Here is a 57,671-nt window from a genome sequence, read left to right on the forward strand (position 1 = left end):
ATAAAGGCACAAAGCCCATAATGCATACTGAGTATGCATTATGGGCTTTGTCTCTAGTTTTTAATTATTCCCAGATACTTACTTAAAAGGTAGTGCTAAATAGGTAAGGATGGGCGGCGCTTCGCGCCGCCCATCCTTACCACCATAAATCCTTTCCTTTTTAGAACTACCACTTAAAAAATAAAAAGCTGGATTAGTAAACATGATGATCGTTAGAAATAGCAAGGTGATCACCATGTTTATTAGGGTATGAACATTAAAAATACAGAGTCACTATAGAGTCATTATGAAGAGACAGCTTTATACCTTTAAACTTTAATTTGTTCTAATAATTACGTCGTTAGACATAGATAGATCCACTTTAAAAGATAGATCTTTATTAAAAATAATAATAGAACAATAGGCAATCTCTTTTTTTATGATCTATATATGATCTATATCTTACATACAAGCAAGTGCTGCAATTTTAGCGATTTTATCGTTATTTAGCCCTTCCAATTCATTTAAGCTTAGCCATCCATCCTTAACTAATCCTGCAAACACGAAAACTAGCATTGGCAAATGATAGTCGTATCGACCATCAACTTCATGGCGCTTCACACTCAAAAAGTCATGCAAACGCCACATGTCATCAATTTCAGCCAAATTGCTTGCTTTGTAACGGACTGAATCAATTAGAGAACTAATTTCTCGCTTATAGGCAATATCAAAAGCTTTCCTAGCTACCTCTTCTTCTGTTGTTGTCCACTCAGAATTAATTAATTGCATTATGAAAATTTAAAGTGATAATATTTATTTATGTTAAGAATAATAACTATATATCAATCTTACGCAATTATCCACTATATTTCTTTACTTTTCTTATAGTCTGAAGATAGCTTTTTAGTTGTAATAATCTAATCAAAAGTGCAAGTAGCTAAAACTTATACTAAAATCTAGATTTAGCGATAAGTCCCTCAAAATTCTGAACTTTGACGAAGATTCATGCCATCTCCAACTTCTTCCTCCCTCCGAAATACCTTTGCCAGAACTGAGATCCGTCGTCTGCAAGACTTGCTACCGCCAGAATTACAGGCTTGGGTAAAAGTACTTAACGCTGATGGTGTCCGTCCGCCACTGATTGCCTGTGAAGAAGCTGGTGGCGATGAAGTAGTGATTTTAGTCGATATGGTGCGCTGGGAACGCCTCGCTGAGGATCAGCGTAACTTGCTGTACTGGCATGAGGTTGCTCGTATCCAAAATGATGCAGTACCCAAGGATGGTTGGGAAGTCGCAGCATTAGCGATCGGTTTAGGTGGTGCAGTTGGTGAACTATGGGTACAAAATGGTTTGCTATTTGTGCTTGCCCTCGGTATTTGTGGTGTGGCTGGGTTTCAGCTATGGCGCAAGGGTACTAGTAAAAAAGATATTCGTAATTTGATTGAGGCTGACCAAGGAGCTATTCGTCTAGCAGTGCGGAATGGCTATCCTTTGCCTGCGGCGTATAAGAGTTTGGGCAGTGCGCTGAAGATCATGCTCAGTGATGCGTCTAAGGGGCGATCGCGTACTTTGATCGAGAAACGTCTCGATGCGCTTCGCACTGAGGCAAATAAAGCAAGGCGTAATTACGAAAACTAAATAGCTCAAACAAATCAAAACCAAAATAAAGAAAGGCGGCGCTTCGCGCCGCCTTTCTTTATTTTGGTTTTACATTTGCACCCAAAGCTTTTAGCGTTCCGATCTCCGCTTCAGTTAAATTTGCTGCGCCCTCAATGATCATGCCTTCATAGGGACGGATTGACCGCAGGGTTTGCCAACATTCCGTTGTTGCGATATTCCAGCATTTAATGGTTTCATCCCAACTAGCGCTAAGGAGCGTTTGAGCATCTTGGCTTAAACTCAGAGACGATACCCAGTTGAGATGTCCCTCTAACGTCTCAAGGCAACATCCAGTCACTACATCCCAAATTTTGATTGTGCGATCGCTACTACTGCTAATTAAAAGATCTCCGTTCAGGGTAAACATTAGACAAACAACTTGGTCGGTGTGCCCGCTAAATGTTTGTAGGTGATCTCCTGTTTTGATGTCCCATAGTTTTATAAAAGTATCGTCACCACCAGTTGCCATATGTTGACTATTGGGACTAATAGCTATTGCCCAGACACGGTTAGTAGAGTCGGCTTCCCAAGTATGTAGACATTTACCTGTTGCTAGATCCCAATGTTTAACCAGTTTGTCATAACCACTACTAAAGAGAGTTTTGCTGTCAAGGCTGAAAGCAACTGCTAAGACAGAACTAGGATGACCTTGTAATGTTTGTAAGCATTCACCAGATTCTATATGCCAAACTTTGACTGTGTGGTCATAACTGCCACTGGCGAGAAACTGACCATTGGGACTAAAGGCAATTCCCCAAATCCAACTTTTATGCCCAAGTAGAGTTTTGAGAGCTTTTCCTGTATGGGGATTCCATAGCCTAATCGTGCGATCGGCACTGGCACTAGCGAGAATTTGGACATTGGGACTGAAAGCAATTGAGAGAACGCGATCGCTATGTCCTCGGAGAACTTGAGAAGGCTGAAGATCGGAACTTAAGTCTTGTGGAGAATTGAGATTGATATTCCAGAGTTTAACGGTTTGGTCTTCATGGGCACTAGCGAGTAAGTTGTGCTGGCTATGGGCGATCGCATAAACTGCATTGCTATGCCCTTGAAGGGTTTTGGTACATTTTCCTGTTTTCAACTCCCAAAATTTAACTGCATGGTCATCACCACCACTCACGACTAAGTTTCCTTGTGGATGAAAAGCAACTGACCAAACTCGATTGGTATGCTTTTTCAAGGTATCCAAACATCGTCCAGTTTCCGTATCCCAAATCTTCACGCTTTGATCGTAGCTTCCCGTTACGAGGCGATCTCCGTTGGGACTAAATGCTAGTGAAGTTACGACCGAATTATGTCCTAGCAAAGTTTGTATGCATGTACCAGTTTGCAAATCCCATAGTTTGACAGTTTGATCAAAGCTGCCACTAGCTAATATTTCTCCATTAGGACTAATTGAGATCGCTTTTATCCAATGTTGATGTCCCTTCAAAGTTTTTATACAGGAACCAGTTTCTAGATTCCATAACTTGATTGAGCTATCTTCTCCAGCCGAGGCTATGATCTGTCCAGCGGGATGGAAGTCAACCGACCAGACGCAGGCGTGATGTCCTTCCAGAGTTTGTATAGATTTGCCTGTGACTACATTCCAAATCTTAACTGTGCGATCAGTGCTACTACTAACGATGAGTTGACCATCAGGACTAAAGGCGATCGCCGTAACAATGTTGCTATGTCCATGTAAAGTCTGGAGACATTCTCCATTATTCGTATTCCAGAGCTTGATTGTATGATCTTGACCACAACTAACTAAAACTGGGTGTTTCGGGCTAAAAGCAATATCCCAAATCCAAGTGTTATGTCCTTTGCAGCTAAAGAGTTGTTTGCCACTATTGATATCCCAAATCTGAATTTCACCATTAGTAGTGTCACTGGTGGCAAGGAAAAGTCCATCAGGACTAAATGCAACGCTAGTGATACCACCAGAAGTTAATGCAAAAACACATTCGAGAAAGGTGGTTTTGGTAAAGTTAACTCGATGCAATTTAAGCGATCGCAAGTCACAGTTACGGAGTGTCAGCTTTGAAAAATTATATCCAGTTAAATTAGTTCCTAAATGGGCTAGTAAATGGAGCAGATTAGCTCCACTATAATTATCTGGAATCATAGTTAATGCATTTTGGAGGCTTGCAATCACTCTACCAAGTTTATGCTCAACCTGATGTGTATCGCCAAGAGTTGATTGGAGTTGCTGAAGAATAGGCTGTACAATGAGTTGAATTTGACTATCACGAATATAATCCTTTGCTTGGGCTTGAACTAAAGCATGGGTCAGTAAATATTGGGGTGATTTTGTGATTATTTCTTGATGGATAAGTTCAATTAACTGTTCCGTAACATATTCCATCACCACAGGTTGCTGTGTAAATCCGTTGCGATCGCGCTCAATTAAGTTCTGTCTTAGTAGAGATTCTAAAACTTCCATCAACTTCGCCTTAGGCATAGGTGGAACAAAAACACTGTGCAATTCAGTTAGGGAAATGCTTTCACGATGGATAGACAGCCAAGACATTACTTGATTTTGCAGGACTGATAGCCCTTGGAATTGTTGGGACAACAACTTGCTAATCCCATTAAATAGAATTATGCCACTTGCTAGAAAATGCTTGATATTACCTTCAAGTAAATCACGAATGGCAGTAGCTGCAATCTTTAGTGCTAATGGATTGCCACTGTAACAATCAACTAATTGACGAGCTTCTGCATCAGAGACTGACAAACCTTTGAGCGTTAGTATTGCCTGTCCTGCAATGACTTCCAAACCAGACAGAGCAAGAGTTCGTACTGGTAAGCCATCACCTTCAAGAGCAGCAACTTCCGCAGGTTTTTCGCGACTGGTAATCAGTACACAGCTTTGATGGCTAGTTTCTCCCAATCTCCATAACAGTTCACCGTAGGATTCGTAACCATCAAGATAAGTTCCTATTTTCTTACCATGCTGCAACAACGTATCAAAGTTATCCAAAATCAGCAAACATCGAGATTTACGGAAGTATTCGATTAAACAGGTAATCTGTTCATGATGATCGGCAGGTAAAGTCGTAACTTGTTGATGCGACAGGATTTTGATGCAATCTGTCATCTTTTCATGAAAAGATGGTGCGTGTCGTAGCGATCGCCAAATTACATAATCAAATTCCCCTTGCAATTGTTCGGCAATCTTCACGGAGAGAGCAGTTTTGCCCATGCCGCCCATACCAAGAAGTGTAACCAATCGACAGCGATCATCCAAAATCCATTGACTAAGAGTTTCTAATTCAGTAGTACGTCCATAAAAAAGAGAAACGTCGATCGCTTCACCCCAGTGGGCGTAGTGATTAGTAGATTGTAAGTTTAGAGTTAACGAGGCGATCTGCTTTTGTTGTTCTCTGGCATATCTCTCAAGTACTCCATGCAGATTATTTTTGGTAACTTTTTCGTTTAGAACTTTAGACAGCGCTCGCCATAGTTCTGAGCCAACATCTTTGATATAGCCAAGATCATAACCCTCTTCTATAGCCATATCTGAGTATTTTTTACCATCCCAAGATTGACTAAATACAAGTTTTTGAATTTTTGATAAGTCATGTAATAGTAATCGTGTGACTAATGCGATCACATCATTTTGTGCCATTTACAATCTGAAGCCAACTAAACTTGAGATTATTTTCGCATAATTGGACTTAAATATTAGAAGCTTTTACCTAAAATTCAATCAAGATTTATACAAGAATTATAAATATTTATTCACTTTAAGAGCTATTCTTGCTATATCTGTCTTATTCCTGCTTGAAAAATCTGATTTACAGTGAGATTAAGCTCAGGGGAAATTTGCGAGATTAGGCGATCGCTATTTTGAAATTTGCTAATTTGATATTCTCCATCCACCAAATTACAAACTGAAATAGTTGGCTGTTTGGGATTACCAATAAAATTACGTCCACCTAAGGCAGCATAGTCAACAATCCAATACTCAGCAATCCCCATCTCTTCATAATCGGCAAATTTTAAGTGGTAATCATCTCGCCAATTGGTTGACACAATTTCAATGGCTAAAGGTATGGATGCACCTTGACTAAGAACCGATTCTTTTTTCCATCGCGGCTCATTAGGTAGATTGGCACGATTCATCACTAATATATCTGGGAAATATCCAGAATCTTTGCCTTCAGGTCTAACGATAACTTGGTTAGGAATACCGTAGGGAAGTCCCAGCCGCTTGATTTCAAAGGGTATTTCCACACCTAAAAAGCTTTTGATTTCTTCATGATCTCCAACTGGTTGAGCCATTTCAATAATATTTCCGTTATGTAGTTCATAACACACACCAGAATTTTCAGGGAGAAATTCGACAAACTCCTCGAAGGTCGTAACTGGAGGTAAGGCGCGGAACATCATGGCTGTTGGGCGGTGATTATGACAAAAAATATGGTTTCTATATTATCTCTAATTTATTAGGCTTAGTTTTTTGTTAGTTGCGATCGGCTCATTTTCTGCCATTTTTTACTTTAAATCGACATTTACTTGCACAATGATCAGTAAATACTCACTTGAAAGAAAAATTTACATAAATACGTCAAAAACATCAGACCTTAATCCGACCTTTTCTGACCTTTAAACCTTGTACTACCAATTAACGTTGATGTAGCACATCAAAAAATCAAACCATTATCTTTGTAGAAATCAGTATAAATACTTGTCTAACGATTTGGTTAGTTGTTTCAAAGACAATCTTCCTATTGTATTGGTAGTGATGATTGGATTGATAACTTTTTAATTTCTAATAGATAGAACACGCCAAAGATTTTAAGTTTTAGTTTTGATCGGAAGTTAGTTGATTTAGTTAGGAGCATATCTATGGCAACAGTTAAAGATGTTATCAGAAGTTTTTCCTGTAATACAGGACGTGTCAAGGGGCTAAGCCTCCAAGTAATTGATGAGATGAACCTCCTGATTCCAGGAGGAGTTTTGGTTAATATTGATGATTTAGATGTATCAGGCAACGCTGCCACTGTTAACTTATTCATGCAGCCCAAAGCAAAGGAAGCTCTAAGACGTGCAATCCGTAGAAGGGGAGTGACACTGCAACTCAACTCTTGCTATCGAACAGTTGTTCAACAACACATTCTATTTAGTTGGCAGGGTTCGGGTTGCGTTAGCATAGCTGCAGCCCCTAGCAAGAGTAATCATGAAGATGGTTTTGCTATTGATACTCCTGACTTCGATGCATGGATACCTGCGTTAGAAGCTGAGGGTTGGGAATGGTTTGGACCTGGTGATGAGGTTCACTTTACCTATGTAGGTGGAGGTGTTAGGGATGATGTTGGAGACATTGGGGTTAAAGCTTTTCAAATTCTTTGGAATAAGCATAACCCTAGCGATCAAATAGAATCTGATGGTGGTTATGGACCTGAGACTGCTGCTCGATTGGATCGATCACCTGCCGATGGGTTTGCTAGAGCGAGAATTTTAAAACTAAAGGCTCCACCTATGGATGGTGAAGATGTGAGGAAAGTGCAGCAAGCTTTAGTTTCATTAGATCTACTAGAAGCGTCTCAATTGAATGGGATTTATGACACAGCCACGAAATTGGCAGTTGAAATCTTCCAGAGACGGTCAGGATTGTCAGTAGATGGACAGGTAGGACCGAAAACTCGTAAGGAATTAAAGATACCAACATAGGTTCTAGAGCCTTATTGGTGCTAATAAAACTAATAAAAAAGTCATTATTATTTTGGAGAATTGAACATGGCAATCGAAAGGGTTGAATTGCAGATCAATGATGGGATTATTAATACGCCTCATCTGACTGATGCTGTCGAAATTTTGCAGCAATATTTAAAGGAATGGTGGGGGGTATTACCGAGAGACGCAAAGATTGATGGACTATTTGGAAATGCTACCAAGGCAGCAGTTGAGCAATTTCAAAGATTGCGCCCATCTGGAAGTAGATTTGTTCCTGCGGGGCTACCTGTAACTGGAGTCGTCGATCAAAACACATGGGCAGAGTTGATGAAAGTAGCTCCAACAGACATCAGGATGGTTTCTCGTGCAGCTCCTCCTGCTCCAGTTATGCCATCTGGATTCAATGATGTCAATACAATTTTGAACGATGCTCAATGTCCACCTGAGATTCGTCCGTTTGCCGCAAAAAACTTTCCGATTGTACTAAATCAATGTCTAGCTGATGGGGTAATAGATTTGGGGCAGATTGCTTATATTTTTGCCACTGCTGAGCATGAATCTCATTTTGGGCGTTTTATGATGGAGATTGCAGATGGATCAGCCTATGAAGGGAGATGTAGTGATCTAGGTAACTGTAACCCGGGAGATGGAGTTAGATTTAAAGGAAGAGGATTTGTTCAAATCACTGGTCGTAGGAACTATACAGTCTGGGCAAACAAACTAGGAATTGATTTGGTAAGTAGACCAGAAAGAGCTTCTGTTCCTGACACTGCCGCCCTTATTTTAGTGCAAGGAATGCGGGATGCTAGTTTTACTGGATTCGGATTGAGTGATTTTATTGCAGGTGATAGGCAAGATTTTTTGAATGCTAGAAGAATTATTAATGCAAACGATAGGGCTGATCACATTGCAAAAATTGCTAAGGCATATTTCAACGCCATTATCTAAACAGATTGAAGCCCACATTCCGCTCTTATTTTACTGAAAAAAATATTTAGGAAGCAAATCCTTATACAGTCAGTATTTTGAGTTTTACCCGCAAAAATATCATTGTCTTAATACTTTAAATAATAATGTACTAATGGAGAATATCCAATTTTGCTTCGTTAACTCAAACTTTATACTATTCAGGATTCAGGAACTAAATTCTATGACACGTAAACTAGCGATCGCAATCAGTGGTGCTGCCTCCTTAGAGGCTGGCGTTATGTATGAGGTGTTGGAGGCGATCGCAAACGGGTTAATTTAGAGAAAGAAAAATTCACGATACACGATAATTGTTTGACAAAGCTATTTAAAATTAATTTTCCTGAAAGGATTAAGAAAAGTATGCCTAATAATCTCATCACTCTAGCTATGGACGGCAATATATCTGCGCCGCAAGAAAGTATTCGTTCGCCCGAAGGATCAGAATTCAGTCGTGCGAACGCTATGGAACTTGCAAATTTAACTCGCATTGCCTACAGCGATTATGAGAATTTTGAAAGTTTTGATCAGGACAAGCCTCTGTTGGTAGAAGGTGCAACCATTAACGTTGACGAAAAAATGGAAGACGATACAATTGCTAGATATCAAATTCTTTCTCCCACTCTTAATACTGATCCTAAAGACAGGGGAAAGTATAGCTATGATGTTCTTGGAATCTTTGAATATGTATCTTATACACCATTTGTTTTTTCTCTCAATCCACTAAAATTTTTGAACTTCTTAAGGGAGATTCGTAAGCCAAATATTTCTCGGTTCGGCTTTATTGCTAAGCGAGAGCACGAAGGTGAGATACTAATTTTTGTTGTATTTCGAGGAACCCGCGAAGGATTTGAATGGTTCAACAATTCTCAAATCCATCAGATTGGCTTTTTGAGCGAAAAAGGTAACGACCCAGAGAAAAATCCAATGAAAGTACATTGGGGATTTCACAAAATCTATACAAAATATCGCCCAGGTCCTTTTCTAGGGTTGCGTAAATGGTTCAAACCTCCGAATGCCATTTTTGTTGGCTTAAGTGATTTTTATATATGGCTTATTGACACTATCCAAACACGTTTGGGTAATCCTGAACCATCAAGCTATCCATCTCTAAAACAGGTTGTGGAAAGGGTTGTGGGTGGAGAACTCGAAAAATATAGAAGGGAAGAAAAAAAGTCTCAAGTATTTGTAACTGGTCATAGCCTCGGCGGTGCTTTGGCTGTAATTTCTACCTTACATATTGATCAAGAAATTTGCAAAAAGAAAGTTTTTTCTTCCCCTATTCTTTATTCCTTTGCCTCACCAAGGGTGGGAAATCAAGTATTTGCTAGAGAGTTTCCTAAAAACTCATATCGAATTTTTAATACTGAGGATTTAGTTGCAAATGTCCCTTCAAGTGTACTTGCCGTTCGAGGTGTTGAGATGACGAATGGAAACTATCCTTTCGGAAGACGCATTATTGATTTTTTTAGTGCTGGATTAAGCAATCAAGTTTATGAACATGTAGGTATACCAGTTTGCTTTACGTATCAAACTGGTGCGATCTCTAGTAACCACAATATGAACGTAACTTATTGTTCTGTGCTTAACTCTGTAAGCTCTGTAAGTTAGAATTTATGTTTAATGCTGTTACAGCGCGATCGCTTTGAGAAAGTCTTAATGCCTATCTCAAGCATTTTGAGGCATCTAACACTTGTGAAGACCTTCTTGCGATCGCTAGTTTGATTTTGACATTGCTGCTTACTCCAATTTAAAAAACTTGATTTGTGGTGAGATTTAACTCAGGAAAGTTTGCGAGATTAGCGATCGCTACTCACCACATTTTCAAGCGATTTCAAGCGATCGCTATATTTGCCATAATTGAAATGTGCGAATTACATATTGTTCTTTGCCCCAAAATTTAGGTGAAATACGATGACAGCCCAAATAGTGACACCAAGTTTTAGGCACTGGTCAGTTAAGGCGTGAGGGAAGTAAAGCCGCGTAATGACAGCAACTCCAGCAAAGAAATCGGTCGATGATATAGCCCGATCGCCATAACTGGAGTCTTGTTCTTGTCTAAGCCCCCGTGAGGTCTTACCCAGTTGTGTACCAATCTTTGCACAGTGACTGTGAGTTGTAATCCTTCAGTATTCTTTGCATACAGGTTTTGTCTGCGGCGATAAGCGCTACACCTCCTTCTCAAAGCACTATTGTTTGCTTCATTGTGATTGGCATGAATGTCACTCTTATCGCTAATAGCCGTATAGGGATGCTCTGGTTTGAGCCATTCGACACGACGATTGCCCTGTGAGCCTTTGAATTTGATCGCCACTTCTAATCCATATCGCCATACTTTCCGATGTCCATACTCACGACTTACTTCGGTAGCTTTGAGGTATACACTTGCCATTTGCCAGAGTTGTTGGGCATATCTCCTTTCGCCATCGCTAAACCATCGGATGTATTGACTTGCCTTTGACCATTGCCATGCTGTTTTTATTGCTTTCTCAAATAGTTCGGTGGTTTTCTTGCCTGCCTTTGCTTCAATCCAATCGCGACTGTTGCGTTCGATAAATACTACTGTCCACCCTTTTGACTCACTGGGGGGAAAGGCTTGCCGTGAGCGCCAGTCGAATGGTTCTCGCCTACGCGAGTATAAATTTCATCTCCTTCAATAGTCACTTCTCCTCCAGATGGGGCTTCTGGACTCCATTGCTGTGCTTGATTTGCCAGTTTTTGCTCCCATCTCATGATGCTAGTGGACTGTTTCATCTAAAATAGTGCAATAGATATTGGTTTGGAGAGCCCTAATCATGGGAAGAGGAAGGCGAGATAAAGTCTATTTAACAGTAGAGGATAGAGAAAACTTAGAACAAATTAGTCGAAATGGCTATGCACCTGCAAAAAAGATCTTGCACGCCAGAATTTTACTGATGTGTGATGAAGGAAAATACAGCAAGAGAACATGGACTGATGAAGAAATAGCAGAAGCATTGCAGGTGCATAGAAACACCGTAGGTCGAATTCGCCAAAGATTTCTGCAAAAAGGTGAAAAACCTGCACTAGAGAGACAATTAAGGAAAACGCCCCCCACACCGCCCAAGGTCGATGGCTCTAGCGAAGCCCACATAATTGCTCTGTGTTGTGCAGACCCACCAGAAGGACGTGCTGAGTGGACAATCAGACTATTAACGTCAGAACTCAAGCAAAGACAAGTTATTACCGAAATTTCCGCATCAACGGTGTGGCGTACTCTAAAAAAAACGAATTACGACCTTGGAAAACCCAGAGATTTTGTATTCCCGAAAGAGATTTAGCAAGATTTGTGGCAGAAATGGAAGTCGTCCTTGACTTGTATAGCACGGAGCCATGCGAAGAAGAACCGTTGATTGCAATGGATGAAGCATCAAAGCAACTACTCGGAGAGGTTTATCCACCAATAGCGATGCAACCTGGACAAGATAAAAAAGAAGACTACCACTATGAGCGTGAAGGTGTTCAAGCCCTATTCATGTTTGTTGACCCTCATCGAGGATGGAGACGGGTGAGTAGCCGAGATAGTCGAACAAGGATAGATTGGGCTGAGGAAATACGTCAATTGTTGGATGAGGACTATCCGAATGCACGAAAAGTAAAGCTACTCAGTGATAATCTGAATACCCATAATATAGCTTCGCTGTATGAAGCATTTCCTGCACCAGAAGCTCATCGTTTAGCAAGAAGACTAGAAATTTATCATACGCCGCGTAATGGTAGTTGGTTGAATGTAGCCGAAACCGAATTGAGTGTCTTATCAAAACAATGTTTAGATAGACGGATTCCTAGCAAGGACAAACTCAAAGAGGAGATAGACGCTTGGCAAAAGTCTCGAAATCAGAATGCATCCAAAGTAATATGGAGGTTTTCGACAAGCGATGCCAGAGTCAAACTGAAACATCTTTATCCAGTATTTGAGCAAGAAGAATAACCGTATCTATTGCACTATTTTAGATGAAACAGTCCACTAGTGTGCGATTTTTCTATGACTCTCCCACTTGCTCTGATTCCCATCCCCTCTGTCCTCATTTTCAGCGCATAGGACATGATACTTGCTGGGGTTCTTAGCCTTGACATCGCTGTTCCTGTCTGTTCGTTGAATCGCTTGCCACATCCTTTGCATAAGTAATTCTGGATCGCTTTGCCGTCTTGGTGGTAATCTTTGCCATTCTTGACTACCTTTTCGCTTTGGCAGTGGGGACATTTCATGATTTACTCCTTGCCTCTACCTCTTTATTTTAACCCTCACTCCTTTACTGACCAGTGCCACAATCTTGCCCTCATCAAACTCATCTACAAAATTGTCCCTATACTTTGAGGTTTGGGTAAGATAACTAAAACTATAATAGAAGCTTGCAGTAGAAATAATTCTATGAGCGATCGCCAATCATCTCCTAATCTTCAAAAATCCCGCAAGTTATCGCTCAAATTCATGCTGATTAGTCAGTTTGTGATCTTGATTGCTGGTATATCAGGATTGATGGCATGGCTGTCTTGGCGCAGTGAGCAGGAGATGATTACCAACCTAGTCGGACAACTGCAAAATGAAGTTAGCGATCGCATCAAGCAAAAGCTCTCTTCTTATCTGGAAACTCCACACTTAATCAATAAAATTAATGCCGATGCAGTGCGGCAAGGCAACTTAAAAACTCAAGGACGAGCTAGTGAGATCTATCTCTGGAATCAGATTCAGAATTTTCCTACAGTTTGTTGGATCTATTATGGAGGCGAAAATTCGGGAGAATTTGTGGGGATTACTCGCCTAGATAAAAACCATCATTCATACCAATCTTTTCAACTAGCCATAAATATTGATGGTTCTCAGCGTTACTATTACAACCTAGATTCACAAGGAAATCGTCTTGAGCTTAAAGGAAAATCAGAGTTCTATGATGCGCGACAACGTCCTTGGTATCAGGCAGCTTTACAAACGGATCAACCTATCTGGAGTCCAATTTATCAAGATTCCACTTTACCTGAGCAGGTAATTACCGCTAGTTTACCTGTCTATAACTCTAGTGGAAAAAGAATAGGAGTCTTAGGTGCAGATCTGGCTCTAGGAAATATCAGTCAATTTTTAAGTGGATTACAAATTGGCAAGTCTGGAGAGGCCTTTATTCTAGAACCTTCAGGACTATTGGTAGCCAGCTCGACTGAAAAAAAGCCCTATGAAATTAGCAGTGATCAACAAAAACTACAGAGATTACCTGTTAAGAATATTCGGCAACAAATGATTCGTGATGCAGTGGGTTATCTAGAAAAACAAGTTGGCAGCTTAGATAAAATCACCACTGAGCAGAATTTAAAGTTTTCGGCTGAGGGGAAAAATATTTTTTTTAAAGTGCTGCCCTACCGCGATGAACGGGGGATTAACTGGTTAATCGCCGTAGTCATGCCCGAATCTGACTTTACGGAACAAATTGATGTCAATCGGCAAAATACCATTCTGCTCATTTGTCTATCATTAGCAGGCGCGATCGCTTTAGGTGTTTTCACGACTCAATATATTAATAAATCATTACGCCGTTTAACTTTGGCGAGTCAAGCCTTGGCAAATGGCGAATTAGATCGAGAAGTTCCCTCAACAACAATTGCGGAATTGAATATTCTCTCGCAATCCTTTAATCAGATGGCGACACAGCTAAAACAGTCCTTTACAGAACTTGGCAAGATTAATGAAAACTTGGAATTGCGAATTCATCAGAGAGTAACAGAGTTACAGGAATCTGAAAATAAATTTAGAAATTTAGTTTCCAATTTTTCAGGCATTGTTTATCGTTGTAATTGCGATGCAGATTGGACAATGGTGTTCATTGGTGGGGCGGTTATAGAGTTAACAGGCTATCTTGCTGAAGAATTTATCGCTAATCAAGTTCGTAGTTGGACAAGTATTATCTATCCTGAAGATCGTGAAACTGTAAAAAGAATTATCAATGAAAGTTTAACTTGTCGGGAAGCCTTTATGTTGGAATATCGAATTATCGATGCCCAAGGTAACATTCGTTGGCTGTATGAGAAAGGACAAGGATTATTTGCTAAAGATGATCAATTGCTATGGATAGATGGAGCGATTTTTGATATTAGCGATCGCAAACAAGTCGAATCAGAGCTTTTAGAACGTGTACATTTATCAATTTTGATGGCAGAAATTGGTTCTGCTTCTACACAGCTAAACACATTAGAAGAAGTTCTCCAAGCCTTTGTCGAATCACTATGGCGACATATGAACGTCTCTTTTGTCCAGATTTGGACAATCAATGCTTTTGGAAATGATTTAAATTTACAAGTCAGCGCTGGAAACTATAACAAATTAGATAGCGATCGCCTTAGTAATCTCATTAGCAGAGAGCAAATATGGTCTATTACCCAAGGAAGGTTCCAACCGCTTTTAACTGATCAAATCGTGTCAGATTTGAGCGAATCCGATCAATTGTGGTTGCAAGAGCAAGGAATTATTTCGCTGGTAGGACATCCACTCATTGTCAAAGGCAAAGTCATCGGTGTGATTCTGATGATTTCTCAGTTGCACTTAGAAACAGATATCCAGAGCATCGACTTGATCGCCAATGCGATCGCCATAGGTATTGATCATAAACAATCCGAAGAGCGACTGAGAGTGACCAATGCTGAAATGAAAGCTTTATTTGCCGCAATGGATGAAGTGATCTTAGTACGCGATCGCATGGGGCGCGTACTCAAAATCCCTCAAACCCGTAGACAATCAGTTTTTCAAGATGCTAGTAAAGTAATTGGCAAACTCCCTTCAGAATTATTTTCACCTGAGCAAGCTAGCCTCTTTGTAAGTTATGTGCAGCAGGTTTTAGAAACGCAGCAAACTTTAAATGTTGAGTACCTTCTCTCCTACACAGACCAACCGATTTGGTGGAATGCAAGTATCTCTCCCATTGATGCAGAGACCGTAGTTTGGGTTGCTCGTGATATTACAGAGAACAAAAAAGTCGAACAACAACTCAAACAGGCAAAACAAGCTGCTGAGGCTGCTAGCCAAGCCAAAGGTCAATTTTTGGCAAGTATGAGTCACGAACTGCGAACACCATTAAACGCAATTTTAGGTTTCGCTCAACTAATGGTACGCGACACCTCACTGAAAGATAATCATCGCTCCTATCTCAAAATCATTCATGACAGTGGCGAGCATCTATTGGAATTAATTAATGATGTTTTAGATATGTCAAAAATCGAATCGGGAAGGATTACGCTAAACATCACTAGCTTTGATCTGTGTCACCTCCTCGATACATTGGAAAAAATGTTTCGTCTTAAGGTGAGTGATAAGTCTCTGCAACTACTTTTTAGGCGGTCGCCTCAAGTCCCACAATGGATTAATACTGATGAAGGAAAACTTCGTCAGATCTTAATTAATTTATTAAGCAATGCCATTAAATTTACCAACCAAGGCTCAGTAATTCTATCCATTGACATAGATGTTAATGCTCCCCCAGAACCAAAGCCTCAATTAGAATCTCCAGTCCAAGAGAACACTTCAACTCCAACCATCTTAATATTTACTGTAGAAGATACTGGTGAAGGTATTCCTGCCAATTATCTAGGAAAAATCTTTGAAGCATTTGAACAAACGGAATTAGGCAGAAGAACTGCGGAAGGATCAGGGCTAGGATTGCCCATCAGTCTTAAATTTGCTCAATTTATGGGTGGTGAGATTACTGTCAGTAGTCAGTTGGGTGTAGGCAGCATTTTTAGAGTTTATCTTCCAGTTAATGTCTCATCATCTCCTGTGCCATTAAGGCAAACTAATGATCGCTATATTGTCGGTTTAGCTCCCCACCAGTCAGAATATCGACTTCTAGTTGTAGAGGATCGATGGGAAAGTCGGCAGTTACTAGTAAAAATACTAGAGGCAGTAGGATTTAAAGTCCGCGAAGCTGAAAATGGGGCTGAGGCGATCGCTATTTGGGAAGAATGGCAACCACATCTAATCTGGATGGATATGAGGATGCCAGTAATGGATGGCTATGAAGCAACACGCCAAATCAAATCCCATTTAAAGGGACAAGCCACTGTAATTATTGCCTTAACGGCGAGTGCCTTGGAAGAAGAAAAAGCAATAATCCTTTCGGCAGGCTGTGATGATTTTGTGCGTAAGCCTTTTCGAGAAGCACTTATTTTCGATAAATTAGCTCAATATTTAGGTGTAACCTACTTATATGAAGATGAAAGCAATCGCCAACTTACTGATAGAGATACAGATGCTCTAGAAACCTTAGCCGCTAATCTTCAAACCTATTTATTACAAATGCCTGAAAGCTGGATCAGGCAACTTCATTATGCAGCTACCCTCGCTGACAATGACTTAATTAATGAATTAATCAAATCTATACCAGAAAGTAATACCGTTTTAATTCATTCTTTAATCAGTCTTGTCGATAATTTTTGTTACAATCAAATTATGAACTCATCACAGCAAGCATTTAACAAATAGTTAAACGATCGCCATATGGATACGGCTAAATAATGACTAGAAATTATAGTGGCGATATATTAATAGTCGATGACATGCCGAATAACTTGCGCTTTCTATCGACAACTTTGGCAGAGCAAGGCTATAAAGTTCGTAGCGTCACTGAAGGGTTAATGGCGCTGACTGTAGCCCAAGCTGCTAAGCCAGACTTAATTTTACTAGACATTATGATGCCCAATATCGATGGCTATGAAGTGTGTCAAAGACTAAAAGCCAACGAGCAAACCTGCGACATTCCTGTAATTTTCTTAAGTGCTTTGGATGAAGTCTTAGACAAAGTAAAAGCTTTTAGTGTTGGCGGCGTAGACTATATCACCAAACCATTTCAGCTCGAAGAAGTCCTAGCTCGTATCCAAACCCATCTAAGTTTAAGAGCCGCTCAAAAGGAAATTAATCAACTAAATGCTGAACTCGAACAGCGTGTACGTCAGAGAACAGCCCAATTAGAACAGGAAATTACCGAGCGCTTACAAGTCCAAGAGCGATTATTGCATTTAGCTTTGCATGATGTGCTTACGGGATTGCCTAATCGAACTTGGTTTATGAAACGCTTGGAGCAGTTATTGCAACAAGTCAACCAACAGTCAGGCTACCATTTTGCAGTTCTGTTCTTAGACTGCGATCGCTTTCAAGCAGTTAACGACTCTCTAGGACACTTAGTGGGTGATCAGCTATTGGTATCGATCGCTCGAAGAATCGAACTTTGCTTGCGTCCAGGCACAATGCTTTGTCGTTTGGGAGGCGATGAGTTTGCCATCCTGCTGCAAGATGCCATTGGTGACTCTGATGCGATCAAAGTTGCCAATGGCATCTTGAATGAATTAGCAGCACCCTTTCACATTTGTGAATATCAAGTATTTACAAATGTCAGTATTGGCATTGTCATGGGTAGTGATATTTATAAGCAACCCGAACATATTTTGCGTGATGCTGACACTGCCATGTATCGGGCTAAGGCAAATGGCAAAGCTTGCTATCAAATGTTTGAACAAACTATGCATAGCCGTGCACTGCATAACTTTCAATTAGAGTCCGATCTCAGACATGCCTTAGAACACCATGAATTGGTAGCTTATTATCAGCCGATTATTAATTTAGGTAATAACCAAATTGATTCTTTTGAGGCGTTAGTGCGGTGGAATCATCCAGAAAAAGGACTAATTAATCCAATTAAGTTTATTCCGATCGCTGAAGAGACAGGACTAGTAATAGCGATCGACTTATTTGTCTTACAACAAGCCTGTCAGCAGTTGCGTATTTGGCGGGACGAAGGCATTTCTAATGCGTCCTTAACGATGAATGTTAATCTTTCTGTAAAGCATTTTATGAGTTTTGATTTGCTAAAGCAGATTGATCAAGTTCTTCGGGAAACAGGAATTGCTGGAAATTCTTTAAGATTAGAAATCACTGAAAGCGACATTATGGAGAATGCTGAATTTGCTGGCAAAATTATCTCCCAACTACGCGATCGGCAGATTCAACTGAGCATTGATGATTTTGGTACGGGCTATTCTTCGTTGAGTTATTTGCATAGACTCCCAATTGATCATCTCAAAATTGATCGCTCCTTTGTGATGAGAATTGGCAAAAATGGTAAAAACACTGAAATTATTAAAGCGATTATTGCGCTCGCGAAGAGTTTGGGCATGTTTACGATCGCGGAAGGCGTAGAAACTCAAGATCAGCTCGATCAGATCCGCGAATTAAATTGTGAGTTTTGCCAAGGATATTTATTCTCTAGACCCGTTGAGGCTGATGCCGCCAGAAAGTTATTGATTACAGGTTTTTAATTTATATCTGTCACCGTAATCTTCCAAGGGTTTAGATTCAAGAAAATCCTCGATTAAGATTAAAAGTGCTGCTTTGCAGCACTTTTAATCTTAATCGAGGATTCACAATGTACATTCTCATTGGTGGTGCAGGAATGATGGGCTTAGACCTAGCAAAAACCCTACTTAATATGGGACACACGATCGCTGTTATCGATACCGATCCGATGGCATGTCAATATGCCCGTGAAAAAATTGGGATGATGGCTTTTGAAGGTAGTGCCGTCAACACAACTGTATTGTTAGAAGCAGGAATTCGCAAATGTCACACTTTTATTGCAACTCTGCGCGAAGATGCCCTTAATCTCGCTATGGTCACCCTTTCCAAGCATTACGGGGTATCACAAATCATGGTAAGAATGAGCGATCGCGACTTTGCTGAACCCTATGAACTGGCTGGAGCAACACATATTATCGGCACATCCGAGTTAGCGATTTCACGGATTATCAATGCGATCGAATATCCTCAAGTTGATGCGATGATGCACTTTGAGCAAGGTCAAGTGGAAGTAATCAAGCTATCCATTCCACAGTTATGCTCAATTGTAAATCGCACCGTTGCCGAAATTGCTCAAAATCCGCACTTCCCCTCAGGCACTCTGATCATTGGCTATCAAGCCCATCCCCATGAAGATTTAATCGTTCCCAATGGCAGCACCATGCTGGAAGGAGGCTCTACAATTTTAGTAGTCACTAAACCGAGTCTTGTCAAACAACTGCTGGCTTTTATGGGTTTATGTTCCTAGTCATCTTTCAAAGATAAAAGTTTCTCGTTGAGTATCTTGAGATAAGCTTGACCAGCATCATCAGATAGCAACCCTTTACGGAGCGCATCGTTGATCGCCACTTTTTCGGCAAGGTAAAGTCGGCGATGGATTCCCCATAAATGTTGCTGATCTTCGTCGTTGTCTAAATCAGCGATCGCCGTTTGATTATACAGATCTCGCAGTTCATGCTCTGAGGATGCAATTCTTGCCTGGTAGCTGGCAAATAATTCTTCGTATAGAGATTTTGGAAGACTCCCTGACTCCAGCAAACTCGCTAGTTCCCTTTGAGCAGCCTTTGAGGCGATGAGATTTAGTTGCAAAGATTCGATTTGCTGTTTAGTGGGTGATGGCTGCGATAAATTTAACCTTTTCACTAGCCAAGATAGACTTAGCCCTTGTCCCACTAATGACAGTAGCACTGTACTAAAAACTAGAGTAATCACTTGCATTCGCTCTGGCAAACCAAAGGGTAAACTCAAAGTGAGTGCCATCGATAGTGAACCTTTGACATTTCCTAAAATCAAGACATGTTGCCACCGCAGAGGAATAGGACGATCAAAGAAACTGAGTAAGTATAGTAATGGATAGATTGCCACAACTCTCCCAATTTGATATGCGAGAATTGCGAATAGTGCGGCTGGAGCAGTGTTATATAGGCTCTCAGGATTAACTTCAATCCCCACAAGTAAAAATATAAAAGTGTTTGCGCCAAAGGCGGCATATTCCCAAAAATTGACCAAACTCACTTCCGTGGGAGCCGAGGTTTGGCGAAATCCCAGATTCCCAATTACTAATCCTGCAATCATCACCGCGATCGCACTGGAAACTCCTATAGCCTGCCCAATCTGGAAAGTCCCTAACGCTACTGCAACCGTTAATAAAATATTACTCAGTGCATCATCTAACTGCTGAAACAGACCCACACAGAGATATCCCAGACCCAACCCCAAAATGCTACCACCAACAAAGGCAATAAAAATTTGTTGAACTCCTTCGCCAATAGTGAATGAACCCTTAGTAAAAATTGTGGTGATTATACTGAGTAAAACTAAGGCAATTCCATCATTAAAAAGGCTTTCCCCCTCGACAATGGTGGCAAGTGGTCGCGGTACAGTCACATTTCTAAAAGCGACAATCACCGAAACCGTGTCCGTAATCGTTAAGATCACTCCCACGGCACAGGCTGTAATCCATGCGAGGTTAATCCCAAACTTGAGTAATGTCGCCGTGATCGTTGCAGATAGAATTACTCCAGGACCAGCTAGTAGCAAAATTGGCTTAATCGTGCTGCGAAGACGACTGATATCGGTATTTATTGAAGCTTCAAAAATTAAAATCGGCAGAAATAGATTTAAAATCACCTCAGGATTTAAACCAATGGAAGCAGGCAATATCTGTTTGGGAATCGCTAAGCCTGCTAACACTAAACCAACGACATAGGAAATCCGTAAGCGTCTAGTAATCAAAGCAACGGCTGTGGCTACGATCAGCAGAATGATTAATGTGCTTACTAGTCCCGTAAATTCACTGGTAGTTGTTGTAACGGTCGGCTCCACTACAGGGCTAGTTAAAGTATTAATAAAAAGATAACGAATCACAATATTTGAAGGATTTGAGGAATATATGATGCAAAACTACAACACTTTGGGTTTCAGTAAAAAACAATATTTTTATTAAAAGTGTTGCTTAGCAACACTTTTAATAAAAATATTGGGGTTTGTTTTACATCTGAAATATTTTAAGAACCCGTTGTTTGTGGCGCGACAATTTAAATAAGGAACCGATTTTGGATGGCGCGGCGAAGCCGCGCCATCCAAAATCGGTTCCTTACTTTACAACGCAGCCCTAACCACTTTAAGGTAACTGATTTTTCACCCATTTCACCCATTGCGAAAACGATCGCCAGCCATTGAGATTATGCAACTGGGGAGCGCGAGCCGCAGCTAAACTATCAACCGATCGCAGTGCTGCAAATTGTAAACCTAAAAAGCTATCGACAGCGGCATAGGAATTCCCAAGCGTTGCGGCTCCCGATGCATAGACTCTACCATCATCATTACGAAGCTCAGCAATCTCAAAGTCATTGGTCACATTTAATCTCCCCAAAGCATTGATCGGTATTTGATAGCAATCAAGCAAATCGGCATAAATTGGATTAGTTTGTACCTTCGCATCTAAACCTGTGGCATCAATAATAAAGTCGGCTGTTAATTGCAAGATTCCTTCCATTTGGTGCGGACGGATATAGGTAGCAGTACGCCGATCTGGGAGCTGTTCCACCTTTTCGACTGCCCCAAAGGTAATTTGATACCAACCTTCATTCAAGCCCGTTTGCACAATCTGTTTCCAGTCATGGCGATCAGCCGTAGTTGTGCCGCCCCAATCTTTGAGCAAAGTTTGTCGAGTCTGCGGATCAGCCTCTTCAAGAACAGCACGCAAATCCCCACCCCAACAAGCCTTGGGCCAGTTAAAAGGTTGAAATTCGTAATGGTTTTCAACAGGACGTTGAGCATGACCGTAACTATTGCCTTGCGCTTTCGGCGATCGCATCAGGTGCAAGAGATTGATTTTTTGCTGTGGCGATCGCTGGCGCACTTCATAAATACGCTGCACGATTCGCGAAGCTACAATTCCACGTCCACGGATTAATACCGTACCGCCATGACTTTCTAGATGTTGATAAATATGCTCATGCTCCTCATAGCCATTAACCACGGCACGAAAGTCTTCTGTCTGACTCCGATAAGCTTGTAGATCTGGCAAAAACTGAATGGCAGCATAACCCATCGCTAAATGCAGATACTTAGCAACCAAAAAAGCATGATGCCCCTGCCCCATTGAATAGGCGATCGCATAGCGTCCATCATTGGTTTTCCGTAGCGATCGCACCCGCCCATAACGATAGATCTTGTCCCAACCAATACGACTAGCCTCTCGATCAATCGAATCGAAGACATTGCCAGATCTAGGTGTATAGGTTTCCGCGAAATCAGGTTCCGCAAACACCTGCCAAAGGTATTTGCAGGTCTGATTAATCTTGCCGCGAGTAAAATCATGCCAAGCCTCACGCCATGCATAACTAGGAAAGCCCCAAATATTATCTGGACAAGAATCAGAATTAGAGCGTAACCTCTCATATAGAGGAATCTGTGAATTGAGACAGAGCCGTTTATACCGCGCATAGGGTTGAGGCTCCAAGCCTAACGCTATAATTTGATCAGCAGCTACACCAAAAATCCGTAGATAATCCACCCAAATATAACTTCCCAATCCTCCCCCGATCGCTCCATAAGTCGTTTCATGCACTGGCAGCCCTGTCCGATGTAGCGACTGCACTTCCACTACTGGCAATTGAAAGAAGTCTGGAGGGAAATGAGAAGAACTAGCTAAACTCGGCTGAGTAGCATTTGCTTGAGGTAAACCTGTTTCGGGATTAAATAAAATCGTGGGATTTGCGGATGATGATTTAACAGTGTTATTTGGCGATCCTGTAGTAGTTGATTGACTGATCGCAGGCAAATCAAAGGCGATCGCTATTTCATATCGTCCAATCGTCAGGCGATCGCCAGTGGCTAGCACCTTGCGAAGCTCCATTCCTCGCCCAACCAATGCACCATTAACTAAGATTCCATTAGTACTATTTTGATCGATAACTACTACATTTTCCTGCTCACAAATTAGCAGCGCATGGTATCGAGACACTGAGCGATCGCCTAATATCACCTGTGCGACTTGATTTCCATCTAGATGCTCTGGCAATGAATTTACATCTTTACCAATGGCGATCGGTAAATTCAGTTGCAAAGATTGCGGCTGATTGGTTGTTATTTCTAACCAACTTAATTGAACAGAAATCTGCATAGGTTTCAAATCTTTATAAGACAGATTGAGATGGTAAAATACTGCTAGCTGCTCCCGCTAGAGAAGTACCACACCAAGGACATACTAAGGTAATTCGCTCATACGGCGAAATTTTGGCACATTTTAAATTGGGGCATTGCAATCCATATACATGATCAGAATTGTGAGAAATAGGTGCTTGACTTGGTAGATCAATTTCAATATTTGTGACTTGTAATATTTGTTGACCTAAAGCGATCGCACTATTAGTTTTTAATTCAATTTCCCCACTCAATAAACGTTGACCATCAACTACTGGAGGATTAGACTCACGCATATTTCTTATCCAAAAGCTCTGTTTTTGGGGATCGAAATAAATCACCACATGTAACCCTGAAACGGTGGGATGCATCAAAACTAAATCGCATCGAGCAGGATCGCGCCCAATTCGAGTCATTGTCAGACTAATCCTATAACTTTTGGTAATTCCTGCTTCTATCCAAGCCAAAGTTAGTTCTGACATAATCACTTGCCAAGCTGTGTGATTTCAAATATATAGCAATCTTCAAGTTTTTTGTGAGAGCTAGCAAATGGGGCAATCACGGGGGGATTTCTCCTACCCGTAAATTTTAGATCTCGTAGGGGCTGCGCCCCCGTGCCAGCCCTAGACTTATGACATCGCTGGAATTCCTTCCACGTAACATCAGTTATGAGATTAAATAGTTGATAAGAGTGCGTCCCTTCGGGACGCACTCTTATCAACTATTTAGAATTAAGATATGACTCCTACATTAATCGGAAGATGGCAAACTCGGATCTTACTGTTGGGAACATTGGGAGTACTCGTCACCATTCCCTTTGGCATCAATGGTGATCCGCTCTATTTTCAAGTCCTCCTCGCGATCGCCGTTTTAGGATGTATGTGGGATATCGTTTACAATCAGTTGCAAACCCTCCGTTGGGATCATGATTGGTCAGCAATATTACAATTAGCCGCAGGAATTTGGGAAGCCTTTTTCTTTTATGTTCCCTTTAAATTTTTGATTAGTAGTATCTTGAAAATTGGCTGGTTGAGTACCGATATTCCCCTTGACAAGTTTTTAGTTCACTATTCCTGTATTTGGCTAGTTGTATTTACAGCCTCACAAACGCTCATGCGAGTTATCTTTCCACGTTGGCGATTTCATGGCGGTGAATGGTTTAAAACTAGAAAGCGCTAAAGATTGCTGCTTCGCAATAATCTTTAGCGCTTTCTGCTGTAAAAACAAAGGGAACGCGAAGCGTTCCCTTTGTTTTTTGTTTAAGCTATTTAGCTGATGTGAAAATCATGCTTATTTGAGAATCTAAAAACAGCAACATAGATGTTTCGTTAAGCCCATTTGCAGCGAGATTTGAACTAACAAGTTTGGATCTCGCTATTTTTTTGCTGTTTTTATAGAGGTTTTGAAAAATATAGCTACTTGGGTAAGCTTATTTATTGCAAGTTAGTATAGTAACATAAACTGGAAGATCTGGTCAGAAATTTTTGTCTTTATGGATGCCACCCTTATTCGTCAACTTGTATGGCTAGACTACCGATTAGCTCTGCTGTTTCTTGTTTTTATCCCCTTCGGTTTATTAGTCTGGGCTTTACGAAGTGATAGTGAAGCAATCAAGCGATCGCTACTTTTATATTGGCGCGTTGCTAGTTTGGTACTGATTACGATTTATTTAGCGATCGGTAGCTTAGGTATATCTTATATATCGGGAATTTTAGCTGCGATTTTAATCGTTCTCGCGCTTTGGTTTTGGCAAGATCTCAATGAAGATATTGAAGCTTCTCGCAAAAGTCTTACCCCAATTTATTTAGGATGGCGCTGGGCGACAACGATTTACTGCTCTCTAAGTGCCGTATTTCGCTTACTATTCGCTAATTGTGCATTTATGAATGCTGAGCAATTAAGCGATATTTGCAAAATTTGGTTTGAGCCACCGCTAAGCTTTAGCACCACATTTCATAATGGTGTACCTGTCGAAAATTTAGCGTTTGCAGGTGCGGTTGGGGGAATTGTTTATATTTTGTATTTATCTGTATTTCTTGCTTTTAGCCTACCAAAAACAGGTCGAATTGCATTTCGTGACTAGTTACAGCGCTTTGCGCTTCAAGCCAAATCATAAAAAAGGGTTGCTTCGCAACCCTTTTTTTACCAGAAGGGGGCGCTTAGCGACCTCTTTTAATTTCTATATTGATTGGGATAACGCACCCTTGCACCTGCCCACAGCAACTTTTGCCGCAAAGCTTGATAGTAGGAATATTCTTCTCGTAGGACAATAAACTGCGCTTGACATTCTGACATCTGGATATCTACTCTCTGCCCAGGCAAAATTGATGTGGCAATTACGCCATCAGTCCATAGCTTTAAACTAAAGTCATCAGTAGACAGCGGCCAAATGCTTACGGTTAATTTGGGCGGAATCACGATCGCTCGACTTGATAAGCTCAAAGGACAAATTGGTGTAATCGCGATCGCGTGCATTCCTGAATGCACAATTGGTCCATTTGCCGCCACAGTATAAGAAGTTGAACCAGTGGGAGTCGCCACAATTAACCCATCACCATGATATTGATCGACCACCTCACCATCAATTTCTAGTTCTAGAGCCGCCGTGACCATGCGATCGGGAGAAGCTGGCTTTACACACATCTCATTGAGACATAAAAAGGGACCACAGGGCTGACCTAGTCGAGTGCCTAAGCCCTCATCAACTGTTACCACTTTTGCTTCTAACATCATTCGTCGCTCAATCGCAAAGCGATCGGATAAAAGCCGTTGCCAGATTTCTACAGTATTTTCACATTCCTCAATTGAGTGGGTGAGAAATCCCAAATGCCCCCCAACATTAATCGCTAAAATCGGAACCTCGAGTCTTGCCAAATATCTGGCTGCACCTAAAGTTGCACCATCTCCACCCAAGACAATCGCAAGATCAATATCTTGGTGCATCGATTCGAGGAATACAGGATAGGGATTATCATTTGCGCCTGTTGGACCAATTAATACCTTGACCCCAAGATTTTCTAACTCACCACTACATCGCTCAGCCCACAGTTTGCCAATTTGACTACCCGACTTATAGGCAATGATTGCTTTACTAATCTTCACAGGTTCCCCTCAAATTGGGATTATATGGTTGGCAAACTTCACTCTAAACATCTTGAACCAAAACCTGTGGCTCAGGGATATCCTGAGCCACAGGTTTTGGCTTTTATATTTAATTGCACTTAGCTACTTAACTTAATTCTAAATCTCTATGTCAACTCTTTATTTAATGTGAGTTGTATATAGCCATTTGCGGCGTGCAAAGCATGACGCAAATGGCAGAAAATGGTAAGAATTGCTAGCAATTCTTACCATTTTCTGCATTCATCTCTATAGCTGCGGTCACTTAAAAAAGCTAATAAGAGAAGAGCGGCGCTTTGCGCCGCTCTTCTCTTATTAGCTTTTGCAGATGGCGGAATATGTCTCTTTTGGGATCAGTTTTGATCAGTATTGTCGTAATTGTTATGAATATTTTTCAATTCATGAAAATTAATGATACAAAAAACAAATTTTTGAGCTAAGATTTGACACTAGGTAAAATTCTTGGTGTGAAGGGTAAGTCATGAGTCAGGCAGGATTTGGCGATTCATCATCACAAGAGAGCATTAGTCCATCAATGCCAGAGCCGCAAACCCCGCTTCAGAGTGTATCTCCGAATGTAATCGGTGAGCCAACAACTCTGTTCAACGCCTTGCCCAGACAAGTCTTAGAGCAAGAGCTACAGTTTTGCAATGAGCGTAGTCAGCAAGCGCAGGTTTTGTTACGTCAGGCTCAAGAGCAACTGCAACTGTCGCAGCTAGTCATCCAAAGACAGGAAACCCTCACCCAAACTCTGCAATCACGTATCGACCAACTGGAACGTGAGCTGCAAGATGTGCATACTAATTGTGATGAATTGCGCGATCGCCTCAAGCGTCAACAACACCACACCTCACAACTAAAAGCAGCCCTCGAACGTTGCCTCGACACCTCCACACCTGCACCTAATGACATGGCACTTTCGGCTTTAGAGTCTTGGTCGATCGCCAAACTTGCTGATGAAAAGATTACTCCCGTTGAGGCAACCAATGATTCTCCCATGCAGAATGTGGTCAAAATCGTACCTGCACCTCAACCAATTGAGCTAGAGCCACCTCAAGAACTCAAGCCATTTGTTTCAGAATCAGAATCGTCTGAAGTAATTGAGGAACCTCTACAATTATCCATGCCTGCTAAAAACCAACCAATTTCGCCGTTGATTGTAAGACCACATAAAGCCTCGCAAGGTTCTCCGATCGCCCCTAACTTACCACCGTTACAGGTTGTGACCGAGCCAAAGGAACAATCTATGGTTAATTGGCGCATTGAGAAACAGCCCGATCAACAGGCGATTGCTGCGATCGGTAAACATACGCCCATCGACGAATCAGCTAATTCCTTGATTGCTTCAAGCTCTGCTGTAACGAACTCAACAATGGCTTCTACTGTTGCCACGCCTAAGTTTATGCAAGCCTTGTATGGTAATAGTTCTGTTAATGACGCAAGAGAAGAAGATACTCAGCTAGCGATCGCTAATGCTAACCCTCGTAAAGCAGTGACTTCTCTTGCGGCTGTACAACTTCCTCAGTTCCCCCCTCTGCCACGCCGATGATTGGTTTCCTGCGTGGTGCGATCGCGGCTTGTAAAGCATCGGATAGTTCTCGAAAAAATACGCCTTCCTATTGGCTCACCCTTGATGTTCAGGGTGTAGGTTACGATATCCAAATCACGGCTAGCACTGCGAATAAGTTGCCACTCGTGGGAGAAGAGACGCAAATATTTACGCATCTCATCATCCGCGAAGATCAAATGACATTGTTTGGTTTTCCTACTCTTGCTGAGCGTGAACTATTTCGCCAATTAATTAGCGTTTCAGGAATCGGCACTCAAGTTGGTTTGGCTCTATTAAACAGTTTAGGAATTCAAGACCTCGTTAAAGCGATCGTTTCAGGAAATACTAGAGTATTGAGTCTAACCCCAGGGGTGGGGACTAAGACTGCTGAGAGACTTGCCCTAGAACTCAAAACCAAACTTGCTGATGGTCGCTTAGCTCAAGTTGGGGCAACGCGAGCGCTAGGCAATACTTTAAGTGTGGCTCTACAGGAAGAGTTAGAAATGACTTTGCTAGCTTTAGGCTATACACCCACCGAAATTAGTAATGCTCTCAATGCGATCGCCAGTTTACCGATTCTTGCTAAAACTCAAGATATCGAAGCATGGATTAAAGAAGCGATTGCGTGGTTATCTCGATAAAGATAACAAGTCAAGGCGGAGCTTCGCGCCGCCTTGACTTGTTAAAATACTATTTCAAAAACCACTCGAAATAACTAATTTCAGGTACTGTACCAATTCTTAGTGGTAATACTGATATTCCTAATCCTTTTGATACATATACATCAATTGAATTTGTCTGATACCAACCACTAACATAATTGCCACTACGTGGTGGGCGCAAAGGTGCAAAGCCAAATAATGATATTTGACCACCATGAGTATGCCCAGCGAGCATATATTGTGGTTTATACTCTGCTAATACTTTCAATTCATCGGTAGATACTTCATCTATATAAAGTGGGGAATGGGAGAGTAATAAATGATTAGGATGAGGTTTGATATTTTGAAGTGATTTAGTTAAGCTAGGTTTACCAACTAAATCATCGACTCCCGTGATCAATAGGCTCTGATTACCTTTTTGATACAAAGTGCTTTCATTAACCAATAAACGACAATTATAGTTATTGTATATTTTGGTTAAAGTTGCTAAATCAACTTTTGACTTGTATTCCCAGTTCCCAAGAATTGCATATTTGGCAATTTTGCGATCAAGAAGAGATAAGAAGCGATCATATCCATTAATTTGGTCAGCTTTATCGATAGAATCTCCAGTCAACACAACAATATCTGGATGTAGTTGATTTACCTGTTCTATAATTTGCTGAGTACGGTGATTAAATTTTTTTAGATGGAGATCGCTAATTTGAACAATTTTTAAACTACCTTGATTAGTGGCAGTTTCTGCGTTGAGACGATGTCTTGAAACCACAAGAAGATTTGGCTCGATACTAAAAGCATAGATAGCCAGTAGGGCTAAGAATGTAATGATAAAGAGCAGGATATATCGTTTTTTCCTTATTTTCCACATTAGATTATCTTATGGTCATAGGCACTGGTCAGTTAGACCAATTCACAAAAGTGTCAATACAGTTTTGTGAATTGAAAATAAAACCTAGTAAATATTTTATAGCTGTTGCCATTCTTGTTAGGACATAAAACCCAAATAGTTTGATGCAGTAATTCTTGCTACCTCAAACTATTTGGGTTTTGATTTGTCTTGATACAGGTGGCTATAGGTATAAAAACACAAAACAAATATGCCATTTTGTGTTTTGGCATTAACGGGATATCTGTGATGAAATATCTGGTTCATATTGATCAAGTAAACCATAAGAGATTTTTTAAAAGTGTTGTGAAGTAACACTTTTACTTAAAGTTGATGAACCTTACTCAGCAATATCTATAGTTATTAAAACTAGCGATCGCTATAAACGCTATAAAATATTGCAGCAAGTAGATAATTAATTTCCTATGGCAATCAAACGGCGGCAATTATTGATATTAGGTGGATTAGCAATTGGTGCTGGAATTGGTGGTGCGGCAGTTTCAGGGATTTTGAGCCGTCAGTCTAGCGCGATCGCTCCTACAGATCCCAAAGCTCCTATAACCAATAATCCTAAACCAGCTAAATCTACAGTAACGGTCCAGCGATCACCCAATCCTGCACCTAAAGGTTTATATGCACCTGCGCGAGGTGACATGCGAATTGTGGTGATTAGCGACCTCAATAGCGCCTATGGTTCCACGGATTATATTGATCAGGTTAAACAGGCGATCTCCTTTCTGCCAGATTGGGAGCCTGACTTAGTATTATGTGGTGGTGATATGGTGGCTGGACAAAGCAATGATCTGAACGATGGTGAAATTGCGGCGATGTGGCAAGGTTTTGAGAAGTATATTGGTGCGCCTATTCGTAAGGCGAAACTGCCCTTTGGGTTTACGATTGGCAATCATGATGGATCTGCTTCTGTTTACAATGGCAAGTTCTCCTTTGAACGCGATCGCAATGCTGCCAAGAAGTATTGGAATAATCCTAAACATAATCCGAATTTGAACTTTGTTGATCGCGCAGAATTCCCCTTCTATTACACCTTCCAACAGGATGATATTTTTTGTTTAGTGTGGGATGCCTCCACAGCCACGATTCCACCAGAACAATTGCAATGGGCGGAAAAGAGTCTCAGCAGTGAAGTAGCTCAAAAAGCAAAATTACGGATCGCGATCGGGCATTTACCACTTTATGCGGTTGCTAGGGGAAGAGAGACAGGTGGCAATTATTTGAATGAAGCCGATCTCCTGAGAGCCTTGTTAGAAAAATATAATGTGCATACCTACATCAGTGGACATCATCACGCTTACTATCCTGCTCATAAAGGTAAATTGGAACTGCTCCATACAGGAGTATTGGGCGATGGACCTCGTCGTTTGTTGAGTGGCGATCTAGCACCAAATCGCACTGTGACTGTAATCGATATTAAGGTAGAAACGTCAGAAACGATTTACACAACTTACGATATGGATACGCTGAAAGTTGTCGATCTAAGTACGTTGCCGCGCTATATTGACGCTCCCAACGGTCGGATTACCCGCCGCGATATCGAGATTTAGTAGCACGCGGCAAATCTGCGTACTAATTCCTTAGATTGGGAACACAGTATATTGTCGTTGCTGAAAATGAAACCGTGCTGAATCCTATTTAATTCAGGTGATATCTTCAAAATAGAAGAAATAAAAATATCATGAAACAAAGGTTCGTAAGGATAAGCATATGCGTCACTTAACTACATTCGTTCTCAGTCTTGCTTTTTGTATTCCTTCGGTAGCAGCGATCGCTCCTTCTGCAAAAGCACAAGAAACTTCCACAAAATATTCTGAAGTCAAAAATGAGCGGGTTATCACAGTTACAGGACGTGGTGAACGCTCTGTTAAAACCACTAAGGCTCGTATTCAGCTAGGGGTAAATGTGGAAGGAAAAACCGCGATCGCTGTTCAAGAGGAGGTTGCTCGTCAAGCTAATAGCATCGTTTCACGCTTACAACAGTTAAATGTTGAGAAGTTGCAGACTACCAGTATTCAACTCAGTCCTAAGTATACCTATGAAAATAATCGCCAACGTCAAGATGGTTTCACTGGACAAACCAGTGTCAGTTTCTTGGTGAACCTTGATCAAGCTGGCGCAGTTCTTGATGCGGCGGTTAATTCGGGGGCAAATCAAGTTGAGCAGATTAGCTTTATTGCTAGTGATGTAGAATTAAATGCTGCCAAGCAACTCGCGCTCCAAGATGCAATCAAAGATGCTCAAACTCAATCGAATACGGTATTGAGTGCCTTAGGTTTTACACCCAAAAACATTAAGACGATCAACATTAGTGATTCGGCGATCGCCTATCCAGTTGCACAGCCACGAGCTTCATTTGCCAAGGATGCGGCTAGCTCCATCCCGATTTTAGGTGGTGAGCAGAAAGTCGAAGCTTCAGTCACTTTGCAAATTACTTATTAAATTGTTGTACCTCCTGCTATGTGGGAGGCACAATATAAACCGTAGCTCGGCTTTGCCTCGCTACGGTTTATTATTAAGATCCTCTTAACCAATTTCATGCTTGACTATATCCGTGATGGCAACGCCATCTATCAAAAATCCTTTGCCACTATTCGCGCTGAGGCAAATTTATCAATCTTGCCCCAAGACTTAGAAGTAGTTGCAGTACGCTTAATTCATGCCTGTGGGATGACGGATATTGTCAGTGATCTTGCTTATTCTGAAGATGTCGTCAAAATTGGCAGAGCAGCTTTGAAAAATGGCTCAAAGATCCTCTGTGACGCGCAAATGGTTGCCAATGGAGTTACCCGCAAGCGTTTGCCAGCTAATAATCCTGTGATTTGTACTTTGAATGAGCCTGAAGTACCAGAAATTGCCCAACAAATTGGCAATACGCGATCAGCCGCCGCAATCGAACTATGGCGATCGCATATGGAGGGATCAATCATTGCGATCGGTAATGCGCCTACAGCCCTATTTCGACTCTTAGAGCTACTTGATCAAGGTTTGCCCAAACCAGCCGTTATACTAGGATTCCCTGTTGGTTTTGTCGGTGCGATCGAATCAAAGGCGGCTTTGGCAGAAAACAGTCGTGGCGTTCCCTTTTTGACTATTCATGGTCGGCGAGGCGGAAGTGCGATGGCAGCCGCAGCCTTGAATGCATTAGCGATGGAGAATGAGCTATGAACACAGTTGAAGAAGTAATTGTCAAAAAAGGAAGTCTTTATGGTTTAGGTATTGGTCCTGGTGATCCAGAGTTATTAACCATTAAAGCCCATCGTATTTTGACTTCCGTTCCTGTGATTGCCTATCCCACGATGGAAAGTGGCAAAGTCTTAGCTAGAGCGATCGTCGCTGATTTTATTCGTCCTGAGCAAATAGAAGTGCCGATGCCACTTCCCTTTAGTGTCGATCGCTCCTCACAACCCTACTACGATATCGCCGCCGAAAAGATTGCCGAACATTTAGCAGCAGGGCGTGATGTGGCGGTACTATGCGAAGGCGATCCCATGCTCTATGGATCGTTTATGTATATTTTCAATCGTTTATCTGACAGATTCCATACTGAAGTCATTCCTGGTATCTCTTCTACTTTTGCCAGTGCCGCTATGCTGGGCGCTCCTCTGACCTATCGCAATGATGTACTGAGCATTATGCCAGCTACTTTAGAGGCAGATATCTTACGCGATCGCTTAGCCGTTGCTGATGCCGCGATTATTATCAAACTAGGTAGACATTTCGCGAAAGTAAAAGCAGTTTTAGAAGAATTAGGGTTATTTTCTCGCGCCTTATATATTGAGAGAGCCACCATGCCCAATCAAACAATCAAAGCGATCGCCTCAGTCGTTGCTGATGAAGTTCCCTATTGGGCGATCGTGATGATTCCTAGTCAAACAAATCCCCAATAATCACCATAATTAAGAATTAATCATCATGTTTCAACCCCAAGCCGCCATCATTGCTGATAGCGTTAACTTAGCAGGCGATCGCCTAACGACTTTTGTGTTAACTTACCATCGCATGATTCACTCAGAATTCATGACCCATCGAATGCTCAGCAAAAATAGTAGCAGCAGTCGCGCTATTCCCGTTGAGAAAATGATCAAACTTGTCGAGAGCCAAGAAGTCTATCCATTACATTGGGGGAAAAACCAAAAGGGAATGTCGGCGCAAGCCGAAGTTACAGAGGATGAGATGCAAGCGGCGGCGGAGGTATGGAAATCGGCTAAAAATGATGCTATCCGTCACGCTAAGCAACTAGTGCATATTGGTATTCACAAACAAGTAGTCAATCGCCTTTTGGAACCCTTCTCCACAATTACGGTAATTTGTTCGGGAACTGAATATCAAAACTTTTTTGAACAGCGCTGTCACCCCGATGCACAGCCTGAAATTCAAGCCTTAGCTCATAAAATGAAAGCAGCCTATGATGCAAGTCAGCCTCAACAACTAGCTGCTGGTGAGTGGCATTTACCATTAATTAAACAAGAAGATATTGACGAAATTAGCGATATTAACAAATTGGTCAAAGTGGCGGTAGGACGATGTGCGAGAGTTAGTTATCTCAATCACGATGGGGTGCGGAGCCTCACCGATGATGTGAAACTGCACGATCGCCTCTTAACTTCTAAGCCTGCTCATCTATCTCCCTTTGAGCATGTGGCTAGTGCGCTTCCTAATTCTGAAAAACGTGCTAACTTTACTGGTTTTCAAGCCTATCGATTTGATCTAGAAAGAAATAAGGACTTCACAGTAAAGTAAAGAACTAGATTTTTTAGCTAGGCAAAGCCGAGCTAAAAAATCTAGCCCTTTACTTTACTGATGTTACTTGGAACGCAGATGATGAATCTCTTGCTACTAGCGTCATAGGGCAAGCACGGGGGCATTGCCCCTACCTGAATAATTCATGTCCTGTAGGGGCTACGCCCCCGTGCCAGCCCTCAATATTGAGGATCGCAAGAATTCCTTCCACGTAACATCAGTTATTAAATCGCAGAACCCTAAGAAGATTATGAAGCGCTAATTGAAGGAGCAGAAGCCAGATAATTAGAATATTGGCAGATGGAGTCAATATCTGAATTTTGCCAAATTTTACAATCTTGACAATGATGAGCAACTAGTAAACCCCATAATTTTTCATTAGTTAAAACGGGTGCAACTAAATTTGATCGCACTTGCATCTCTCTCAAAAAATCTCGGTGACAATTACTAATAGGAGCCTGCTCAATATCATCAATAGCATGTATACGTCCCGCCAAATAAAGCGCTGCATATTCTAAATTGAAGCAATCATCAGCCCCTGTTGAGCCAATGATCGAGTATTTATGATCACTGATTGCCTCAAAGGTTACTTGCCCTTTCCATTTTGTGTAGAAGTAATACAAAACCACGCGATCAACATCAAGCTGTTCCCTGAGGTTTTGCAGGGTTTCACTAACAACTTGATCTTGTTGTAACTTATTAGTAATCCGACTTAAAACCGAACTCAAATCGCGATTGGCAGAATTCATTGTGGCAATAGAAATGGTTAGAGGGAGCTTGTTTGCTAAAAAATAATCGATGATCGCTATTTTAGTCCATTTACCTATCCAAGAGTTTTAAATTGCCTAAAGAATATCGCGCCACAGGAATAAACCTTAAGGGTATGCCCTTAGGCGAAAATGATCGCCTATTGACGATCCTCACTAAGGAGCATGGCTTGATTAAAGCCATTGCCGCAGGAGCAAGAAAACATCGCTCAGCAATGGCAGGGCGATCGGGCTTATTTGTGGTTAATGATTTGCAGATTTCCGTAGGACGCAGTATGGATCGGATTAAAAACGCGGAAGTTTTGCAGTCTTTTGTCGGTTTAGGTCAAACTCTAGCTAAGCTCACGGCTGCTCAGTATTTGTCAGAACTTGCCCTCATGCAAGCATTATCTGCTCAACCACAAGAAGAACTTTTTTTAGTGTTAGTCGAGCATTTAAATCGTATTCAGGAAGCTGAAAACCAAAATATTCTGGCACATTTAAATCATGGTATTTATCACTTGCTGGCGATCGCAGGATTTGCACCACAAGTGCATAGTTGTTGTATAAGTCAAAGCCCAGTGGTTGCCAATCTTCACCAGTCAAAATGGAAAGCAGGATTTAGTATTGTTGATGGTGGTGTCATCAATCTCGAAATAACCGATCTTGCGAGTGGCGGTAATCCGAACGGCGATCGCCATGAGATAAGCATTAGTGAAGCCATGCATAATCGGATTAGCCACTACCTCAATGCGTCTGAACTTCTGGCTATGCAAGAACTTGCACAAACTGATTTAGCAGATAATATTTTAGAAACGCATACAACAGATTGGCTTGCAGTTGAAAGACTGTTACGAGCCTATGCACAGTATCATTTTGATAGACCAATCCAGTCTTCGGCTCTGATTGATAACTGTTTTTTTAATATATGACCCATTTATTCGATCCACCTACACCTAATCTGCCAGAACCGCACGATTCCCGTCATACAGATCTTCACATTAATAATGGCAATGGCGAAATCTTAAATGGCGAAACCCTAGAAACACCAGATTTGCCGACTGATTCTAAATCTGTGCTTCGCAATCCTAATTTTTTATCGCTGTGGAGCGGACAGGTCTTTTCACAAATTGCGGACAAAATTTTTTTAGTACTTGTGATTGCGATCGTTTCTACACAATTTCAGCATGAGGGCGAAACGATTAGCGGTTGGGTCTCCGCAGTCATGGTGTCATTTACCATTCCCGCGATTTTATTTGGATCGATCGCTGGCGTATATGTTGATCGCTGGAATAAAAAAACAGTTTTAGTTAGTTCCAATATCTTCCGAGGAGTTTTGGTTCTCAGTATTCCCCTATTACTATGGGTGACTAAAAACAGCGTGTTACCTTGGGGCGCACCAACAGGATTTTGGGGATTACTGTGCATTACTTTTCTGGTCTCAACCTTCACGCAGTTTTTCACCCCTGCCGAACAATCAGCAATTACCCTTGTAGTTGAGAAACCGAAACTATTAGCCGCCAATTCTCTCTACACGACGACGATTATGGCGGCTTTGATTTTAGGATTTGCCCTTGGTGAACCGCTCTTAGCTCTATCCGATCATCTCTGGCACAATGTCGGTCAAGAAATCCTTGTGGGTGGCAGTTATTTACTCGCAGGGATTATCTTAATTTTATTGAAAACAGGTGAAACTAAAGAAGACTTACACCGTGACAGTTTTCACCTCTGGAATGACATCAAAGAAGGTTTGCAATATCTCAAACATAAGAAGACTTCACTATCAGCATTAATCCAATTAATTTGCACTTTTTCGATCATTGCCGCTTTGACAGTATTAGCTGTTCGTTTAGCTGAGGTAATGCCTGAAATTAAATCAGAACAATTTGGATTTTTATTGGCTGTAGCAAGTATGGGTATGGCGATCGGTGCAGGAGTTGTTGCCAAACTGGGAGATCGCTGTAGCCGTCAAACACTTTCTTTGATTGGTTCCCTTGGGATGTCAGCATTTTTAGGGATGTTGGCAGTTTTTAGCGATCGCTTTGGCTTGGGGCTAATTGCGATCGCGGGTACTGGCATTTTTTCAGGCTTATGTGTCATTCCCATGCAGACGGTGATCCAAGAAGAAACCCCTGAAGATGTGCGTGGTAAAGTCTTTGGCTTACAAAATAATGCGGTGAATATTGCCCTTAGTTTACCGCTATCTGTAGCAGGTATTGCCGAATCGTATTTTGGATTACAGAAGGTGATTTTTGCGCTGAGTGCGATCGCGATCGTGACGGGGCTGCTCACTTGGTACATTGCCCGTCAGCTAGTCGAATCGTAAAAGAAAAAGAGCCGCATTGTGGCTCTTTTTCTTTTTGGAGGTGCTTTCATAAAATCGTGTGATTTGTAACGCAACACCAACAGACAATCAGGTAACATTGCATACAGTCAAGCTTTGCCTGACTGTATGCAATTATTTACTTCTCAAGATGCAACAACTAACACCTAATCCCAGCTTTAGCTTGACCATTCGCGTGCAACTCCTCAACCGCGCAGGAATGCTATCTTCAGTTATTGGCGCTCTAGCTGAAGCGGGAGGGAACCTCGGACAGATTGACCTGATCCAACAAACTCGCAAAATTTCGGTACGAGATATCACTGTAAATGCCTATAGTGCCGAGCATATGGACAAATTGATTGCCGTCGTCAAGGCAGTCCCTGAAATTCGGGTTCTCGATGTTTACGATCGCACTTTCCAAATTCACAAAGGCGGCAAAATCCATCTCGAAGCTAAAGTAGCCGTTAAAGGACAAGATGATCTGGCGATGGTTTATACCCCTGGGGTGGGACGAGTATGTATGGCGATCGCCGAAGACAAGCGCAAGGTCTATGACTACACGATCAAATGCAACACAATCGCTGTAGTTACCGATGGCACGGCTGTACTAGGACTAGGTGATATTGGACCTGAAGCAGCAATGCCTGTCATGGAAGGTAAAGCGATGCTTTTCAAACAGTTTGCAGGACTAGATGCATTCCCAATCTGCCTAAACACCAAAGATGTTGATGAAATTGTGGAAACTGTAAAACGTATTTCACCAGCATTTGGAGGTGTGAATCTCGAAGACATTAGCGCTCCCCGTTGCTTTGAAATCGAAAAGCGTCTCAAAGAAGAACTGGACATTCCTGTGTATCACGATGATCAACATGGCACGGCGATCGTGGTTGTCGCAGCTACAATCAACGCTCTCAAGGTCGTCAGCAAACCAATCGACACTGTCCGCATCGTGATGAATGGTGCAGGTGCATCAGGGATCGCTGTAGCCAGACTTTTGCGTGAAGCTGGTGTAAAGCGAATAGAGATGTGTGACTCCAGAGGATGTATTAGCAAGGATCGTCCCGATCTCACACCCGAAAAACAAGAGTTTGCGAGCGATCGCTCTGGTTCTTTAGCAGATGTGATTAAGGGAGCCGATATGTTTGTCGGTTTGAGTGTAAAGGGTGCGCTCACTCCCGAAATGGTGAGAAGTATGGCTCCCGCACCGATCGTCTTTGCCATGGCAAATCCAAATCCTGAAATTCAGCCCGAACTTGTAGAAAATGATGTTGCTGTCATTGCCACAGGTCGCAGTGACTATGCCAACCAAATTAATAATGTTCTCGCCTTCCCAGGAATTTTCCGTGGTGCGCTTGATGCAAGGGTGACACAGATTACGACACAGATGAATTTAGGCGCGGCTCAAGCGATCGCTTCTTTGGTCAGCAGCAGCGATCTTGCTCCTGATTTTATTATTCCTTCTGTATTTGATCCCCGCGTTTCCCATGCCGTTGCCGCCGCAGTCCATTCCGTAGCACGTCAACAAGGACTAGCCAATGCATAAGAAAAAGGGCGTGCTTTGTACGCCCTTTTTTCTATACTTGCATAGTAATAAACTCATCTACTAAATTTAGAAGTCGTTCGATCGCATCATTAAGATTGATTGATTTAACAGGAAATCCATGGGCAACCCGATTTCTAATTTCATTTAAGGTAATCGCTCGTTCAAATTGATCGGTCGAAATTGCCAACTGAGTATATAGATGATGAATCATTAATATGGTTGGTAAGCGATCAATAGGTATTAATAAGTGCCTTGCATGTCTTCGCATTAAGATCTCCGCAAAGATCCATAGCGATAGAAACGCCGCCTCATGCTCTCCAATCGAGATTAATTTGGCAATCCGTTCTTTGCGATGCAAAATTTGCGATCGAGTCAACTTATTGTCGGCAATATCCTCTTCAGCGATCGGCGTGGCATCTTCTCCCGTAATTAGTAGAAACCGCCAGCCGACATGCTCTGCAACGCTTTTAGCAATATCTCGATAGTAAGAGACTGCTAAATTTATCGCTACATCTCTAACCTCAACAATAAATCCTTGCTCTGTGGATATTTTCACCAATAAATTTGGAATATATCCATTTAAGTCGAACGGTAGCTGCTGGATATGAGGTTGGTGAACAACTTCATACCCTTGCGAGCTATAGCATTCAATAACTTTTGCTTTGACTAAACTATTAATACTTGTATTACCTGAACACATTCACAATCCCGACCTACCGACTTGTAGCAAAATTACATAAAATCACGCGGATCGGTGATATGTCCTGTCAAAGCAGAGGCAGCTGCCGTATAGGGAGAAGCAAGATAAATCTGTGCTTGCTTATTGCCCATCCGTCCAGGGAAATTGCGGTTTGTGGTCGAGACACAAACTTCTGCTTCATTAACCCGCCCAAAGGTATCTTGTGGTCCACCCAAGCAACCTGCACAGGAGGGAGAAGCAGGTTCAATACAACCTGCTTGCAAGAAGATTTCTGAAAGTGTTAAGCCATCAATCTTCAAGCTAAATAAATCGTTGTAAACCTTTTGCGTGGCTGGCACAAGATAGGTAGGAACCTTGACTTGTTGACCTTTAATCAATTGGGCTGCGTGATAAAAGTCTTCAGTTTTACCACCAGTACAAGAGCCAATATAGACGCGATCAATCTTCACATCTTGGACTTCACGCACAAGAGCGCGGTTGTCAGGCGAGTGGGGCTTGGCGACAACAGGTTCGAGCTTAGAGACATCGTAATGCTTGACGTAATAGTACTCAGCATCAGCATCTGCATAGAGCGAGTCAAAAGGCTTATCAGTGCGCGATCGCACATAGTCAAAAGTTGTTTGGTCTGGGGCGATCGTGGCATTTTTGCCACCAGCTTCGATCGCCATATTGCAGATGGTCATCCGTTCTTCCATCGTCATTTGGGCGATCGCATCTCCTTCAATTTGCAGCGATCGATAGGTTGCGCCATTTACACCGATATCGCCAATAACTTGCAAGATTAAATCTTTAGCCAAGAGATAAGGGGGCATTTCACCGTCAAAGACAAACTTCATCGAAGCAGGAATTTTGAGCAAGAGTTTGCCCGTACCCATGACAAAAGCGGCATCAGTATTGCCGATCCCTGTCGCAAATTGCCCAAAGGCTCCTGCGTTGCAAGTATGGGAATCAGTGCCAAATAACACTTCTCCTGGACGGGTGTGACCTTCTTGGGCTAAAGCAATATGGCAAACACCTTTGTAATCAGGGTTAGCTTTAAAGTCGGAAAGGTCAGTGATGTCGTAAAAATATTTAATGTCTTGCTCTTTGGCAAATTCTCTCAAAATATCAATATTGCGGTTAGCTCTTGCATCTTTAGTAAAAATGTAATGATCAGGAATTAATACTAATTTTTCCTTATCCCAAACCTTCGCATCTGAACCAAACTCGCGCTTAAATACTCCGATAGTGCCAGGTCCACAGACATCATGGGTCATTAGCAGGTCAGCATTCACCCAAATATTTTCGCCTGGGCTAACGTGACTTTTGCCCGACGCTTTTGCCAAAATCTTTTCGGTGAGTGTCATTCCCATAATTGTGATGTCCTTGGGTAGATATCCTATGTAGATGTATTAATGCTTACTTTTTTCTGTGCTAATTATAGCAAGGAATTAAGAACTTTAAATTTACCTCACTCCTTTCTCCTTTGCCAAGAGAAAGGGTGAGTCATTGGTAATTCTCATTATCAAAATCGGTGTTTTGAAAGCCCGCCGTTGGTGGGCTTTCAAAACACCGATTTTGATGTTTCCATCGCCGAAGGCTTTCAAAACATCAAAATCAGTTTTATATAGCTGGAGATGTATGTAGCGCTTTTCAAGCAAACGAGGTACAAAGGTTTATTTCCCCGCCTTCGGCGGGGAAATAAACTCGTACTTCACTAGACTGATAAACGCTATAGCAATACTATTTCTGTAAAAAAGACTCTACTACTTTGACATTCTCAGAACTACCGATAATTAATGGTGTACGGCTGTGTAATTTTTGGGGAATCACGTCAAGAATTTCTTGAGTTCCTGTAGTCGCTCGACCACCTGCTTGCTCAATTAAAAATGCTAAAGGAGCAGACTCGTAAAGCAAGCGTAATTTACCATCCGCATGTCCAACTGTACCCGGATAGAGAAACACTCCACCTTGAAAAAGAATGCGATGAATATCTGCAACTAAAGCTCCTGAATAACGTGCTGTATTCCCTTCTTGGCGATGGATATAACGTACATATTCACGCATTGGTTCTTCCCATTGCCAGAAGTTTCCTTCATTAACACTATAGATAGAACCTTTAGCGGGAATATGAATGTTCTCTTGAAAGAGGATAAATTCTCCAATACTAGGATCGAGGGTAAAGGCGTGAACGCCACTCCCCAGAGAATAAACCAGCATTGTGCTTGTGCCATAGAGAATATAGCCTGCCCCAATTTGTTTGCGTCCCGACTGCAATAAGTCAAGAGCTTCTCCAGATTCATCATTTCCTTCTTGTTGACGAATCGAGAAGATAGAACCGATCGCTAAATTCACATCAATATTGCTAGAACCATCGATGGGATCATAAAGTAAAGTGTAGCGACCAATGGGACAATTTTCAGGGATATAATAGGGCTGCTCCATTTCTTCTGAAGCAAGCCGACAGACTAATCCGCTCTGCTCAAAAGCGCGAAGAAAAACACGATTAGCATAGCGATCCATATTTTTGACCGCTTCACCCTGAACATTGACTTCGCCTGTGACCCCAAGCACATTTTCTACTAAACCTGCACGGCTAAGATGGCGAGCGATCGTTTTGCCTGCTAAACCAATGCGTCCCATAAATGCACTCAGATCATAAGCTTCAGCCGAGAATGTCCCGAACTGTGAAAGAACATGCTGAGAAAGAGTCATAAAGTCTCGTCCAAGGACGATCTCATCGGCGGGATTGAGTCTGGTAGAATCAGTCATGGGTGCGATTACCTTAATTCTTCTTCTCTATTATCTGTCTAAATCTATAGCATTGTGCCAACGTAAGAATAATTATGAGCATCTGTCCTAGTTGTAAAGCTGTAAACCCTGATAGTCACCAATTTTGCCAATTCTGCGGTACTAAAATTGCTGTAGAAATTGCTATAGATCCCACTTTAAATATTCTTGGAGATGTTGCTATACAACCTTCTTCAGTCCCAACACGACCATTGAATTTAGAGTCTGTGCTAGAAAAAATCAAAATTCAGGTAGAAGACTTGGCATCTTCTCAAGTAGCGAGCGACACAGAGAAATTTGCACAAGAAGAGGAATTACCACTAGAATTCAATTTAGAAGACTTTGCCGATGTTGAGTTAGATGTTGAGTCAGAAATGAAGATGGTTGTATCTTCCACAATGCATTTACAGGATTTAACCTATGCTGGCAAAACTGATGTGGGAATGCAACGCGATCGCAATGAGGATGATTTTGTTACAATTTTGCAAACTCGTAGCATTAACGGAAAAAGCCAGATCAGAGATCGCAGCCACCGTGGGTTATTTGTGTTGTGTGATGGCATGGGTGGACATGAGGGGGGCGAGGTTGCGAGTGCGATCGCGGTTAATTCTATTACGGAGCAGTTCCGTCCGTTTTGGATCGATACCTTACCAGGACAAAAGAAAATCAATGAAATTATCTGCAAGGCAAATCAGGAGATTTTTGCTAAGAATGAAAGTGAACTGAGGCAATCACTGGGGCGAATGGGAACAACTCTGGTCATTTTAGCAATTCATGATCTAGATGTTGTCATAGCCCATGTTGGTGATAGTCGTATTTACAAAGTTACAAATTCTCATCAAGAACTAAAATTAGAACCAAAATTAGAGCAAATTACTCGCGATCATGAAGTTCTCAATCAGTTAATCGATCTTGGCGTGGAAATTGAAGTAGCAAGAGCTAGACCTGATGCTCATCAACTTACTCAAGCGCTGGGACCGAATCCTAGCGATCGCATCGAGCCAGCCATTGATTTTTTTGCATTAACTGAACCCACTTTATTTTTGTTATGTTCTGATGGTTTGTGTGATAACGATGTGATCGAGGATAATTGGCGATCGCATTTACTACCAATTTTAAATAAAGAAACCGATTTGCAAACAGGCTTGGATAATCTCATTAAGTTAGGGAACAACGTCAATGGTCATGACAATCTTACGGCGATTCTAGTTTTGTGTGAGCCTGTGTAGCTGATGAAAGGGCAGTGCTTCAGCACTGCCCTTTCATTTAATGAACTTTAAATGTCTCTCTACGCGGGCTTCGATCACAATATTTGGCTGATTGTATTGCTGATATTTCTTGATTAAATTGAGATCTGGCCATTCCCAAACATAAACGGTCTTAGCCAAATGCTGAGAAATATAGGGTTGCAAAGCAATAAAAAATGAATCTCTAAAAATTAATGCTCTTGGTGCATCGGTACGACAATCCGTAAAAAAGGTCGCCTTCATTTGATCTTCAGGATGTTTCTCTACAATATGTTTGTCACATATAGGTAATGGTTTGCGTAATTCAGGAACCATTTCCTTGAGGAAGTAAGAAATATTCAACATATTGGCAATATCCCCTGAGTTATACTCTGTCAACTTAAAATCCTGCCAAGAGTAATTCATGGGATCAAAATTTGGATAAAACTTTTGAATTGCTTGGAGAATTTCATACTGGGCGATCGCTGCGCCAAAGTCATTCCAGTGGGTATCAGTTTTATAAAATAGTTGTCCTTGTTGCTTAGCTTGGAGCAACGCAGGTCTCAAATCTAGGACTGGCACTTCTGAATCCTTCATATAATCTATCAGTTGATCAAGGCGGGTTTGCGTCCCAACTTGACGAATATATTTAGGCATATATTCTGGATAAATAGAATATTTGTCAGGAATAACTATAAAAAGATAGAGAATACCCTGTTGTTTTAACCATGCATGTTTTTCTTCTAGTCCAACTTTCCAACTCCTAAGTTCCTCTAGTGTCAATGGATCATTTCGCCGATAATCCTCAAGACTATTACCCTCCGCAGGATTAACATAAAATAACCAATTCTCTAACCCAATTAGCACTTTAGGATTAGAGGAGCTTTTCAAGAGGATGCTATAGAGTGAATAAAACTGAGTGAGTTGATCGCGTAAACCGAAATGGTCATTAAAGAATAATTCAAACTGTGATGGAAATTTAGTTAATGCTTTTTGACTCCATTCTAATTTAGGAAAATCGGCAAGCTTACGTTTTTCTGTAAGCGATTCTTTACGGTTATGGGTTAAAACTAAAGGCAAAAACAGACCAATGATAAAAGTTACAATCAATAGATTGTCAAATGTCCGAGACACTTTGTTTTTGTGATGTTCTGTCTGCATAGAGCAATCTGTCTAGAGATTTGTAGAATAGCTTTTGTTGATTAGTGATGGCGCGGCAAAGCCGCGCCATCACTAATTTGGTTTTTTATTAAAAGCGATAATAGATAAACGGATTATAAGTTCCTGCGGCTAAACTAGCGCTGGACAGTAGAAATAAACTCAATAAAAGAGAATAATACCCACCATACAGCACAGGCTGAAGTTGACTAAATTGAGGAGAAATAATTTTGGTTTGTAATTGTTTTACAAACCAATTAGCTATTGGCGTTGCTAATATACAGCCGATGATTAAGTTGAATAGAGTTTTGAGATCAAAATAGAGCAGTGTAAAGTATTCGACCCCATCAGCATTGGTAACACCAATCATACTTCCTAAATATTGGATTGCATGGCTCACAGATTCTGAACGAAAGAATACCCATCCAATCATTACCAGTAATAACGTGTATAGATGTCTAAGTGGCTGCCATAAGCGATCGAGATATTTATGCCATCCCATTCTCTCAATTACCAAATAAGCTCCGTGCAAGGCTCCCCAAATGACAAAGTTCCAACTCGCACCATGCCATAGCCCACATAGTAGAAACACTATCCACAAATTGAAATATGTCCTCAGTGCAGAGCCACGATTGCCGCCCAAAGGAATATATAGATAATCACGAAACCAAGTTGATAGAGAAATATGCCATCTGCGCCAAAAATCCCGAATAGATTGAGCTATGTAGGGATAATTAAAATTCTCTAGAAATTCAAATCCAAAAAGTCGCCCTAATCCGATCGCCATGTCGGAATATCCAGAGAAATCAAAATAAACCTGCAATGTATAGCAGATAATCCCTAACCAAGCCATACCTGTTGTAACTTCACTGACTGGGACAGCAAAGATTTTGTCAGCGACTTCTCCTAATGGATTGGCAAGCATCGTCTTTTTCGCTAACCCAAAAATAAATCGCTGAATTCCTGCCGAAAATTGTGGTCTAGTGACAGTTCGCGACACAATTTGCTTAGCAACATCATGGTAACGAACAATCGGTCCCGCAATAAGTTGGGGAAATAGACTCACGTATAGTCCACAATTAATCGGATTTAACTGCACATCGGTTTCTTGACGATAAACATCAATCACGTAGGACATCGCTTGAAAAGTAAAAAAGGAGATCCCTATCGGTAATGGAACTTGAGAATAGGCGATCGCAGGAATTGAAAGATTGTGAAGAACTAAGTTGAGATTGTTAATAAAAAAATTCGCATATTTAAAGCAGAATAGTATTCCTAGATTAATAACGATTGAAATTAATACTATTTCTTTCTCTTTGATGAATACAATCAGTTTTTGACGCTGAAAATGTAATAGTAGCCCTGATATATAATTCAGCAATATAGAAGCAATCATGAGGAACACATAAACAGGTTCTCCCCATGCATAAAAGATCAAGCTCATAATCAACAAAAAAATATTCCGTAGATACAGTAACTTTGAGCTAATCAGGAAATATCCTGCTAAGGTGAGCGGTAAAAATAGAAATAGAAACAGAGCTGATGCAAAAATCATATTTCGCGATCATCACACTCTTGCTCTTGGTTGTAAAGTTTGGTAGATTCTTCAACTACTACTTCTTGAGATTCTAGAGAATCAGGCAAACCTAAAGACAACTCCAACTGATCACTTGACTGCTCACTAAGTTCTTCTAATTCTTCATGCTGATCATTGACAGAGCTCACTAATTCAACGTCAGAATTAGCTGCCTCAGAATTTTCCGCAATATCCACAATGACAGTTTCATTTTGGGGTATATCAGCTTCTACTACAGTGCGATCGCTGATTTCCCCATTTTGAGATTTATTTGCAGCAGTTCTGATTTTACTAGTAACTTCGATCGTCCGTTCTGCAATTACCGCAAGACTCTCAGGAGAAATATCCTCTATGGGCGATTTTGTGGGTTCTTTTGCAGCGATCGCATCAAGGGCATCTTCAGCAGATTGATCCATTTCTAAAGCTAAGGATTCCGAATTATCTGATGTAACTACTTCTTCAGTGGGTTCATCAAAAAGACTTACCAGATCTGGTAGCTCTTCACGTACCATCCTGATTGGTAAATTGGCAATCAAAGCCGTCATCCGCTTATCAGACTCTAGGCGGATGTCTAATGTATTTTCATCAAGCTCCACATATTTAGAAACTACGCGCATAATCTCATGGCGCATATTTTCAAATACCTGTGGCTCGATCGCCGCACGATCATGGGCAAGGATGAATTTCAAACGCTGCTTGACTTTAGCCCCGCTAGGGACGTTACTTCTTTGAAATAGGCGATCGAGCAGTGTTGAAATCATCTCAAACCTCAGGAGTTCCCACTAATCCAGCTTGACAGACGTGCCAAAAATCCTTTAGGAGGAGCTTCGAGTTGTAAAAACTCAATATTTTTTCCCTCAAGACGTTTTGCCACATTTTCATAGGCTGTGCCAGCCAGCGATGGTTTATCTGACAACACCAATGGTTCCCCTTTATTAGTAGAAACGATCACCTGTTCGTCATCAGGAATTACGCCAATTAATTTAACTGACAAAATATCTAGTACATCTTCGACACTCATCATGTCGTTGTTTTTTACCATTGCTGGGCGAATACGGTTCAAAATTAATTTAATATCCGTAATTCGATTTGCTTCTAGTAAACCAACCACGCGATCGGCATCCCGTACTGCCGAAATTTCGGGAGTCGTTACCACGATCGCTTCTTTTGCCCCAGCGATCGCATTTTGAAATCCTGATTCAATACCCGCAGGACAATCAATTAAAACATAATCAAAATATCGACCCAAAACTTCAACTAGCGCCTTCATATGGGCAGCCGTAATTGCAGTTTTATTGCGCGTTTGGGGAGCTGCTAATAAAGACAGATTGGGCTGACGCTTATCTTTAACTAGGGCTTGGTCGAGTTTACATTCTCGCGCAATCACTTCTAAAGCTGTGTATACAATGCGATTTTCTAATCCCAATAAAAGATCGAGATTGCGTAAGCCAAAGTCAGCATCCACCAAAACCACTTTGCGTCCTAGTTTGGCGAGCGCCATGCCGAGATTTGCAGAAGATGTGGTCTTGCCGACACCACCTTTACCAGAGGTAACAACGATAATGCGACTCATGTTTACGAATTACTGATTAGCGAGGGATAGTTTAGCGAAGAGTGGTTAAATGCTGAAAAATCAACAACTTGGACAATTTTAATCGCAGGTGTACCTTGCGTACTTACAAATGCGACTTCGGGGCAGAAAGAAGTACTTGGACTCTCAACACGGGCGATAAAACTTGCAATCCTAACTTGGGTTGCATCTAGGTGTAAAGCCATGACTACTGCTTGGGCATTGCCTTTAGCACCTGCATGAGCCATGCCTTTGAGCTTACCGCACACAATAATATCGCCTTCAGAAATTAGTTCTGCACCAGCATTGACATCACCGAAGACAATAATACTGCCAGAGTGCCGAATTTCTGTACCAGATCTTACGGTCATCTTAATGTATAGCGGATCATCTGTCGGTGCGTTAGGAATTGGATTAAATCCTAGCAGTTCGCGAAAGATAGTCCCTTGCTCTACGCAGAAGCCCATGCTAGCAGCATTAACCGCAGTTTGGCGGCGATTAGTGACTATACAATGTAGCAAAAGTTGATAGTTTTGCAATGCCTCAGATAATTCTTGGAGTTGGCGGGTATCCAATAGGCGATCGCCTGATTGTAAATACACTTGCGTACGTGGTTTCCAGTCATGACCACTCGCCGCCATGCGTTGCTCTAGCTGAGAAAGTATTTCTTCCCAAGTCAAGGTTAGCAATGAAGTCTCAGAATTATTGAACTGATTGTTATCCAGCCCAATTGCTGGAATTTCGCCATTATCATTTGATTTATTAAATGGCAACTTGATCTTTTTGTCAGTTGGTAACAACAGATTCAGTTTGCCATCAAGGGTCTTAAAACGAACTTGCGAGATTTCAGGATCAGGTTCTGGAGCAGTCTGAGTTTTTTTTGTAGGCGGTGTCGGAATTGGTTTAAGTTCACCACCCTCAACATCTGCGATCGTCAGAGGAGCAGGCACATTCCCAACATACTCCTCATTCTGGTCATCCACGATGATGACTTCAGGCATCTCCGCAGATGACAAATCCCCTGCAACCGACTGTACTTTCGTAGGAGGCAGAGGATTAGATTTCACGGCAATATTACGCTGGTTGGCATTCATGAAGCTTGTTTTAAATTTAGCGCTACGCAAGTTACCTACATCCAGATAAATGCAAGCCCTGCGCTTAGCGTAGGGCTTGCATTTATCAATCTTAAGCTGATGGCAGCAACTGAAGGTTATTTTCAGAGCCGCTTAAAGCTTCTTGTTCGATCACTTTAACCTTGCCATCGTCATCGACATCTACCTGCACCGATGCACCTTCACGGACTTTGCCCGTCAAGATCTCTTCAGCAAGGGAATCTTCGAGCAAGCGCATGATCGCTCGACGTAATGGACGTGCACCGTAGCTAGGGTTATAGCCTTCTTGGACTAACAGATCCTTAAAACGCTCAGTCACGGTCAGAACAATGTTCTTATCGAGCATCCGCTTGAAGAATTCGTTGAGCATGAGATCGGCGATCTCCTTGACTTCAGGCTTGGTCAACTGACGGAAGACGATGATTTCATCAAGACGGTTGAGGAACTCTGGACGGAAGTACTGCTTAAGTTCTTCGTTAACTAGGGAGCGAATGCGGGTATAGAGTGCATCCTCTTGGCTAGCAGCGAAGTCAAAGCCGAGTCCACCACCACCCTTTTCAATGACCTTAGAACCAACGTTAGAGGTCATGATCAGCAAGGTGTTCTTGAAGTCAACGGTGCGACCCTTCGAGTCAGTCAAGCGTCCATCTTCAAGGACTTGTAAGAGCAAGTTGAAGACATCGGGGTGAGCTTTTTCGATTTCGTCGAATAGTACGACGGTGTAGGGACGACGACGGACGGCTTCAGTAAGCTGACCACCTTCGTTGTAGCCGACATAACCAGGAGGTGAACCGATCAGCTTGGATACGGTGTGACGCTCCATGTATTCGGACATATCAAGGCGAATCATCGCTTCTTCAGAACCGAAGAAGTAGGATGCAAGTGCCTTAGTTAGCTCGGTCTTACCAACGCCTGTAGGTCCAGAGAAGATAAAGCTGGCGATCGGACGGTTAGGACTCTTCAGACCAACACGGGCGCGACGAATGGCGCGAGAAATCGCTTTCACCGCTTCATCCTGACCGATTACGCGGCTATGCAGGGTTTCTTCCATCTGCATGAGCTTGACGGACTCGGATTCGGTGATCTTAAGGACGGGTACGCCAGTCCAAGAACTGACGATGTAAGCGATGTCCTCTTCGGTAACCCGAATTTCAGGAGCATCCTCGGTGGGAGTTGCTTCGGTTTTCTTAGTTTGGCTAAGAGCACGAATTTGTTGCTTGAGGTCGATCTCCTTATCACGCAACTCGGCAGCCTTGTCAAAGTCTTGCTTGCGAACCGCATCATCCTTATCTTTGAGGGTTTGACGCAATTCTTTGTCAAGTTCTTTGGCGGCAGGGGGCAACTGCGAGTTAATCAAGCGCACACGAGATCCAGCTTCATCGATCAAGTCGATCGCTTTGTCGGGTAAGAAGCGATCGCTGATGTAGCGATCAGACAATCTCGCAGCCGCGACTAGGGCTTCGTCGTCGATCTTGAGCTTGTGGTGTTCTTCGTAACGCTGACGCAAACCGATCAAGATTTCGATGGTTTCTTCAACGCTAGGCTCACCGACCATTACAGGCTGGAAACGACGCTCTAGGGCAGCATCACGCTCGATGTGCTTACGATATTCGTCAAGTGTAGTTGCGCCGATGCATTGCAATTCGCCACGAGCGAGGGCAGGCTTCAAGATATTCGCAGCATCGATCGCGCCTTCAGCAGCACCAGCACCAATCAAGGTATGGACTTCATCAATTACCAAGATTACGTTGCCAGCCGTGCGGATTTCTTCCATGATTTTCTTGAGGCGTTCCTCAAATTCACCACGGTATTTTGTCCCCGCTACGAGCAACCCGATATCGAGGGTGACAACCCGCTTTTCTTGCAAAATGTCGGGGATGTCACTGTTAGAGATGCGTTGCGCTAAACCTTCAGCGATCGCGGTTTTACCTACCCCTGGTTCACCGATCAAAACAGGGTTGTTTTTGGTGCGGCGACCGAGGATCTGGATTACTCGTTCAATTTCTTTTTCACGACCCACAACAGGATCGAGTTTGCCATCTTGGGCTAGCTGAGTCAGGTTGGAGCCGAATTCATCAAGGGTTGGCGTTTTGGTGCGTCCCGATGAGCCACCACCTGCGGATACTTCGGCAGTCTCACCGAGCATTCTGATGACTTGGGTGCGAACCTTGGAGAGATCTACGCCGAGATTTTCTAAAACTCTAGCGGCGACACCTTCGCCTTCGCGAATCAGTCCTAGCAATAAATGCTCAGTACCAATATAGTTGTGCCCCAACTGGCGGGCTTCTTCTAACGACAACTCTAGGACTCTTTTGGCGCGAGGCGTGAAAGGTATTTCAACTGCGACAAAACCAGAGCCGCGTCCGATGATTTTCTCAACCTCGATGCGGGCATCTTTGAGGTTTACACCCATGGACTTAAGTACTTTGGCGGCAACGCCAGTTCCTTCTCCGATTAGACCCAATAGGATTTGCTCTGTGCCGACAAAGTTATGACCGAGGCGGCGAGCTTCCTCTTGAGCCAGCATGATGACTTTAATTGCTTTTTCTGTAAAGCGTTCAAACATGGCGTTTCCCCATACTTTGCTGCGTTCTGGTTAAAGTTAATACTAGCACAGCATTAGCAGCATTCTGTGTGTACGGCTTTCACTCCTTTTTACCCAAATTGTTAAGATCTCTCTTAGGGATCATGTTGTCTTTTATAGGGCGTTTTAACTCAATATTTTTAGCTTTTTGTTGTCTGTGCAACCGATTAAAGAGACTCTTTACTGTACATGGATGTTAGTGTGTGACGAGACTATGCTTTCTCTCTAAACATTATGAGACTAAACTCCGATGGCTATTGCTATTGAACCAAGAAAAGAGATTGAATTTGAATTAATAATTCATCTTGCATAGCTTGATCCAAGCAAAAAAGCGTTATAATATAGTCTAAAGGATGCAGCAGACATACTTTTTAGTATGACATCCCGTTACCTTTAGGGGTTGAGGCAAGTCCAGTAAAGACGTTCTGAATACCAAAAAATATACTCAAAACATAGTTTTTGGCGAAGACTCCTTAAGGGGTCTTTGTTATTTATGGGGATGGTAGTTTTTTGTTGTTTAGTAAGTTTCTGGCTATCACAAAGAAGCCGACTTTTTTAATTTTTCCCACACCTTCATATTTTGGGTAAGCACTCTGGACGTGTAGTCTGAGCTTCTTTTCTTCTTTGAATACTGTGAATACAACAAAATAATCGATTTCATTGCCCCGTGAGTCTACAACTTTGATGATCGCAAATTTGCCGTATCCTGCATGACAAACTAACGTTGATCCCTCTCCTAAGGACTTTATGATTTTTGGTAAATATTTGGAGAGTTCATACCTTTCAAGGTTAAATGCTCTGGATTCTCTTGGTGCTTTGTAGTTCAATAACTGTAATTCTTCGCTCAAAAGGTCGTTAGAGTCTTTCGTAAAGCAGTGTAAGCCATAGGTAACAATAAACCGATATGTAAATGGATTATTTTGCTCTTTCTCGTCAATATATTCAACCCAATGAGCGTTGAGGTGAGATAGGTCGTAGACTTTGTCGTCTAATGTAAAATTTTTCCAAGCTGTAACTTCTGTTTTGACTGTTTTAAAATTTTTGCTCATCTAAACGGGATAATCAAAATGTCTAACAAGATTAACGAGGCTAATTAGTTTATCGTCTATTTTACTTTTTTATTTTTTGGGTTTAGGCATACAATAAAAAATTAGAAATACAAAAATCAGATATTTTACAGACACCGAAATCCTTTACATCGCCTTTTCTCAAAAAACACCTGCGGAAACGAGAGACTTAGATTAGAACACTGATTCTATGCTTTTGTGTAAGTCTCACCTTGTAAAAGATATAATTCTAAGACTTGGGTTACATGAAGGCTAAACCTATGGGTAGACAAGATCGTTTTGGCAAAATAAAAAGACAAGACTATCCAGAAAATGATTTTTCCTCCAAATCGTCAACATTGATATATATCAATAGCAAACCACTTGCTCTCGACTACAGATCTTCCCGACTCAAAATTAAGGGTAAATATTTTTACTTGCAAATTGAGGGCTGTTGGGTTGTTCAAATCTTTGACAAAAAAACATCCATAACGATCGCACAGATTAAAGAAACTCTTGATCGCAATGGCATAATTCTAGACTGGAAAATCCCCTTAGAGGGTAATCTCGAATTAATACATATGACTGAAATCTGGCTTGGCATAACTCCACGCAAAGACAATTCTCAAGAAAATTTGTCATTGCGACAATTCTCTCGCAATGAAATGCTTAGACGCAAAGCATTAGCAGAGGCAAGTCATGGCTTAAATAATGTTGCTGTTAAACGGAAGGTTGTCAAGATCGATTCTGATGGTTCCGTCGCTCTATCCTTTACTGAGTGGAAAGGCAATCTTGCTATGCACCAAAAAAATCGTAGACCGAGGAAAGCAAAGCAAGCCAAAGCTGCAATAGCAAATGTTGAGATTACTCGAGAAACTACCTCTAAGAAAAATCAGGAAACAGGAAAGATTGCTATTACAACTTCTCAGAAAATTATCTGTTTTTAAAATCCTTATCAGGTTTGCGAGTGTTTTGGATAGGCGATCGCCTTATTTTGATTTTTGATGAATAGGCGATAATGAAAGCAATTAGTTTAATCAGCTATAACCTTCATGCAGTTTGAGTGGGACGAAACAAAAAATCTGGAAAACATTCGTAAACATGAGATTGACTTTGCAGATGTTCTCTCAATGTTTGATGGTGAAATGCTGATTGAGCTAGATGACCGCTTTGATTATGGCGGAGATCGCTGATTTGGGATCGGTTTTCTCGGTCTTGCAATAGCGGTAGTAGTCTGGACAGAACGTAAAAACAACATCATCCGAATCATTTCTGCAAGAAGATCCAACCGTCATGAACAGAGAAGATTTGAACAGTACCTCTCGTACTAATTGGGCAGCATTGAAGGCAATGTCAGATGAGGATATTGACTATTCAGATATTCCGCCGCTAACAGATGAATTTTTTGAACGTGCAACTTTACGAATTCCCGTAGATCAAGCTCAAAACTTAGTCCAACTAGATCCCGATGTAAAACAATGGTTTCAGAATCAAGGAGATCAATATAAAACTCTGATTAATAGTGTGTTACGCCAATATATTGAAAACAGTAAAACTCAACAGTCTGCCTAAAGTTGTTCTAAATACTTTGATGGATAGGCGATCGCCTTATTTTGATTTTTGATAAATAGGCGATCGCCTTAAGACTTATTCCTAACTACAAGATATTTACGAACAGGCTTCTTTGTTGCCATAGCATCCATGAGCCACCGATCGCCATAAAAGCAAGAACCACTTGGCGAAACTGTTGAGGACTCATGCGACTGAGGAGATATTTGCCAATGAGATTTGCAGGTATTGCAGCTAAGCCGATCGCTAATCCTGCGACAATCTGCTCTTTAGACATCGCTGCTAACACCCCGTAGGTAATGATTTTTACGACATGGATAATTGTCATGTGAGTTGCTTTAGTGGCTAGCATTTTCTCCTTGACTAAGCCATAGCCTAGATAAAAAGGATTTAAGACGGGGCCAGTAGTGCCGACTAAACCTGATACATAAGCCTTGAGAAAACCCGCAGGCATAATGTGCCAAGCCTGAAGTTTAAATTTGGGTTTTACTTCTTTGGGAATTAATTCTGTCTTTTCAAGAGCGCTTAATTCACTTAATTCACCTAGCTGATTGATCTCGATGAGTTTTTCGATTTCTTCCAACTCCTTAGAATCATCGACCAATTTGATCTGTTTTTCCTTATCCTTGGCAACAGTTTTTTCGGGACTTTTTTCTAGTTCAAATAAAACAGCACTCACAATTAGGAAAATTGCAATCACGATTTGCAACCAATCGAGATGGATTTGCGTAAAGGTATAGGCTCCCAAAATTGCCCCTGCGATCGCCCCAGGAGCATACCAAGCTGTCAATACCCAATCAATATCCCGCCAAAACAGTAAAACTCTATGGGCATTGCCAAAAAACATGCCGATTGTGATTACAGGTGGAACGGCATTGGCTCCCATGAGGAGGTTAACTAAGGGAATTAAAATGAATGGACTGCCTCCACCTGCCAAAGTGCTAACAATCCAAGCAAAAAAGCTAACCACGCTGAGATATACAATTGGCATGAGTTCTGACATCGATCGATAATCCGTTTGTATCAGGCTATTTATAACAATTCACGAAAGTGTGACAACACTTTCGTGAATTAAAAACTAAACCTCGTAAAGGTTTTCAAGTTAAGAAAGGGCTACGCCATTTCTTAACTTGGTATAAAAATCAAACCCAGTAAGGGTTTTAAAAACAAAAAATGGCTATGCCATTTTTTGTTTTGGTATTACGGCGCGTTGTGCCGCACGTCCTAATTAAATCTTTAGATAATTACAACACATGAGCCTATCGACCCGAATCTATCTAAGTGAGATTGATCAAAATTTTTTATCGCAGCTACGGGAGATCGATTGTGCATGTCTTGGGAATTTCTGGAGTTTAGAAGCCTATCAACGCGAAATTGACAGCCCTAGCAGTCTTGTATTGGGCTTAACTACTGAAAATCATGAATTACTAGGTTTTGGCTGTTTGTGGTCAATTCTTGAAGAGGCGCATATCACAGTATTAGCCGTGCGTCCTGAGTATCAAGGTCAAGGCTTTGGTAAGTCACTGGTTTGGGGTTTACTTAAAAAAGCCCGCGATCGCCAATTAGAATGGGCAACTCTCGAAGTTCGCGAATCTAATCATGTCGCGATCGCTCTATACGAAAGTTTTGGTTTTAAGGAAATTGGTCGAAGACCGAAATATTATGAAGTGACTGGTGAAGATGCGTTGATGTTGTGGTGTAAAGGTATACATACAAAAGAGTTTGAATTACTGCTAGAGCAGAGGCATGAGTCTATATCTTTGCAATTATTAGCCAAAGGCTGGAATTTATAAAACGAGAAATTAGTGTTGCTGTGCAAAGCACAGCAACACTAATTTCTTGGTCTAGATTTGTGGTGGCACGGCTTCGTCTCACCACCACAAATCTAAAACGAAACCGCCTCTACTTATTGCTATAGAATTTAATTTAGGTTCATGAGCAATTAGGTCGCTTTAGGGTTAAAGGTCTAAAAACGATGAAAATATCCGACTGGGCAAAACAAGCTATTAGTTTGGCGATCGCGAGCTGGGGTTTTTGGAATGTGGCGATCGCAAATGCTAATGCCCAATTAGGCAATGTTGTTGTGTATATAGCTGGCAATAATCCTGTAACTCTCAATATTGCAAGGCAAGTTGTTACTAATCCTGTGGTTGCTTCGGTCAATGGTCAGACATCTATCGTTGCAGGAGCCTTTGACGCGCCGACTGCCGATTTTGTAACTAGAGAATTACAGCGTCGTGGTGTAGCTGCACAACAGGCTTATACTTCCCAGACGTTTCAGACTACTCCAACTGTTAATACTTCACCCTATGTAACATTGCCAAGTTATTTACCTACTAACAGTATTGAGAACTCGGCACAATATCGCTACGTTACCGCAGTTCCCTTGAGAACGATCACAACTTTAGATCAAGTTAGACAGTTTATTCCTAGTGCTTTTGTATCAAAGTCAGGTCGTGGGGACTATGTTTATGCTGGTGGATATCCAAATCGCGATGGTGCTGAATCTTTGAAACATTTTTTGCGATCGAAAGGACTAGATGCTCGTGTACTCTATTTCTAGATTTTGAGCCAATTACGAACTATAAACTTTGGGCTAATTATGGACTCGATATTAAGACAAGGTAGTAAGGGTAGTGCTGTTGCTGAGTTGCAGCAACTTCTCCAGAGTAAAGGATTTTATACTGGCAAAATTGACAGCGATTTTGGCGTTGGCACGACAAATGCTGTCCTAAAATTTCAAAAAGCAAATGGGTTAGTAACTGATGGCATTGTTGGTAGTTCTAGTTGGGCTAAGCTGCGTGCGGTTGTCCCGACAACTACATCTCAAGGATTGCCAACATTATTGCCAGGCTCTAAAGGCGCAGCAGTTGCTCAAGCACAACAACTACTCAAAGATAAAGGCTATTACCAAGGTCGCATTGACGGAGATTTTGGTATGGGAACGAGGGATGCGATCGCGGCATTTCAACGTGCCAATGGCTTAACCGTCGATGGCAAAGTAGGCGAACAAACATGGAAAAAATTGCAAGCTCCCGCGATCGCCGATGTCACACCTCCAGTAACCGTTGTGGAGATTGTCCGCCCACCATCGCCATCACCCACACCTGTAACTCCATCCCCCTCTCCTACACCTTCGATCTTTGTTCCTACACCAACTGGAACGCCAACTAGTACTACTACTGGTACTACTGGCAATACTAGTAATGCTCCTGTAACTTCAATTCCAACTGCAAGCGCGATTAGTCTCGTTGATGCGGCGAATAGTTATAGCCGCGCTAGATTACCCAATCAAACTGCTGCGCTTAATAATTTACAAGCAAGTGTTACCACGGAAATATTGCAGCAATTTTTTCAGCGTTGGCAAATCGCATCTGGACAAGCAACCACAGCAACATCTCTACAAGATGCTTTTAGTGGTTACAACATCGCTCAAATGCTTAATCAAAATCTTGCCCTGCAATGGTTACAAAGCCAACTCTTGCCACAGGCGATCGCCCAGTTTCGCCAA

General features: G+C 41.7%; 50 protein-coding genes and 2 pseudogenes (1 of these 52 running past the window's edge). 29 read left to right on the top strand and 23 right to left on the bottom strand.

Annotated features, from left to right (window positions below; all coding sequences use genetic code 11):
- Nucleotides 1-78: 78 nt before the first annotated feature.
- A complete protein-coding gene (locus ABM313_RS12040; RefSeq protein WP_434688284.1) occupies nucleotides 79-237 on the bottom strand; it encodes a hypothetical protein in 159 nt (52 codons plus the stop codon).
- Between the two features lie 204 nt (nucleotides 238-441).
- On the bottom strand, nucleotides 442-768 hold the full coding sequence (locus tag ABM313_RS12045) for a hypothetical protein (protein ID WP_434688286.1): 327 nt from the start codon (nucleotides 766-768) through the stop codon (nucleotides 442-444).
- 216 nt (nucleotides 769-984) lie between these two features.
- On the opposite strand from ABM313_RS12045, the gene ABM313_RS12050 reads away from it, so the two are divergent.
- Nucleotides 985-1,617, top strand: coding sequence for a DUF3318 domain-containing protein (locus tag ABM313_RS12050; protein ID WP_434688288.1), 633 nt, complete (start codon nucleotides 985-987; stop codon nucleotides 1,615-1,617).
- 58 nt (nucleotides 1,618-1,675) lie between these two features.
- Here ABM313_RS12050 and ABM313_RS12055 read toward each other — a convergent pair whose 3' ends face one another.
- Together ABM313_RS12055 and ABM313_RS12060 are read right to left on the bottom strand one after the other, a co-directional pair.
- Nucleotides 1,676-5,254, bottom strand: coding sequence for an NB-ARC domain-containing protein (locus ABM313_RS12055; RefSeq protein ID WP_434688290.1), 3,579 nt, complete (start codon nucleotides 5,252-5,254; stop codon nucleotides 1,676-1,678).
- A gap of 134 nt (nucleotides 5,255-5,388) precedes the next feature.
- Nucleotides 5,389-6,015 (bottom strand): Uma2 family endonuclease, encoded by a 627-nt coding sequence (locus ABM313_RS12060; RefSeq protein WP_434688451.1) that lies wholly within the window; start codon nucleotides 6,013-6,015, stop codon nucleotides 5,389-5,391.
- A gap of 462 nt (nucleotides 6,016-6,477) precedes the next feature.
- On the opposite strand from ABM313_RS12060, the gene ABM313_RS12065 reads away from it, so the two are divergent.
- From ABM313_RS12065 to ABM313_RS12080, 4 genes are all read left to right on the top strand, one after another.
- Nucleotides 6,478-7,302 carry a peptidoglycan-binding protein gene (locus ABM313_RS12065; protein WP_434688292.1) on the top strand — a complete coding sequence of 275 codons (825 nt, stop codon included), beginning with the start codon at nucleotides 6,478-6,480 and terminating at the stop codon, nucleotides 7,300-7,302.
- Nucleotides 7,303-7,368: 66 nt separating this feature from the next.
- A complete protein-coding gene (locus ABM313_RS12070; RefSeq protein WP_434688294.1) occupies nucleotides 7,369-8,253 on the top strand; it encodes a peptidoglycan-binding protein in 885 nt (294 codons plus the stop codon).
- A 381-nt stretch (nucleotides 8,254-8,634) separates the two neighbouring features.
- On the top strand, nucleotides 8,635-9,882 hold the full coding sequence (locus ABM313_RS12075) for a lipase family protein (protein ID WP_434688296.1): 1,248 nt from the start codon (nucleotides 8,635-8,637) through the stop codon (nucleotides 9,880-9,882).
- A gap of 155 nt (nucleotides 9,883-10,037) precedes the next feature.
- Complete coding sequence (locus ABM313_RS12080) at nucleotides 10,038-10,175, top strand: hypothetical protein (RefSeq protein ID WP_434688298.1); 138 nt, start codon at nucleotides 10,038-10,040, stop codon at nucleotides 10,173-10,175.
- Between the two features lie 53 nt (nucleotides 10,176-10,228).
- Here the strand turns inward: ABM313_RS12080 and ABM313_RS12085 are convergent.
- Nucleotides 10,229-11,022: pseudogene (locus tag ABM313_RS12085) on the bottom strand (IS1 family transposase); the annotation flags it as partial.
- A gap of 44 nt (nucleotides 11,023-11,066) precedes the next feature.
- On the opposite strand from ABM313_RS12085, the gene ABM313_RS12090 reads away from it, so the two are divergent.
- Nucleotides 11,067-12,220, top strand: a protein-coding gene (locus tag ABM313_RS12090; RefSeq protein ID WP_434683792.1) for an IS630 family transposase whose coding sequence is annotated in 2 segments (ribosomal slippage) — nucleotides 11,067-11,508 and nucleotides 11,508-12,220 — 1,155 coding nt in all. Because the reading frame shifts where the segments join, the coding sequence is not laid out codon by codon here.
- Between the two features lie 14 nt (nucleotides 12,221-12,234).
- Here ABM313_RS12090 and ABM313_RS12095 read toward each other — a convergent pair.
- A complete protein-coding gene (locus tag ABM313_RS12095) occupies nucleotides 12,235-12,498 on the bottom strand; it encodes a transposase (protein WP_434688300.1) in 264 nt (87 codons plus the stop codon).
- A 163-nt stretch (nucleotides 12,499-12,661) separates the two neighbouring features.
- Here ABM313_RS12095 and ABM313_RS12100 point away from each other — a divergent pair, with 163 nt between their 5' ends.
- From ABM313_RS12100 to ABM313_RS12110, 3 genes are all read left to right on the top strand, one after another.
- A complete protein-coding gene (locus tag ABM313_RS12100; protein ID WP_434688302.1) occupies nucleotides 12,662-16,750 on the top strand; it encodes a cache domain-containing protein in 4,089 nt (1,362 codons plus the stop codon).
- Nucleotides 16,751-16,782: 32 nt separating this feature from the next.
- Entirely contained in the window at nucleotides 16,783-18,579 is a 1,797-nt protein-coding gene (locus tag ABM313_RS12105; protein WP_434688304.1) for an EAL domain-containing response regulator, read from the top strand.
- A gap of 107 nt (nucleotides 18,580-18,686) precedes the next feature.
- Nucleotides 18,687-19,364, top strand: a complete 678-nt coding sequence (locus ABM313_RS12110) for a potassium channel family protein (protein ID WP_434688306.1) — start codon at nucleotides 18,687-18,689, stop codon at nucleotides 19,362-19,364.
- Here the strand turns inward: ABM313_RS12110 and ABM313_RS12115 are convergent.
- The 3 genes from ABM313_RS12115 to ABM313_RS12125 form a co-directional block, all read right to left on the bottom strand.
- Complete coding sequence (locus ABM313_RS12115) at nucleotides 19,361-20,986, bottom strand: cation:proton antiporter (RefSeq protein WP_434688452.1); 1,626 nt, start codon at nucleotides 20,984-20,986, stop codon at nucleotides 19,361-19,363. The genes ABM313_RS12110 and ABM313_RS12115 overlap by 4 nt on opposite strands.
- 253 nt (nucleotides 20,987-21,239) lie before the next feature.
- Complete coding sequence (locus tag ABM313_RS12120; protein WP_434688308.1) at nucleotides 21,240-23,246, bottom strand: FHA domain-containing protein; 2,007 nt, start codon at nucleotides 23,244-23,246, stop codon at nucleotides 21,240-21,242.
- Nucleotides 23,247-23,259: 13 nt separating this feature from the next.
- Complete coding sequence (locus tag ABM313_RS12125) at nucleotides 23,260-23,748, bottom strand: FHA domain-containing protein (protein ID WP_434688310.1); 489 nt, start codon at nucleotides 23,746-23,748, stop codon at nucleotides 23,260-23,262.
- Between the two features lie 256 nt (nucleotides 23,749-24,004).
- On the opposite strand from ABM313_RS12125, the gene ABM313_RS12130 reads away from it, so the two are divergent.
- On the top strand, nucleotides 24,005-24,445 hold the full coding sequence (locus ABM313_RS12130; protein ID WP_434688312.1) for a hypothetical protein: 441 nt from the start codon (nucleotides 24,005-24,007) through the stop codon (nucleotides 24,443-24,445).
- 313 nt (nucleotides 24,446-24,758) lie between these two features.
- Complete coding sequence (locus ABM313_RS12135) at nucleotides 24,759-25,349, top strand: DUF3177 family protein (RefSeq protein WP_434688314.1); 591 nt, start codon at nucleotides 24,759-24,761, stop codon at nucleotides 25,347-25,349.
- An 89-nt stretch (nucleotides 25,350-25,438) separates the two neighbouring features.
- Here the strand turns inward: ABM313_RS12135 and ABM313_RS12140 are convergent, their stop codons facing one another.
- Nucleotides 25,439-26,368 (bottom strand): NAD(+) kinase, encoded by a 930-nt coding sequence (locus ABM313_RS12140; protein ID WP_434688316.1) that lies wholly within the window; start codon nucleotides 26,366-26,368, stop codon nucleotides 25,439-25,441.
- 499 nt (nucleotides 26,369-26,867) lie between these two features.
- On the opposite strand from ABM313_RS12140, the gene ABM313_RS12145 reads away from it, so the two are divergent.
- Nucleotides 26,868-27,935 carry a hypothetical protein gene (locus tag ABM313_RS12145; protein ID WP_434683469.1) on the top strand — a complete coding sequence of 356 codons (1,068 nt, stop codon included), beginning with the start codon at nucleotides 26,868-26,870 and terminating at the stop codon, nucleotides 27,933-27,935.
- A complete protein-coding gene (gene ruvA / locus ABM313_RS12150) occupies nucleotides 27,932-28,576 on the top strand; it encodes a Holliday junction branch migration protein RuvA (RefSeq protein ID WP_434683470.1) in 645 nt (214 codons plus the stop codon). The genes ABM313_RS12145 and ruvA overlap by 4 nt, the downstream gene beginning before the upstream one ends.
- Nucleotides 28,577-28,625: 49 nt before the next feature.
- On the opposite strand, the gene ABM313_RS12155 is transcribed toward ruvA, so the two are convergent.
- Entirely contained in the window at nucleotides 28,626-29,465 is an 840-nt protein-coding gene (locus ABM313_RS12155) for a metallophosphoesterase (RefSeq protein WP_434683471.1), read from the bottom strand.
- 443 nt (nucleotides 29,466-29,908) lie between these two features.
- Here ABM313_RS12155 and ABM313_RS12160 point away from each other — a divergent pair, with 443 nt between their 5' ends.
- From ABM313_RS12160 to ABM313_RS12180, 5 genes are all read left to right on the top strand, one after another.
- A complete protein-coding gene (locus ABM313_RS12160; RefSeq protein WP_434683472.1) occupies nucleotides 29,909-31,045 on the top strand; it encodes a metallophosphoesterase family protein in 1,137 nt (378 codons plus the stop codon).
- 160 nt (nucleotides 31,046-31,205) lie between these two features.
- On the top strand, nucleotides 31,206-31,937 hold the full coding sequence (locus ABM313_RS12165; RefSeq protein ID WP_434683473.1) for an SIMPL domain-containing protein: 732 nt from the start codon (nucleotides 31,206-31,208) through the stop codon (nucleotides 31,935-31,937).
- Between the two features lie 96 nt (nucleotides 31,938-32,033).
- Nucleotides 32,034-32,663 (top strand): precorrin-8X methylmutase, encoded by a 630-nt coding sequence (locus ABM313_RS12170; RefSeq protein WP_434683474.1) that lies wholly within the window; start codon nucleotides 32,034-32,036, stop codon nucleotides 32,661-32,663.
- Between the two features lie 17 nt (nucleotides 32,664-32,680).
- Complete coding sequence (gene cobI, locus ABM313_RS12175; protein WP_434688454.1) at nucleotides 32,681-33,385, top strand: precorrin-2 C(20)-methyltransferase; 705 nt, start codon at nucleotides 32,681-32,683, stop codon at nucleotides 33,383-33,385.
- Nucleotides 33,386-33,410: 25 nt separating this feature from the next.
- Nucleotides 33,411-34,238, top strand: coding sequence for an FAD-dependent thymidylate synthase (locus ABM313_RS12180; protein ID WP_434683475.1), 828 nt, complete (start codon nucleotides 33,411-33,413; stop codon nucleotides 34,236-34,238).
- Between the two features lie 248 nt (nucleotides 34,239-34,486).
- On the opposite strand, the gene ABM313_RS12185 is transcribed toward ABM313_RS12180, so the two are convergent.
- Nucleotides 34,487-34,987: a GAF domain-containing protein gene (locus tag ABM313_RS12185; protein ID WP_434683476.1), complete on the bottom strand. Its 501-nt coding sequence runs from the start codon at nucleotides 34,985-34,987 to the stop codon at nucleotides 34,487-34,489.
- A 92-nt stretch (nucleotides 34,988-35,079) separates the two neighbouring features.
- Between ABM313_RS12185 and recO the strand changes: the two genes are divergently transcribed.
- The 3 genes from recO (at nucleotide 35,080) to ABM313_RS12200 (ending at nucleotide 38,850) form a co-directional block, all read left to right on the top strand.
- Nucleotides 35,080-35,916 (top strand): DNA repair protein RecO, encoded by an 837-nt coding sequence (recO, locus tag ABM313_RS12190; protein ID WP_434683477.1) that lies wholly within the window; start codon nucleotides 35,080-35,082, stop codon nucleotides 35,914-35,916.
- Nucleotides 35,913-37,310 (top strand): MFS transporter, encoded by a 1,398-nt coding sequence (locus tag ABM313_RS12195; RefSeq protein ID WP_434683479.1) that lies wholly within the window; start codon nucleotides 35,913-35,915, stop codon nucleotides 37,308-37,310. Before recO ends, ABM313_RS12195 begins: the two co-directional genes overlap by 4 nt.
- Nucleotides 37,311-37,458: 148 nt before the next feature.
- The gene (locus tag ABM313_RS12200; protein WP_434688456.1) at nucleotides 37,459-38,850 is read left to right on the top strand and encodes an NAD-dependent malic enzyme; all 1,392 of its coding nucleotides are present in this window, start codon (nucleotides 37,459-37,461) and stop codon (nucleotides 38,848-38,850) included.
- 31 nt (nucleotides 38,851-38,881) lie between these two features.
- Here the strand turns inward: ABM313_RS12200 and ABM313_RS12205 are convergent, their stop codons facing one another.
- The 3 genes from ABM313_RS12205 to fbp form a co-directional block, all read right to left on the bottom strand.
- Entirely contained in the window at nucleotides 38,882-39,550 is a 669-nt protein-coding gene (locus ABM313_RS12205) for a hypothetical protein (protein WP_434683480.1), read from the bottom strand.
- A gap of 32 nt (nucleotides 39,551-39,582) precedes the next feature.
- On the bottom strand, nucleotides 39,583-40,902 hold the full coding sequence (locus ABM313_RS12210) for a 3-isopropylmalate dehydratase large subunit (RefSeq protein ID WP_434683482.1): 1,320 nt from the start codon (nucleotides 40,900-40,902) through the stop codon (nucleotides 39,583-39,585).
- Between the two features lie 370 nt (nucleotides 40,903-41,272).
- Entirely contained in the window at nucleotides 41,273-42,301 is a 1,029-nt protein-coding gene (gene fbp / locus ABM313_RS12215; protein WP_434683483.1) for a class 1 fructose-bisphosphatase, read from the bottom strand.
- Between the two features lie 74 nt (nucleotides 42,302-42,375).
- Here fbp and ABM313_RS12220 point away from each other — a divergent pair, with 74 nt between their 5' ends.
- Nucleotides 42,376-43,548 (top strand): protein phosphatase 2C domain-containing protein, encoded by a 1,173-nt coding sequence (locus tag ABM313_RS12220; RefSeq protein ID WP_434683484.1) that lies wholly within the window; start codon nucleotides 42,376-42,378, stop codon nucleotides 43,546-43,548.
- Between the two features lie 33 nt (nucleotides 43,549-43,581).
- On the opposite strand, the gene ABM313_RS12225 is transcribed toward ABM313_RS12220, so the two are convergent.
- The 7 genes from ABM313_RS12225 to ABM313_RS12255 all read right to left on the bottom strand — a co-directional run bounded on the left by ABM313_RS12225 (nucleotide 43,582) and on the right by ABM313_RS12255 (nucleotide 52,594).
- Entirely contained in the window at nucleotides 43,582-44,706 is a 1,125-nt protein-coding gene (locus tag ABM313_RS12225) for an alginate O-acetyltransferase AlgX-related protein (RefSeq protein ID WP_434683485.1), read from the bottom strand.
- A gap of 88 nt (nucleotides 44,707-44,794) precedes the next feature.
- A complete protein-coding gene (locus ABM313_RS12230; protein ID WP_434683486.1) occupies nucleotides 44,795-46,258 on the bottom strand; it encodes an MBOAT family O-acyltransferase in 1,464 nt (487 codons plus the stop codon).
- Nucleotides 46,255-47,040: a cell division topological specificity factor MinE gene (minE, locus tag ABM313_RS12235; RefSeq protein ID WP_434683488.1), complete on the bottom strand. Its 786-nt coding sequence runs from the start codon at nucleotides 47,038-47,040 to the stop codon at nucleotides 46,255-46,257. The genes ABM313_RS12230 and minE overlap by 4 nt, the downstream gene beginning before the upstream one ends.
- An 8-nt stretch (nucleotides 47,041-47,048) precedes the next feature.
- Nucleotides 47,049-47,852, bottom strand: coding sequence for a septum site-determining protein MinD (minD, locus tag ABM313_RS12240; protein WP_094536334.1), 804 nt, complete (start codon nucleotides 47,850-47,852; stop codon nucleotides 47,049-47,051).
- Between the two features lie 2 nt (nucleotides 47,853-47,854).
- Nucleotides 47,855-48,943 carry a septum site-determining protein MinC gene (gene minC / locus ABM313_RS12245; RefSeq protein WP_434683489.1) on the bottom strand — a complete coding sequence of 363 codons (1,089 nt, stop codon included), beginning with the start codon at nucleotides 48,941-48,943 and terminating at the stop codon, nucleotides 47,855-47,857.
- A 91-nt stretch (nucleotides 48,944-49,034) separates the two neighbouring features.
- On the bottom strand, nucleotides 49,035-51,527 hold the full coding sequence (locus ABM313_RS12250) for an ATP-dependent Clp protease ATP-binding subunit (protein WP_434683490.1): 2,493 nt from the start codon (nucleotides 51,525-51,527) through the stop codon (nucleotides 49,035-49,037).
- 509 nt (nucleotides 51,528-52,036) lie between these two features.
- The gene (locus tag ABM313_RS12255) at nucleotides 52,037-52,594 is read right to left on the bottom strand and encodes a heat-shock protein (protein WP_434683491.1); all 558 of its coding nucleotides are present in this window, start codon (nucleotides 52,592-52,594) and stop codon (nucleotides 52,037-52,039) included.
- Between the two features lie 115 nt (nucleotides 52,595-52,709).
- Between ABM313_RS12255 and ABM313_RS12260 the strand changes: the two genes are divergently transcribed.
- From ABM313_RS12260 to ABM313_RS12275, 4 genes and pseudogenes are all read left to right on the top strand, one after another.
- Nucleotides 52,710-52,790 (top strand): DUF2283 domain-containing protein, encoded by an 81-nt coding sequence (locus ABM313_RS12260; RefSeq protein ID WP_434688458.1) that lies wholly within the window; start codon nucleotides 52,710-52,712, stop codon nucleotides 52,788-52,790.
- A gap of 82 nt (nucleotides 52,791-52,872) precedes the next feature.
- The gene (locus tag ABM313_RS12265) at nucleotides 52,873-53,538 is read left to right on the top strand and encodes a hypothetical protein (RefSeq protein WP_434683492.1); all 666 of its coding nucleotides are present in this window, start codon (nucleotides 52,873-52,875) and stop codon (nucleotides 53,536-53,538) included.
- A gap of 105 nt (nucleotides 53,539-53,643) precedes the next feature.
- A pseudogene (locus tag ABM313_RS12270) lies at nucleotides 53,644-53,922 on the top strand (BrnT family toxin).
- The gene (locus ABM313_RS12275) at nucleotides 53,885-54,163 is read left to right on the top strand and encodes a BrnA antitoxin family protein (RefSeq protein WP_434683493.1); all 279 of its coding nucleotides are present in this window, start codon (nucleotides 53,885-53,887) and stop codon (nucleotides 54,161-54,163) included. Before ABM313_RS12270 ends, ABM313_RS12275 begins: the two are co-directional and overlap by 38 nt.
- Before the next feature lie 85 nt (nucleotides 54,164-54,248).
- Here the strand turns inward: ABM313_RS12275 and ABM313_RS12280 are convergent, their stop codons facing one another.
- Nucleotides 54,249-55,151 (bottom strand): sulfite exporter TauE/SafE family protein, encoded by a 903-nt coding sequence (locus ABM313_RS12280; protein ID WP_434683494.1) that lies wholly within the window; start codon nucleotides 55,149-55,151, stop codon nucleotides 54,249-54,251.
- 262 nt (nucleotides 55,152-55,413) lie between these two features.
- On the opposite strand from ABM313_RS12280, the gene rimI reads away from it, so the two are divergent.
- The 3 genes from rimI to ABM313_RS12295 all read left to right on the top strand — a co-directional run.
- Nucleotides 55,414-55,953: a ribosomal protein S18-alanine N-acetyltransferase gene (gene rimI / locus ABM313_RS12285; protein ID WP_434683495.1), complete on the top strand. Its 540-nt coding sequence runs from the start codon at nucleotides 55,414-55,416 to the stop codon at nucleotides 55,951-55,953.
- Nucleotides 55,954-56,135: 182 nt separating this feature from the next.
- Nucleotides 56,136-56,723 carry a hypothetical protein gene (locus ABM313_RS12290; RefSeq protein ID WP_434683496.1) on the top strand — a complete coding sequence of 196 codons (588 nt, stop codon included), beginning with the start codon at nucleotides 56,136-56,138 and terminating at the stop codon, nucleotides 56,721-56,723.
- A gap of 39 nt (nucleotides 56,724-56,762) precedes the next feature.
- Nucleotides 56,763-57,671, top strand: partial view of a peptidoglycan-binding domain-containing protein gene (locus ABM313_RS12295; protein ID WP_434683497.1) — the 5' portion only. It continues 375 nt past the right edge of the window; only the first 909 of its 1,284 coding nucleotides appear in the window; the start codon lies at nucleotides 56,763-56,765; the stop codon falls past the right edge of the window.

The organism is Pseudanabaena minima str. Chao 2107 (assembly GCF_051131155.1).
Lineage (GTDB): Bacteria > Cyanobacteriota > Cyanobacteriia > Pseudanabaenales > Pseudanabaenaceae > Pseudanabaena > Pseudanabaena minima.

Bases quoted from the DNA above. Each gene is read 5' to 3' on its own strand.
- ABM313_RS12200 (WP_434688456.1), top strand. From the start codon at position 37,459: ATGCAACAACTAACACCTAATCCCAGCTTTAGCTTGACCATTCGCGTG.
- ABM313_RS12165 (WP_434683473.1), top strand. From the start codon at position 31,206: ATGCGTCACTTAACTACATTCGTTCTCAGTCTTGCTTTTTGTATTCCT.
- ABM313_RS12155 (WP_434683471.1), bottom strand. From the start codon at position 29,465: ATGTGGAAAATAAGGAAAAAACGATATATCCTGCTCTTTATCATTACA.
- ABM313_RS12255 (WP_434683491.1), bottom strand. From the start codon at position 52,594: ATGAGCAAAAATTTTAAAACAGTCAAAACAGAAGTTACAGCTTGGAAA.
- ABM313_RS12205 (WP_434683480.1), bottom strand. From the start codon at position 39,550: ATGTGTTCAGGTAATACAAGTATTAATAGTTTAGTCAAAGCAAAAGTT.
- ABM313_RS12065 (WP_434688292.1), top strand. From the start codon at position 6,478: ATGGCAACAGTTAAAGATGTTATCAGAAGTTTTTCCTGTAATACAGGA.
- ABM313_RS12110 (WP_434688306.1), top strand. From the start codon at position 18,687: ATGTACATTCTCATTGGTGGTGCAGGAATGATGGGCTTAGACCTAGCA.
- ABM313_RS12225 (WP_434683485.1), bottom strand. From the start codon at position 44,706: ATGCAGACAGAACATCACAAAAACAAAGTGTCTCGGACATTTGACAAT.
- ABM313_RS12055 (WP_434688290.1), bottom strand. From the start codon at position 5,254: ATGGCACAAAATGATGTGATCGCATTAGTCACACGATTACTATTACAT.
- ABM313_RS12220 (WP_434683484.1), top strand. From the start codon at position 42,376: ATGAGCATCTGTCCTAGTTGTAAAGCTGTAAACCCTGATAGTCACCAA.
- minE (WP_434683488.1), bottom strand. From the start codon at position 47,040: ATGATTTCAACACTGCTCGATCGCCTATTTCAAAGAAGTAACGTCCCT.
- ABM313_RS12180 (WP_434683475.1), top strand. From the start codon at position 33,411: ATGTTTCAACCCCAAGCCGCCATCATTGCTGATAGCGTTAACTTAGCA.
- fbp (WP_434683483.1), bottom strand. From the start codon at position 42,301: ATGACTGATTCTACCAGACTCAATCCCGCCGATGAGATCGTCCTTGGA.
- ruvA (WP_434683470.1), top strand. From the start codon at position 27,932: ATGATTGGTTTCCTGCGTGGTGCGATCGCGGCTTGTAAAGCATCGGAT.
- ABM313_RS12160 (WP_434683472.1), top strand. From the start codon at position 29,909: ATGGCAATCAAACGGCGGCAATTATTGATATTAGGTGGATTAGCAATT.
- ABM313_RS12280 (WP_434683494.1), bottom strand. From the start codon at position 55,151: ATGCCAATTGTATATCTCAGCGTGGTTAGCTTTTTTGCTTGGATTGTT.
- ABM313_RS12145 (WP_434683469.1), top strand. From the start codon at position 26,868: ATGAGTCAGGCAGGATTTGGCGATTCATCATCACAAGAGAGCATTAGT.
- ABM313_RS12275 (WP_434683493.1), top strand. From the start codon at position 53,885: ATGAACAGAGAAGATTTGAACAGTACCTCTCGTACTAATTGGGCAGCA.
- ABM313_RS12230 (WP_434683486.1), bottom strand. From the start codon at position 46,258: ATGATTTTTGCATCAGCTCTGTTTCTATTTCTATTTTTACCGCTCACC.
- ABM313_RS12130 (WP_434688312.1), top strand. From the start codon at position 24,005: ATGACTCCTACATTAATCGGAAGATGGCAAACTCGGATCTTACTGTTG.
- rimI (WP_434683495.1), top strand. From the start codon at position 55,414: ATGAGCCTATCGACCCGAATCTATCTAAGTGAGATTGATCAAAATTTT.
- ABM313_RS12250 (WP_434683490.1), bottom strand. From the start codon at position 51,527: ATGTTTGAACGCTTTACAGAAAAAGCAATTAAAGTCATCATGCTGGCT.
- ABM313_RS12100 (WP_434688302.1), top strand. From the start codon at position 12,662: ATGAGCGATCGCCAATCATCTCCTAATCTTCAAAAATCCCGCAAGTTA.
- ABM313_RS12195 (WP_434683479.1), top strand. From the start codon at position 35,913: ATGACCCATTTATTCGATCCACCTACACCTAATCTGCCAGAACCGCAC.
- ABM313_RS12120 (WP_434688308.1), bottom strand. From the start codon at position 23,246: ATGCAGATTTCTGTTCAATTAAGTTGGTTAGAAATAACAACCAATCAG.
- ABM313_RS12040 (WP_434688284.1), bottom strand. From the start codon at position 237: ATGGTGATCACCTTGCTATTTCTAACGATCATCATGTTTACTAATCCA.
- ABM313_RS12075 (WP_434688296.1), top strand. From the start codon at position 8,635: ATGCCTAATAATCTCATCACTCTAGCTATGGACGGCAATATATCTGCG.
- minD (WP_094536334.1), bottom strand. From the start codon at position 47,852: ATGAGTCGCATTATCGTTGTTACCTCTGGTAAAGGTGGTGTCGGCAAG.
- ABM313_RS12095 (WP_434688300.1), bottom strand. From the start codon at position 12,498: ATGAAATGTCCCCACTGCCAAAGCGAAAAGGTAGTCAAGAATGGCAAA.
- ABM313_RS12135 (WP_434688314.1), top strand. From the start codon at position 24,759: ATGGATGCCACCCTTATTCGTCAACTTGTATGGCTAGACTACCGATTA.
- ABM313_RS12170 (WP_434683474.1), top strand. From the start codon at position 32,034: ATGCTTGACTATATCCGTGATGGCAACGCCATCTATCAAAAATCCTTT.
- ABM313_RS12060 (WP_434688451.1), bottom strand. From the start codon at position 6,015: ATGTTCCGCGCCTTACCTCCAGTTACGACCTTCGAGGAGTTTGTCGAA.
- ABM313_RS12070 (WP_434688294.1), top strand. From the start codon at position 7,369: ATGGCAATCGAAAGGGTTGAATTGCAGATCAATGATGGGATTATTAAT.
- ABM313_RS12105 (WP_434688304.1), top strand. From the start codon at position 16,783: ATGACTAGAAATTATAGTGGCGATATATTAATAGTCGATGACATGCCG.
- ABM313_RS12210 (WP_434683482.1), bottom strand. From the start codon at position 40,902: ATGGGAATGACACTCACCGAAAAGATTTTGGCAAAAGCGTCGGGCAAA.
- ABM313_RS12290 (WP_434683496.1), top strand. From the start codon at position 56,136: ATGAAAATATCCGACTGGGCAAAACAAGCTATTAGTTTGGCGATCGCG.
- ABM313_RS12265 (WP_434683492.1), top strand. From the start codon at position 52,873: ATGGGTAGACAAGATCGTTTTGGCAAAATAAAAAGACAAGACTATCCA.
- ABM313_RS12125 (WP_434688310.1), bottom strand. From the start codon at position 23,748: ATGTCAGAACTAACTTTGGCTTGGATAGAAGCAGGAATTACCAAAAGT.
- ABM313_RS12185 (WP_434683476.1), bottom strand. From the start codon at position 34,987: ATGAATTCTGCCAATCGCGATTTGAGTTCGGTTTTAAGTCGGATTACT.
- ABM313_RS12045 (WP_434688286.1), bottom strand. From the start codon at position 768: ATGCAATTAATTAATTCTGAGTGGACAACAACAGAAGAAGAGGTAGCT.
- minC (WP_434683489.1), bottom strand. From the start codon at position 48,943: ATGAATGCCAACCAGCGTAATATTGCCGTGAAATCTAATCCTCTGCCT.
- ABM313_RS12050 (WP_434688288.1), top strand. From the start codon at position 985: ATGCCATCTCCAACTTCTTCCTCCCTCCGAAATACCTTTGCCAGAACT.